Source organism: Candidatus Litorirhabdus singularis, assembly GCF_026262625.1.
Lineage (GTDB): Bacteria > Pseudomonadota > Gammaproteobacteria > Pseudomonadales > Halieaceae > Litorirhabdus > Litorirhabdus singularis.
Map to the genome: position 1 here is coordinate 57,672 of NZ_SHNN01000001.1, position 57,671 is coordinate 115,342.

Sequence of the window (57,671 nt, forward strand, 5' to 3'; positions counted from 1 at the left end):
CGTGTTCAGCGCCGCAGGGCTGCAGGTAAAGACCTACCCCTACTATGATTATGAAAACAAGTGCCTCGATTTTACCGGCATGCTCACTGCGCTGAAGCAGGTACCGGCGGGCGATGCAGTGCTGCTGCATGCCTGCTGCCATAACCCCAGCGGCATGGATTTAGACCAGGAGCAGTGGCAGCAATTGGCAGAGCTGGCTCGGGATATCGGCTTTTTGCCCGTTATTGACATGGCCTACCAGGGCTTTGCCAGCGGCCTCGACGAGGATGCCTATGGCCTGAGATTAATGGCAGACACGGTAGAGGAGATGATCCTGTGTAGCTCCTGTTCAAAGAATTTTGGTCTATACCGCGAGCGCATCGGCGCCTGCTCAGTTATTGGAGCAAGTGCCGCGTCAGCCGATATTATTAGCTCGGCGCTATTACCAGTGGTGCGGGTCAATTATTCCATGCCACCGGCACACGGCGCGGCCATCGTGGAAACGATATTGAGTTCTGCAGAACTTACCAGCCAGTGGCATATAGAACTCAAGGAGATGCGCGACCGTATCGGAAGTATGCGTCAACTACTGGTGGATACACTGGTGGCTAATGGCGTAACCCGTGATTTCAGTTTCATCACGGCGCAACAAGGCATGTTTTCCTTCCTCGGTATAAGCAAAGAGCAGGTTCAGCGCCTACAGGATGAATTCGGTATCTATATGGTTAATTCAAGCCGTATCAGCCTGGCTGCCATTGCACCTGGTAATGTCGATTATCTGGCGCAGTCGATTGCCAAAGTGCTTTGATGGCCTAAAGTATTTTCGCGGCGCTGACGATGACCCCATCCGTGTCAGCATACAGGTAATCGCCGCCGCGAAAATCTACACCGCCAAAAGATAGCGGGATATTGAGTTCGCCGCTGGTAACCGGAATATATTTCCGCGGGCAGGTTCCCAGAGCGTACAACACCACCGGAATGTCCTTGATCTGGTAGGTGTCTCGTATGTAGCCGTTAACAATAATTCCCGCATAGTTGTTCCTATGCGCAAATTTCATCAGGTTCTCGCCGACAACCGCATAATAGGCTTCAGCCACGTCAACCACGACCACTTTGCCCTCGCCATCGACGTCTCTGAGTAATGCAACAAGATCGGCGTTGTTTCTGTCCAGTTTGATGGTGACGATTTCACCCTGGCATATGCCGGTACCGCCATAATGGCTAAAGCCCGGTCCCAGAACACTTACTCTGTCACTATACTCATCACAGAAATCCGCCGTAAAATTGGCCATGCTTTTCCCCCACCCATGAATATTTGCGCCGGAATTTTAGCACTGGGGCATCGTTTTTACATAAACTTTTGATATCATTGCATTTATCAGCACACCAGACAGCACCATCGTGATCAAATCCAGAAGATTCCGGCGCGACACCCGGAGCATCTCGACCTAAACTGCGATTGTTGCAGGCACATGAACAGGCCGGCCAAGAGACTTCTGCATAATTTGGCGCGGCACACACGCCCATGGAAGGCGTACACCATTTATCAGGCGCAATACATATGAAGGTAGTAACAGGCGTAGTGGGTAACGACATCCACGTGGTCGCCAATCGGCTCATCGATCTCTCGCTGCGGGCCAGAGGGTATGACGTGTTCAATCTGGGGGTAAACACGCACCTGGAGGAGTTTTTCGATGCAGTTGTAGAAACTGGCGCAGAGGTGCTGATGATTTCTTCCCTCAATGGTGAAGCCGAGGGCTGGGGTCGGGAGGTCAAGCTGCTGAAGGCGAGGTATAAGACCATTGATGACCTTATCATGATGATTGGCGGCAACCTTGTAGTGGGAAGCGGGAACTCCGAGGAAATCGTCGCCCGCTACGAAAACTATGGCTTTGATCTGGTGTGTCACCAGGTCGATCTGAATACCGGGCTTGATTTGCTGCAAGCACTATTGAAAGAGAGAAACATCACATGAGCTTGCTGCAGGAAGAACGGGAAATAATCCTTGGTAATGAGTATGTTGACACCTTTGATTTTGCAGAGGTAACAGAATTCGTCACCAATGCCAGCAAAGAGCTGTTTATTTCTCATCACTTCAAGAAAAAGGGCAAGATGCTGGTTCAGCCCAGAGGAGGCTTTCCCACATATAAACAGCAGTACGCACTGTACGAGTTTTTCGTGGATGCCAATGTCGACGTGCTGCCGCTTACGATTGATTCCAATACCCGGCTGAATGACTACGCAACAGCAAAAAAAATGCTTCGCCTGAGCGAAGAGAATGACATGGACATGCTCAACGGCTATCCCTTGATAAGCCATGGCTATCGAACAACCCGCGGCATGATCACCCATTTTAACAAGCCAGTAAGTTTACGGCACGGCACCCCCGACGCCCGATTGCTGATCGAGACGGCTATCGCCTCCGGCATCTTCGAAATAGAGGGCGGGCCTATTACCTACCTTTTACCCTATTCAAAGAACTTCCCACTGGACAAGGCCTTTCTGTACTGGAAATACGTTGAGCGGGTGTGCGCCAATTACTCCGAACTCAATGAACCGATAAACCGCGAATCCTTTGGCCCGCTGACGGCGACTCTGGTGCCACCGTCCATCACCATCGTCATCCAGCTATTGGAGATGCTTCTTTCGCTGGAGGAAGGGGTTAAATCGTTCTCTGTTTCTTTTTCACAACAGGGCTCAATGACCCAGGATATTGTCACCGGCACGGTCCTGAAAAAACTGGCCAAAGATTACGCTGCGCAAATTGACTGCGCCGATGCCAGCATCCACCTGGTTTATCACCAGTGGATGGGGGCTTTCCCCACCAACAAGGATTTTGCCGAACAACTGATCAACCTCTCTACCGTCATAGCATCGATGGTAGGCGCAGACAAAATTATCACCAAAACTCGGGAAGAGGCCACTGGCATCCCGACCAAAGAGGCCAATGCAAAAACGGTTGCCGATACCCAGTACTGCCTGAGAATTCTCAATGGGCTGCCAAACGTCGTTGACGAAGAAGAAGAAGAAATACTGACCCTGGAGGTTAACGCCATTATGGAGGCGGTCTTTAACGACCCGGCCGACACCCTGTGGCGCAAAGTCTTCAACTGCATAAAAAGTGGCATTATCGACGTACCGTTTTCGCCCCATATTATCAACCGCAATGAAATGATAACCATCAGGGATGACAGCAAAAACATCCGTATTATTGAAAGAGGGAACGTGCCAATTCCAGATCGGTGCTACGCCTATGAAAGAGCCCAATGTGACTTGAGCAAAGATACCACCGGTATCGTCAATGACATCATTCACGATATAGGGATTATGCAATGAGTCATACCGGTGACAAGCTGCTGATTGACGTCGGCAGCACCTATTTCAAAGTGTCTACACCCGACACCATCGAACAGTACTTCCGGGATTTCAGCAAGGACATACTGGACGATTTGATGGACCGCTGCGGCGATGTCATCAGTGTCTATGACAAGAGTGATGTGTATATTTGCTCCTCCGCCAATGGCGGTTTAAGCACCCTGATCATTGGTGTTACCAATTCTTTCTCGCTGAAGTATGCAACCAATATTGCCTTCAACTCCGGCATCAACATCATCGACACTATTCTGTATCAGGACATAGAAGAGCATTCACTGCCCAGCGATCTTATTGATGTGGTGATTATCGTTGGCGGCGTTGACACCCACGCCAACTTATTTGCCCAGCCCCTCTATCACTATCTGGGTCAGCTCAACTGCTCCAACATCGTTTTTGTCGGTAGTAGCCAGGATGCTCCGCAGATACGGGACAATATCGAAAATGTGGCCATACTGCCTACTATAGTCGACGAGAAGCTGCATATAGTGGAGGAACACCTCAAGGAATATCTAACCAATCTTTACCAGCAGGACATTGAGGGCAAGGAAGACATCAAGAATCTGTACGACATCACCAGCAATCAGATATTTGCAACACCCTATATCGTCAACCGGGCACTACCGCTGATCAATGCCCGCTATTCCGTCGCTGATCCCTTTATCCTTCTCGATATTGGTGGTGCCACGACCGATATTCACTATTCCAAAGACCTGGTTGATGACAACATGGTAACAGAGAATGAGTACGACAGGCTGGTCTTCAAGCGGCTGGGTGTCTACAAATCAAGGCAGTCGTTGATTCTTGCGGCGCAGAACAATGAATTTGTCTACGAACTGCTGATGCACTTGAAAGTCACCGAAAACATACTGGTTGAACAGAGTGAGAAGGCGACGAAGATATTGATGCAACTCGCCATATTCCTGGTGCTCTGCAAGATGTCGCACTACCAAAAAAGCTACATCAATCTCAAACTACTAGCGATCAACTCGATTATGTTAACCGGGGGTATTACCAAGGTGTTAACAATAGAAGAAATTGAAGTGATCATTGCGTTTTTCTACAAAAAAATTCTGACCTCAGATCACAATCCAGTAGCCATCCTGGATACTAACTATGATATCTGGACTCTGGGGGCAATGGGGGAATAGCCATGTCGATAAATTGTATACGGACTCTGCTGGAAGACGCCGAGAAAAGTCACCGTGATAAACCCGCCTTGATTTATAACGCACAAAGCCTGACTTATGCGCAGCTTTTTGAAAAAGTGAATCAGGTGGCCTTATACCTGACTGAACTGGGCCTGCCGAAAAACTCACGTATCGGAGTCTATTCCAACAAGAGTATCGAGCAGGTAGTCGCCCTGCTGGGAATTTTGTCTACAGACTATATCCTGGTGCCGCTGACCAGGCTGCTAAAACCCGAGCAAGTCGAATACATCATTAACGACTGTGACATCAAATGCATTATCACTGACAAGATCAAGCTTGAGAGCATCGAGGAAATTGATTTTGACGGCCACGTAATCTCATACGAAGCTGCCGGCAAAGGTGTGCCTTCCTTTGAAGAAATTTTCAAGTACTACAACAAACCCTATACCTGCGACATAAGCGGCCACAGTAATGCAGTAATCACCTACTCTTTCGGCCTGACCGGAACCCCCAAGGGCATTGTTATATCGCATCGAAACCTGATCGACTCTGCCCGGGTTGTGTCCCAGTACTTACAGCTTGAAGAAGACGACATTATTTCAGGTCTGCTTATTTTCAATCTGGATTATGGCCTCAACCAGATTTTTTGCACACTTTATAAAAGAGCCACCCTGGCTCTGCACAGACCTATTCTTCCCGAGGATTTCTTCAATCACGTTATCAACGACAAGGTCACGGTAATACCACTGATGCCGATAAATTTGTCGCAAATATTCGATGATGACGCCAAGAGAAGGCCCAGCGCAGAACTGTTTGATAACGTTAAAACCATTACCTCATCCGGCGGCAACGTAACCGCGAAGATGATCAAGGACTGCAAAGAGACTTTTCAAAAAGCCCAGTTCTACTCAATGCATGGGCTCACAGAGGCCTTCCGCTCTACCTACCTCGATCCATCACAGGTACAAATCCGACCGGACTCAATCGGCAAGGCAATACCTGATGTTGAGCTATATGTTATCAATGAGGACGGCGACGAGTGTGCCGTACGTGAAGTCGGCGAACTGATTCATCGCGGCGGCTATATCTATCGCGGCTTCTGGAACGCACCGGAACAAAACAAACTGCGCTTCAAGTCTGTAGACATTCTTAAGAACATCGTCAACCTGGAGGGGCAGTTGACTGATGAAATCGTTGTCGCCTCAGGTGATTATGTCTACAAGGATGAAGAGGGTTATTTCTACTTCGTATCCCGACACGATGACATGATTAAAACCAGGGGCTTCAGGGTCTCCCCCTACGAAATAGAATCCGTGGTCCGCAAGAACATTCCGCAGATCGACCAGTGTGCGGTTTTTTCTATCGATAATGAACTCATAGAAGAAGAGATAGTATTGGTTTACTCAGCCAGCCACAAAATAACTGAACAGGAAATTCTGTTTGAGCTTAAAAAGCATCTGGCCTCTTATATGATTCCCAGCAAGGTGGTCTACAAGAAGTCTCTGCCGCTGGTGCAAAGCGACAAGAACCAGGTCAACAAGGACGAACTGAAACGTGAACTGACCGACTAGCGCGGGTGTTCTATAAAAGGATCACCACGTTGAACATCACCAATCACCATACATAACCGTTCTTCCGAAAATGTGGTTTATTTTCCTTATCATCACTAATATCTGGATACGGATAAATACAGACAGCAGTTCGAGGAAATATCCAGTGACTCTCCCACCCGTTAGACGAGTGACGAGATTTACTCCGGCACTTTCCTCCGACCACATAATTTACGACCCCATAATTTATTTCTGTAAGTTCGCGTTGCCTCAGTAGGCCGAAGGTTCAAGCCCTTCTGGGCCCACCAAATTTTATTATAAATCATAGAGTTATAACTGCTTAGAGCATCCGACTATGGGTATGGACTCATAGACATAAAGTCGGTGGGTGTATGACCGTAGGCTCAGTGGTTGGTTCTTCATCTATACTGTTTAGACAGCCCGGACAGCGCAAGGAGGCGCGATCGGTATGCTGTCGGATGGCAAGGATGCCGTTGGTGACGCCAACTATGAGCGACACCGACCCGAGCAGACACTGCTCTACCAGCTCGTTGAAGCACACAACCCGACCCTAATCGAGCAGTTGGGGCAGCAAGGCAAGTGTTTGCCTGAACATGTCCGCCGGGAATTCGAAGACTACCTCAAGTGCGGCCGCCTGGAACATGGATTCCTTCGGGTGCGCTGTGACAAGTGCCATTTCGAGCGGCTCGTGGCATTTTCCTGTAAAAGGCGTGGATTCTGTCCCAGCTGTGGAGCCCGCCGCATGGCCGAGACAGCGACCCTTCTCTCTGATGAAGTTTTTCCCGATGTACCGCTTCGTCAGTGGGTCATAAGTTTTCCCTTTCCGTTAAGGTATCTATTCGCCGCTCATCACCAGGCAATGGGTAAAGTCCTAGGAATCGTTTATCGGGCGATTTCGACCCACCTGGTACACAAGGCTGGGTATCAACTCAAAGATGGCGCCACCGGTGCGGTCACGCTGATCCAGCGTTTTGGCAGCGCCTTGAACCTGAATATTCACTTTCACGTCCTGTTCCTTTGGGAAGGATTCCAGGTCAACAGCATTCAATCAGCAGGGACGCCACTGAGGAATTCGTTGGTATAGCGTCCGGAGCGCCCTACCGGTTCGTGCCAGGTTTCTAAGATGAGCGAAAAAGATTTACAAGACCAACTAAGCGAGTACTCACCGCAGGCACTGCGCGAGTCTGCTAACGCGCGTCGTCTTCCACCATTTCAGGATCCGAGACTATTTTCTGGACGACCAGTTACTTTCGACACCCCATTAATACTTCTTATACTCCTGACCCCTGTTTGCGTAGCGCCAGCCAATGACTTCACGTTAACTTGTCAGTACCCCAGCGGGGGGCGCGCGCAGGCCTTGTAGTATGGCGATGGGTACCACGACGGCAGACAGGGCAGCTGCCCAGATACCCTTGATAGTGGCGTAGGCAACAGGAGACAAAGCTTCTACGCCGAGCAGCGCCAGTAGTCCCAGCAGCAGGGGTGCGGCGAGTGCTGCACCCAACACTCCCATCCACGGGGCAGCCAGCCAGGGGTTATAGGGTAGCAGCCAGGCCAGAGCCAGGCCCTCGGTGCCTGTGGGTATGATCTCTTCTTTGTTTCGTTTGCGCCTAAATAACCCGATAAATATGGCGCCCAGGATCGCGGAAAGGATAAAGCCCGTGATTATCAGGTCCTTGCCATAACCATGCTCACCCCAGGTGCTGATCTCGGTCAGGCTGTGCAGGGTGCCATAGGCTATGGCGGCATTGAGTACCAAATTGATCACGATGTTCTTTTTGGTTTCGCTGCGAATGTGATCTTGTACGGATAGCAGCGAGCTATTTTCATTCATGTCTTTCACCACAACTATTCAGGACCCGATGATAGTAGAGTGCGAGCCACGGGTGAACCAGATAGATTCGCGCATAACACTTATTAACCAAACCCTGCCTGCCGTAGAAAATGAGCAATCTCCTCCGGGTCATCATCCAGATTGAAGCTGCGTCCCAGGTCAAGGTCACTGCCATTGCGGTCGGTGATAGCAATGGCACCCGCTTCATGTACCGGACGGCCATCGAACAGAGCGCGAAATACCGGCTCCCAGCCTATCCAGTCCTCGAATTTGCCGCGGCATATCTTTGCCCGGGAGTTCATCACCAACCCCATGGTGCTGGTCCAGTCCTGAACCAGATCCGACAACGCCTCGCTCCCCAGTTTCACCGTAGCGGCGTCAGCGGCCTGCCCCCTCGACAATGCGCAGGGCGCCACCTTGCTCAACCAGGGTGATACTGCGGCCGTCCACGTCGAAGCTGAGAGATGGCAGGTTCTTGTAGTCCAGACCCCTGGCGGCGAGTTCAGCATTGCGCGGCAGGGCCGCCGGGATCAATGCATCAAAGATGTCATCCCGGTTAAGGTCCTTGCGCTCACAGTGACGTCTGGTACGACAATCGATAGACATAGGTTAACTGGCCTCAGGAGTATGAAAAAGCATAGCATCGGCGCTTTCTATCGACTTAATACCCAACGTCGGGGACAAAAAGGCTGTGGCACACTAACATGGCAGAAATCGCGAATGAGCCATAACCAACCATGTCACCAGTTTTCCGCATCACCACCCATCTGTTGCTTGTTGCCACGCTGCTCGCCTGCGACAGCAAACCCGAGACTGCCCCGGCCACGGAGCCGCTCGAAATTATTGCCAGAACCCCGGCATTCGCAGGCGATGACCAGCGCCAGCCCTGTCGCGATTCACACCCGGACAAGCGGGCTTTCTTTGGCGCACTGCATATCCATACCAGCTTATCTTTCGACGCCTGGGTTTTTGACAACGACAATGGACCCGAGTCGGCCTATGCCTTTGCCCGTGGAGAACCCATATTCAGTGGTCCGGAACAGGTACGCCTGCAGATCGACCGGCCCCTGGATTTCGCCGCGGTAACCGATCACGCGGAACAGTTCGGACAGATCGGCATCTGCACTGACCCGGCACAGGAAGACTACAACCACCAGGTATGCCACACCATCAGGGGCGAAGTATGGTGGGCTGCACTGTTGCCCGACAACCTGTCGCGCCTGGGCCGCATATTTTCCAGCGGGGGTGTCGGCCCCACGGCGGTGTCTGTGGAAGAAATCTGTCCCGGGGATCCAACCTGTACAGTTCAGGGCGGACCTGTCTGGGAGCGTATCCAACGTGCCGCGGAACAGTCTTACGACCGCAGCGCCGACTGCGAATTCACTTCCTTCGTGGGTTATGAATATTCCCTGACCACTCCTGATGGGGGGAACAACATGCACCGCAACGTGCTGTTTCGCTCTGCAGAAGTACTGAATCTTCCGGTAAGCGCCCGCCTGGCGAAGCGACCCCTGGAGCTATGGCGACATCTCGAGGCAGCCTGTAACGGCGCCGACAATGGCTGTCAGGCACTGGCTATTCCCCACAACAGCAATGTCTCATCGGGAGAGATGTTTGCACCGCAGTATGCGGATGTCGAGTCTATTGAGCAACAGACTGAAATCGCCAGTTTGCGCCGTCGAACCGAGCCCCTGGTTGAAATCTACCAGAGCAAGGGGGATTCGGAATGCCGCAATGGCCTGTACCGAGTCGGCGGTGCCCCCGACGAGTTCTGCGACTTTGAAAAACTCCGTCATGAGTCTGAGGGCCTGGAAGATTGTGGTGATGCGATTGGTGACAAAGGGTTTGCAATGACTGGCTGCGTCTCGCGCCGCAACTTTATCCGCTACGTTCTGACGGAAGGTCTTGAGCAGCGTGCGCGCCTGGGAGTCAATCCCTTCGAGCTGGGGATCATAGCCGCTAGCGATACCCATGACTCCAACGGCGGTGACGTGGACGAGTATGACAACCGCTCTGGCCTGGTGCTCACCGATACGCCCGAGGAACGCCTGCAACCGGAGACCGTCCTGCCTGGTGGCGTTGCCTCGGTACGCCAGGCGCGATTCAGCCCCGGCGGTCTGGCGGGTGTATTTGCCGAGCAGAACACCCGGGAAGACTTATTCGATGCCATGCAACGCCGGGAAGCCTTTGGCACCTCCGGCCCTCGCATCGTGCCGCGATTCTTCGCCGCTAACGCCTTGCCAGATTCGCTCTGCGACTCTACCGATATGATTGCCAGGGCTTACGCAGCCGGTGTTCCCATGGGCAGCACGCTGACCTCATCAGCGAACTCCGTATCTCCTGATTTTCTGGTAGCGGCCACTGCTGACAACGGCACCACAGAACATCCCGGCGGATTGTTGCAAAGGCTGCAGGTTATCAAGGGCTGGGTGGATGAAAACGGCATAATGCAGCAGAAGGTCTTCGACGTGGCCGGTACGCCGGACAATGGTGCTACGGTGGATGTCGGCAGCTGTCAGCCACGTGGTGAGGGCTTTAGAAGTTTATGCACTGTGTGGCAGGACCCGGGTTTTTCCGACAGCCAGCACGCCGTCTATTACGCCCGTGTGCTGGAGAATCCCAGTTGTCGCTGGAACACCTATCAATGCAACGCGTTCCCCGCTGACGAGCGCCCGCCGACCTGCGATGACCCTGCCTACCCGAAAACTATCCAGGAGCGCGCCTGGACCTCGCCCATCTGGTATGCCCGCCAATAGCTTGGTTATACAGGGCATAAGTGCTGGCGTGTTTATTCTATTAATCAACACCCCATCGTGGGTTAACCTGTCTTCATCACATAGCTCGGTTGGAGTTTGATGGAAAGTATCGAAATCAGCCCTATAGCCGCCTACGCACTCCTGGCCATGATGCTCTATGGTATTGGAGAAATGCTGTGGCTAACACTGATAAGCCGCCAGGTCAGCTTCCGTCATGATTTCTGGCAGCCACTCAGGAACGCGATAGCCGTCACCCCGCTCAGCTCATTGATCCCGCTGTTTGGAACCGGTTTCATGGCATTGGCTGGCCACTCGCTCGCCCCGATATCCCTGGAGCACAGCTGGTACATGTGGATTATTGGCCTGCTGATCTATGAATTCTGGTATTGGGTGCAGCATTTTCTGGCCCACAAAGTACGCCTGCTGTGGTGTTTGCATTCACCCCACCACGCCCCCGACAACATCAGCATGGTGGTGGGATACAACCATCACCTGCTGGAAGTACCCTACATGGCGTTCTTCCTCGGCTTCATGCCGGCGGTATGCGGAGTCCCCGTTGAAATTATCATTGCTATCAATGTGATCGACGCATTCTGGGGCAGTCTGTTGCATATAAGCCCGCGGGTGGTAAGCAAACGCTACGGTCCGCTTGAACACTTCCTGCAAACCCCCTCCTACCACCGGGTACACCACGCAAAGAACCCCATGTATATGGACACCAACTACAACTCAATGACCCTGTTCTGGGACTGGGCCATGGGCACGCTACAGCCACTGCGTGACGAGGAACCAGTACAGTACGGAATTACCCGTGACGTAGATGTAGAGAGCTGGCGCGACGTACAGTTGGGCGAAATGGCCCTGTTGTGGCGCGACATCCAACAGGCACCGGGGTTAGGAAACAAGCTCAGATATATGCTGATGCCACCGGGTTGGTCACACACGGGCAACCACAATATGGCCAGCACCCAGAAGCAGGCTTTAACTGCCCAGTAGTTACTTGGAGCTTTCCGCGCTGGCAGGGTCCGCGCCCACCGCTGTTAGTTGCGCCTTTGATCCAGTCAGCATCTGCCACCAGGCTTTCAAGGGCCCTACCTGGGCTTCCCAAACGGTATCAATTTTCTCTCCGGAAGAAAGACCCGTGGGCGGGTACTCATCTACCGCCGGATGGTAGTAGCTGCCAAACACTTTATCGAACAAAGGCAGCCATATGGCGAAGTTGGTATCCTGGTGTTGTGGCAGCCTGGAATGATGAATCCAGTGGTACTGCGGAGTCGAAAAATAGGGCAGCAATCTGTGCAGCCAATCGTAGCGAACGTTGGCGTGAATGAAAAAGTCCCAGACCGGTGGCAGCAGGCCGGCGACCAGAATTGCCAGCATAGTTTGTGGCGGCGAAGACAGATCGAAGATCAGCCCCACGCTCAGGCCGCGGATGAGTGCCTGGCCCGCCAGCTCCAGGAAATGTGACCGGTAGATAGACGTGGTGTTCAGAGTTTCGTCACTGTGATGGAGCTTATGCAGTTCCCACAGAAATGGCAGCTTATGTTGCAGCCGATGCCACCAGTAGTACCAGAAGTCTGCAAGAAAGCACGAAACAAACAGCAGAACCAGGGCATTCAACGCCAGGTCGATGGCCGGCACACCCAGTCCAATGTCGATAGCCGGATAAGCGAACACAGGCGCACCGATACTCTGCGCCACAAACAAGCTGAACGCGACAACCAGGGCCGAAAATGCCGGTGTGATCAACCAGTTAGAAAAGGTGATCTTCCAGTTAAACCAGAAATGTGAGCCACGAATATCGCTATTCACTGGAGACAGTTTCTCCAGCAAAAGAAACACCGGCCATGTCACCAGCAACAAACCGTAGGCATAACACAACATAATGAACGCGGGAAGAAGCTGATCGAGATACGCAGAAACCATCTGCACTAACCTCCAACGGGGATATTTCAAAGGCGCAGTTAATATAAGCGATTACTAACTTGATCAATTAGCCGAATTTGGTATGGCTACTATGCTTTACAGACCTGCCACCTTAACGATGCCAATGCGCTGGAAGGTCCATCGGTAACGAGTGCTGCGACTATGAAAACTCAGGCATAGCTGTAAGTTCAGACTGCGCTAATTACCAAGGCGCCAACTGGTTTAGCATAGAGTCTGAACCAATACGAGGACGTCCACAAGTGATTACAGAAGACGCAGTCATCTCCGACGAGGTAACCATCAACGCACCGGTGGAGCTGGTCTGGGATATCCTCCTGGACTTCGACGCCTACGGGGAGTGGAACAGTTTCTGTCCCACAGCGCTCAATACGTCGCTGGAACTGGGTGCCGCAGTAGACATGATGGTGAACCTCGGCGACTCACTGTCCAACCAGGTGGAGTACATCTCCCGGGTGGAGCCTCTCAAGTGCATCGCCTGGGCCATGGCCAACAAACCAGAAGACCCGGTACATGCCCAGCGCAGCCAGAATCTCAAATCACTGGACGCTAAAAGTTGCACCTACCAGACCATCGATGAATTCAGCGGTCCGGGAAAAACCGAGATGATGACCCACTTCGCTCCGATGGTGGAGGCTGGCTTCAACCGCTGTGCCTACGACCTGAAGGCGCGCGCCGAACAACTGTACTCCAGCACTGATTAGCGAACTGCGGTATCTCTGGGGGTGTACCAGACAGGCGAGGTGTAGGCTCGCTCCTGCACAAATTTGGGTGCGCCAGCCGGTACCGGTTCATCAAATCTCACCGCGTCGTAGTTTGTCCAACGCGGTGTTGGAATCTCCAGCACTCGCGCGTAGTAAGCGGCGTGCTGGCCGGGGTCAAAGTCCGGATCCTGCCACACGGTGGCCAACTCCACAGCGCCAATGTTGTTGCGATATTCCGCCTTGCGCTCATCAATTGTTGTTCCAACCGACGCCAGGCGATTGTCCCGGATAGTGCGCCCGGCTGAGGCCGCCACATTGTATATTCGCTCGTGCGTTACGCCTTCAGGGTCGACCCAGGCCTTGATTATCTGCACCCGGTCAAGGTTGGCGCCCTGCGGGTCCTTCATGGCGGAGACCATGAATCGCGGGGCATCGACCTCTGGTCTGAAGACCAGTTCCCCTCCCATGGGAACACCGTGTTGATAGCCGAACTCGACAAAAGCAGCGCGCTGCTCATCGCCAGGCTCAAACTCCCAACCGGCAAACAGACGAACTGCGATTCGGGGACCGGTGGTTGCATAGGTTTCGCGTCGACGGATCGCATCGAACAAGGCGTCGCGCGTATTTTCGCGCGCCCAGACCGCGGCGTAGCCGGAACTACTGAGCATCCAGTTGAATACCGGCGATTCAAGCTCGCCGGTTGTAAAGGGTCTGGCCATCCGGCCACGCTCAGGTTCATTGCCTGACTGCTTGCCGAAGAAATTGTCCTCCGCTGCGGTGGCCAGCGAGGTATGTGAGTCAGTGCTGCCAATCATGCCAAACTTGAATGGATTTGCGCCGAGACTCTGCTGCAGTGCCAGCCCATTGCGCAGCGCCTGCCGCGCATATTCATGCTTGAGCATCTCCGATGTCTTCGCAGCACTGGCAAACAGGTTGAACTGGTCCCAGTTCTCGAAGTCGGCAAATTCATCATCCGGCGAGAGGTAGGGGTGCGTCTCACCATCACCCTTGATCTGCGTGACCTCGATAATCGGCTCCCAACGTGCACGTCGCCGCGCATAGTCGCGATCGATGGGCTCACCGGCCAGCGTCTCCTCAGCGAACATCAGTCCATTGCTCAAATTGCCATTGTGAGGTATAGCCAGAACCGCACCACCGGTTGTTGCTTCATACTCAGCCATGTATTGCCATAGGGCTTCGGGATCACCACTGTCCATCGAGGTAAACGGCAACACGCTGGAGGTCCGATCTGAACCGTCACGGAACATGACATTGCGGTGCAGGTTGTTGCCATCCGGTGTGGAGGTCCATTCATAACCGATAAAGGCGGTGAACAAACCGGGTTCGTTGAACGCGTCAGCAACAGCACCTACTTCTTTCCACAACGCCCGCTGCACCGGAGCCTCCAACTCCAGACCCCGTAAAGAGTGCAGATAATCCAGGGTAACGCCGTGGGCCTCATCGACGTAGTCTTCGGGATTTTGCACCTGGCCAAGGCCCATGGCGAGGATCGCAAAGTCCTTTAGGACGAGAAAGTCTTCTCCACTGTCTATGTACCTGATCATGTGCTGGCCGAAGCGTGTGTTCAATAACACTGGCGAGCGCTGGTAGAGCTTGGGCATAACACCGAGAAATGCGCCGTGGTCGGCCACCATCAGGAAGTCCAGGGGCTGCGCCAGTCGCGCCCTTACCCCAGTCTGGCTGGTCAGGGTCTCGCCGCGGGCAAATCGGTAGGCCTGCTCAGGCCCCAACGTTCGGTTTCCCATACTGAACGCATCGGTGGAGAGATTGGTATGTACATGGGTGTCACCCCAGAACACTCTACGCGGAATGTCCTGATGTACCGCCGGGGAATATTCGGCGGCTTGGGCAAGGGAGCACAAGGCGAGCGCCAGCGCCAGACAGGTAGTGCCAGGCCATCTGCCAGCACCCATCACTGACTGGTTGCAATCAAGTCTGCGGGTTTCTCGATACCCAGGCGGTGGTAGTACTTCTCGGGAATGTTTGCAGGGTCTTTGTAGATATAAACCTTGCACGGAGAAATGCCCACGTCCTCCGGCGGATCAACAATAAACAGCGGCACACCGGTACGCAGTGCCGTGGTCAATTCCATGGAGGGTTCATGACAGCAGTAGATAGGGAACTCCCGCCGGCCATAGGTCAGCGCACTCTGGTCTGTGACAATGGCATTGTCACGTGGCTTGTCGTAATGGCCCTCGCGAATCAGCCGCGCGCCGCTGGGGCAGGGGTCTGGCATGAAAGTGACCTTGTGGTCGTCTTCGGTGACCGTAAAGGGCAGCATATGGCAGCGGGTAAACTGCATGATATTTTCAACTTTCTCGCGGAAAGACAGGTTGCCGTCGCCATCCATGCCTTCCGTGCGCATAACCTGGGAGAACACCCAGTTCAGCTCCGCTTCTCCGAACTGCCGGTAGGCAATACTGAGCAGGGCCACCACCCTGGACATCATACTGTCGTGCAGTGCCAGGGCATCGACCCGGAGCGCTTGAGCATCAGCCACCAGCTGCACGCCTTTACCTTGTTCATTCAGCGCTAGCAGTGCATCGACGCGCGTATTCCAATCAGCGGCCACACCCTCGGTAGCACAGCGTCTCTCAGGGGCGATTTCGTAATCTTCTACGGATTGCAACGCCTGCTCCGCGATCTCCGCGCTGCCCAGCTTCTCAATGCAGCCCAGGATATTGCGCTCCCAACCGCTGTAGCTGAAAAACATGGTCATCAGTTCGACCCTGAACCGTTCCACCAGCCACGTAATTTCTGTTGTGTCGGCGTTGTCACAGGCCTCCCCGATGAGATCGACAGTCAGACGACCAGCATTGGCCAGCTCCTGCTCACTAAATTCGCGGTTTGAAACAGTCATCAGAACACCCGGTAGCGACGCTGCACATGCGCCTGTCGCACCGCGATCTCATCACGCCGCTGCTGCGGCGTCAGGCGCGGCATGTCCGCCGGGATATAGTCCTCCACCTGATCGAGCCGAATCTTCTCTGCCCGGATCGTTGGGAAATCCTCCTCAGCGGGCATCTCGGCATAGGCCCAGCGGTGCGAGAGAAAGCCCTTGGGCAGCCCGGTGGTGTCCAGCCAGTTCTGTACACCGGGGTCCTTGTGGGCAATGATCCAGCGTTGTACACCATCCTCACCCATGAACATCTGGTGCAGGTTGAGGCTGCTCTGGTGATTGGCATAGTCCGGCGATTCACCCCACAGGTTGCCCAGGTGCACACTGACGTACAGCGGGTCGCCAGTGTAGGTAGCTTCAACGTAAAGCGCTTCATAATCCTGCAAGTGATACATACCACCGGCATAGACGTTGGTGCTCATTCCACCACCGGTATCACTGGAGGCAGCATTTGGCTTGTTGTACCCATTCTCCTGGTAAAAGTACCGGCCATCCTCCGGGCCACCGTGGCTGCCGAAAACGTTGAGCACCTTGTCATAAAAATCCAGCCAGAACGCCATCTGCCCGTTGAGTATCGAACCCATCTCGCGCAACTCTGAGGCGGCCCGCTCCGGGGTCAATGGCTCCGGGTGCCCGCCCTCGCGATCGAGGTTGGTAATGCTGAGATGTATAGCTTCCTCGTTCTCCCAGTCATAAAACAACTGGCGACCGCTGATAAACGTAGCGTAGCGGTCCGCGCCCTCCGGGTCCCTTTTGTTGGGGCCTTTCACCGTGCAGAGAAAGTTGCCCGTATAGCCTTCAGGTTTCTCAGGGCCGAGTAACAGTTCAAACTCACCGTTATCATCGATGACCAAACTGGAGGTATCCAGGGTGCCAAAACCTGTCCGAAAGCCCGGCACCAATTCGCGCAGGTCACCGGTGTCCCCGGACATAGGTCCATTGGCAGTTTCAAAGATGAAGTACTGGGGCGCATAAGGCCCCTGTGCCGGTCGTGGCAACCCCTTCCAGTGACTGAAATCCGCCGCCTTGCCCTTGATCAGGTAGCGATTACGACCATCAATCGGTGCGTAAAAGTAAATCGCGTCGGCATTCTCAATGGTCGACTTGTTAAAAATCGACAGGGCGTTGCGAAAGGCAGGGAACTCCGGGTCAGCATGAAACGTGCGCTCTATGGCGTGGTGCACAAACCCCATCAGATAGCGGTAGCCCTCCGCCAGGATCCGTGGAGATGGCTCCGGTGCAAAGCGATCGGGGCTTTCTATAATGTCCCGCGCATCCTGCAACTTGTCGATCAGATCGTCCCAGGCTTCCCGCAACTGGGCACTGTCCCTGCTTAAATCACCGCTATCACTCATGTTCTTACACCCTCTGGTTTGTCTTTCTAACCGGCAACGGAGCCGCCGTCCACGGACAGGATTGCACCATTGGCAAACCTGGCCTCTGCCGATGCCAGGAAGCAAATGCTGGCCGCCATATCTTCCGGTTCTGCCATTTCGTCGAGCAGGCTGGTCCGCGCAATCAATCCCATGTCGATATTGTCATCGAGCTGAAATCCCTGTAGAAAAGCCGTCTTGGTCCCACCTGGGCAAACCGCATTAACGCGCACCCCCTGCCTTCCAAATTCCAGCGCCAGTGTGCGGGTCAGCCCCAGCAGCGCATGCTTGGAGGCGACGTAACTGCTCATATACGCCTGCCCCTGCAAACCCGCAGTGGATATCACGTTAATGATCACGCCGCGACTTTCCACCAGGTGAGGCATTGCCGCCTGGCTGAGATAAAAGGGTCCGTTGGCATTCACTGCCATGGCCAACGCCCAACCTTCATCGGTCTCCTCTCCCAGGGCTCGTATACCGCCAACCCCGGCGACGTTGCACAGCACATCAATGCCTCCCCAGCGCGCAGAAACATCCGCAATAGCGCTGCGACAGGCATCGCCGCTGGTCACGTCCAGGCGGGCGGCGACGGCCTCATCACTGCCTCGTTCCATTTTTCTGACGGTCGCTTCCACCCCGTCCTGGTCGAGATCTACACAGTAGACCCTGGCGCCCTCGGCGGCGAAGCGCAGCGCTGTCGCCCGCCCCATACCAGAGGCAGCGCCGCTGACAAAGACGCGCTTGTTTTCAAACCTGTTGTTCATGTATTACTCCGGAAAATTGCAGGGGACTACAGTGTGTGCGGATTCACCATGACACCACCATCCACGTTCAGTGAATGCCCGGTGACAAAAGATGACCGTTCAGAACAGAGGTAAACCACCGCATCGGCTATTTCTTCCGGCTGGCCAAACCGGCGCATGGCATGAGTACCTACGGTGTGTTCCCTGGCCCCCGGCACGGTATCAATATAGTTGGCCAGCGCCCGGGTCAGTATGGCACCCGGATTAATCGCATTGACACGAATGCCCTGCTGCGCATATTCCGCCGCCGCGGTGCGCGTCAGCGCAATAACACCACCTTTGGCTGCACTATAGGGAGATTGCAGCGCCTCACCGCGCACCCCGGACAAGGAAGCGATATTCACAATCGCCCCGCCACCCGAAGACAACATCGCTGGTATCTCGTATTTCATGCTCAACCAGACACCCTTCAAGGTAATACTCTGGCAGCGGTCCCAGCTTTCTTCAGTGACATCCGGGACCCGGTTGAAACCGCCGCCACCCGCTGCATTATTACAGGCACAGTCCAGACGGCCGTAGTGCGAAATCACCGCGTCCACCATCTGCGCAACGGCGGACTCACTGGAGACATCGGTCTCCAGTGCCAAGGCGTCACCGCCTTCTGCACGAATCAGTTCAACGGTTTCCTCAGCAGCACCCAGGCGGATATCCGCCACGGCTACCCGGGCACCATCGCGCGCGAACATCTGGGCCGTGGCGCGGCCAATACCGTCACCGCCACCCGTCACCAGACCAACCTTATCTTTGAGCAGCATAACTGACCCTTCTATCCCTGTTGTTCCCAGTAAACAATGGGTGGTTCACCGGGGCGATTCTGACGCGCTGAGCGTCGCTCACGTTCAGCGTCATCAAACATGCTCTTGAATACCAACTCGCGCTCGCCTAGAGTTTCACTGTACTCCCAGACCCGCTCATAGCCGATATGCTGGTAGCGCCATTGGCCATCGATCTTGATGTATTCATCCCAATAGATGCCATTGCCGCGAACTTTCATATTGTGATCGAGAATATGCACCGTATCGTCCATGTACCACACACCTGTCGCAGTGGTCTCACTGGTAATCTCTATCTCGGGGTGATGACCATGGTGTTGGTGCAGTATCCGCGGGTTGGAGAGACTATCGGTTAGAAACCCGAGAATCGCGGCGCGCCCCTGGTAGGTGTGCCGTCCACTATCGTAAGAAGAGGTCGCATCCTCGGCGAAACACGCCTCCATCGCCTGGAACTGCTTGCAGTCCAGGTAACGAAAATAGCGGTATTTGAGTTTCTTTATCTCTTCTGCTTCTTCCAGTCGATTCATCGCTCGGGTCTCCGGTGTGTTGTCAGGTTAGAATTCATCAGACTGCGAGATCATAGCTGGCGAGGTAGCGCGCAAAACGGTCCTGCACCTGGTTCTCTGTAAGCCCAAAATCGGCCAACTGATAATCGTGGCTGCCGTGCTTGCCCCGGGGATGATCGACAACATACTGACTGATGCTGTCCCGTGTCTCCGCCGGACATCGGATCGCTAAAGATTCATAGATATCTTCCACAACCGCCACACTGTCTTCGATGAAATCGTTGTAGTTCACATCAACGATTCTCGAACTGTCCAGCCGCGCACGCGAGTCCATACTCTGGTCCATCTGCATAGCCAGGTGCTCCAGCACCCGCCGCCCCATATCATGCGGGTCTGTCCGGGATTGTTCCGGTACAACCGTCATCATCATGCTGCAGTAGGACCCCACGACCTCCAGCGGGTTGCGGTGGGTTATCACGATTCCCGCGTCGGGGTGCTCAGACAGAATTATATCAAGGTGGCAAACATGGGAGGGGGTCTTCAGCAACCAGCTCTCTCCCGGTCGCTGCCACTGCAGCAGTCTCAGCAGATTGGCGTGATAGGCATACTGGTAGCCGCGTTCCACCCCCCGGTAGAATTCAGCATAGGGTTCCAGGAAGATTTCAAAACCGTAGGCCGCATCCTCAAAGGTGTGATTGGTCAGGAATATACATTCCTCCGCCGAATCGGCACCCATAAAATGGATTTTCTTGAAGTCCGATGATTCATTCATCGCGTCGTAGTATTTTTTTACCCGCAGGTAGCGCGGGTCCTCTTGTCCCGGCGCCAAACCTTCGAGAGGTGACGGATTATGGGCCTCCCAGAGTTTCAACGATCGCCAGGCGGGGTCAACAGAAAGGACATTGAGCAGCGCCGAGGTTCCGGTCCGGGGCAGGCCTGTCAGAAAAAGCGGCTGTGAAATGGTCTGTTCCAGTGCCTCCGGGTGGCGCTTGAAGGCATCTTCTATTTGCAAACGACTGACCAGCAGTTCCAACATCCGGCGTCGCAGTTTGCCTTGCGCCTCGGTGGTGAAGTTGTTGCTCGAATAGGTATCCAGCAACGCGGCCAGCCCCAGCTTGAAGCGTTCATCGCCAAAGTCCGTCAGCCCGGCGATCTGCATCGCTTCTTCAAGTAACTGCTTCACTTGGATGAGTCCTCCTGCTGCCCCTGGCCACTGTGGATCACTGCGATTTCACGTATCAAAGGGTGATCATCTTACACAGCCCAATCGCCCAAACTAGGCGATAAACGCTATAGCACCTATGAATTCGCCACTGCCCGGCAGCGCCTGGACCATTCTTGCAGTCTATAGCTGCTAAACGTCAATACAGCTTCCGATTCATAGCCGCGTTGGCGACAATGGTGACCATAAATCGATCCAGCTTGAGTACACGACAGGGGAATCACGTGGATGAGCAAAAACGCACGGTTCTGATCACCGGCGCCGGCCAGGGAATGGGGCTGGTGGTGGCCCAGCGGATGGCTGAGCTGGGCCACAAGGTGTTGATCAATGACATCGACCCAGCCAGGGCCACGGCGGCTGCAGAGCAAATCACGAAGGCAGGAGGTGACTCATGTCCCCTGGCCTTCGATATCACCAAAACGGAGGTTGTGCAGGACCAGGTTGGCAGCTACGAGGCGGCCAACGACCCGATCGATATATTGATCAATAACGCAGGAAATGCCGGCACCCAGGACACCCACCAGATCGCCTTCAAGGACATGCCCCCGGAGGAGTGGGATATATACCTCAAGGTCAACCTGTACGGCGTGCTCAACTGCACCCACGCGGTGCTGAACGGGATGTGCGAACGCGGCTGGGGCAGAATCATTACCATTTCCTCGGAAGCAGGGCGCGCCGGACTGGACATCAATGTTTCTGTGTACGGCGCCGCCAAGGCAGGTGCCGCACACCTGATGCGCCACATTGCCCGCGAAGTGGGGCCCAGCGGCGTTACCGCAAATGTGCTCTCCCTCGGCTTGATGGACAACGTGCCCGAGGAATTCGCTGGCCCCATCATCAAAACCATACCCATGCGTCGCCTCGGCAGTGGCCACGATGTCGCTTCAGCAGTGGAATACCTGGTCTCGGAGCAAGCTTCGTGGGTGACCGGCCAAACCCTGCCTATCAATGGCGGCTCTTATGCCATCTGAGGCCGTATCTGAGGCCGTCCGGCTGTTTCCGCAACAGGTGTGTTTCGTGGTCGCCGACGTAGCTGCGGCGGTGGCATATGCAGAGTCCCTGTTGGGCTGGGGACCCTTTCACACCTTCCAGGCTGATGTCGCCGAAGCCAGCTACCGCGAGTGGCGCGGGCGCAAGGTGACCGATGTCGCACTGGGCATGGCTGGTAGCGTACAGGTCGAGTTTCTCCATGTGCACCAGGGGCATGACACCACCGCCGACTATCAGGCGCAATACGGCAGCGGCTTCCAGCACATAGGCACCTATTGCGAGGACCTCGCAGGCGCCACCGCCCGGATGAATAACCTGGGCGCCTCCATAAACGAGGAAAACGAGTATCCCGGCATCAAGTTCGCCTTCGTCAATGCGCCCACCGGGCCGGGCATGTTCGAACTGCTGCAACCGACACAGGCACTACAGGAAAACAAGGGCATTAGCGACAGCGCACAGGCAGTTGCCGCCCAAGAGCCAAAGCCGGCCATAGATCGCGCCACCATTGTCACCGCTGACATGGACACTGCACTTGCCTTCTACACTGCGGCATTCCGCTGGACGGAAACGGAGGCTCAGGAGGACACCCTGCTGTGGGGAGACAAGCGCCATCCGGTCCTCAGGCATATCGCCCGTGCCGGTAAGCTGGAACTCGAGTTGATACAACCACTCTCGGACAGCGCCAACCCCTACACTGAACACCTAGTACGCGGCGATCATGGACTGGTCCATGCCGGCGGCCCAGCTGATTTTTCGCCACCCGGTGAGCCAGCCGGGGAGGGCTCTTGGGAAAAGAATGACGAGCACTTTGCGTTCCATGACTGGCCCGGCGGGCCTCGCTCGCTGCAAATTCGCCAGTCCCCGTAATCAAACCTGCGGAGAGAACATGTTTCTCTATTTCGACCTCAGCTATTACTTCAACATGCTGCGCCGCATCTGGCACAAAAAACACTGGCCGGGTCGCAACGCCTTGTTACTGAGACTGATTCTGGTAGTACCCCTGCTCTACCTGGTTCACTCGGTGTTCTTCTTCCTCGACAAAATCCTCTTCCCAGGGCTGTGGTTCCAGAAAATTGAGAAGCCCATTTTTATCGTCGGCCACGCGCGCAGTGGCACCACGCTTCTCTCACGACTGCTCGCCTACGATGCCGATCGCTTCAGTTTCTTCCTGTACTGGGAGATGTTCTTTCCCTCGCTGCTGGAGAAGAAAATTATTCGCGGTCTTGGCGTCATCGACCGGGCTCTGCTGAACAGCTTTTTCTTCAAGCGCATCCAGGCCTGGGATGACAAGACCTTTGGGCCCTACCGCCATATCCACAACATGGGTCTGTGGGTTCCCGAGGAAGATGACTTCGTTATGAATGTCACTTTCTTTGCAGCGTACTGGCAACTCGCCGCCCCGGTTATGGACATCAATGACATGTTCTACCTGGACCGAAAACCGGAGAAACTGCGCCGGCGGGTTATGGGCACCTTCAAGGAGTGCGTACGCCGGCAACTGTATCTCTGCGGTGGCGACAAGATACACCTCTCCAAGAACCCGGTGTATTCAGGCCGGGTGGCCAGCATTATCGAGGCATTTCCCGACGCGCGAATTCTGATCAACATTCGCGATCCCCTGGAATGCGTACCCAGTAACATGAAACTGATGGAGGGCAATTACCTCGGCAAGGGCTGGCAGTCGGAGGACTACGCCGAGTCCCTGCGCATACTTGAGACCATGTCTTACGACTGCTATCGCATGCCCCGGGAAGTACTCTCCAGAAAAACCCGGACACCACACATGGTTGTGGACTACAGGGACCTGGTCGCGGAACCTTTGAACACGATCGAGTCGATCTACAACAAGCTGGAATTACCTCTCTGCGAAGCCTACCGCGAGCAGCTGCAGGAACGGGACAGCAAGGCGCGCGAGCACAAAACAACGCACAGCTACAGCGCCGAGGAATACGGCATCGATACCCAGCGAATGCTGGCAGAGCTGGAGGATTTCTACCAAGAATTTCAGTGGCCGCGTCCCGACCAGAGTTCAGCGGCTTAAGGAGAAGACATGTCAACGCCCGGTAGACCCCTGCGGGGGATAAAAGTTGTCGACCTGACATCCGTGATCTCAGGGCCCTACTGCACCATGCTGATGGGTGATCAGGGTGCAGAAGTGATCAAGGTCGAGCGTCCCGGTGTCGGTGATTTTTCGCGTCACCTGTTAACCTCCAGGAACGGCCTGAGTGCCCTGTTCGCCAACCTAAATCGCAACAAGAAGTCGGTCGCATTAAACCTCGATATCGAGGCAGGCAAGCAGGCTTTGATACGGCTGGCGGCGGAGGCTGACGTGCTGGTAGAAAACTTCAGACCCGGGGTTATGCAAAAGCTCGGGCTGGATTACCCACGCATCAAGACGATCAACCCACAACTGATCTACGTCTCGATCAACGGTTTCGGCAGCAATGGGCCGCGGGCCAGCGAGCCCGCCTACGATACCATTCTGCAGGCAATGATAGGAATGATCGAGCAGCAGCGGGCGCCCGATACGGGTGAGGTCGACCTGATCAGGACAGCCCTGTGCGACAAGGTCACCGGCATCACCGCGACCCAGTCGATCTGTGCGGCCCTGTACGAGCGGGAAAAGTGGAACAGCGGTGGTTGTCGCATGGAACTGGCCATGCTCGATGCCTGCCTGTCATTCTTCTGGCCAGACGGCATGACCAACCAGACCTTTATCGGCGAGGGGGTCGATCTGCAGCGACGTCTTTCGGAGTCTTCCCGTCTGTTCCCTACCGCAGACGGCCACTTGGTCCTGAGCGCTGTACAGCCCAAGGAAATTGAAGGCCTGTGCCGCGCGCTGAATGCGTCGAGCCTGCTGAGTGAGCCAAGGTTTGCCACAACAGAGCTACGGGTTAAGAACTTTCCCGACTGGGAACAGTGTATTCTCGAGCATGTTCGGCAATTTACCAGCAATGAACTGGTACCCCGGCTTAAATCCGAAGGTGTACCTCACGCCCGGGTCCAGGAGAGTCACGCCGTTCCCCAGGATTCACAGGTACTGGCGAGGGAGTTGATCAGCGAGCAAGAGCACCCCCGCTCCGGCCTCTATCGCAGCGTGCGTCACCCGGCTGTGGTCAACGGCAACCTGGGTGGCCATAAGCCTACAGCCCCCCCTGCGCTGGGCGAGCATACCCGTGAAGTCTTCGCTGCATTGGGCTACCAACAAGAACATATTGACGCTCTAATCGCGGGCTAGGTTCGACCACAGGTTTGCACGCAATTAGCTGATGGCGGCCTCTATCTTCACGTGACCAAAAAAAAGGGCCCGCTCGGCGGGCCCTTTTGCTAATTACTCTGATCGACTAGAAGTCGAAGCGCACATCCACACCGTAGCGGCGCGGCGGTGCCATCCCCTTCACAACATGGCCCAGGTTAGCGGTCTCACCAACACCACCATCGGTGTACTCCTCGTCCGCCAGGTTTTTACCCCAGGCGGCAATAGAAAAACTGTCATTGACCTGCCAGTTCACCCGCGCGTTAAACACGGTAAAGCTGTCGGTGGTTGAGGCCTCCCGCGCCAGTGGGTTATCCCAGGTGGCTGCGTCAAATCCCCAGTAGATCTCGTCGCGATAAAAGGCATCCGCGCGCACCGACCAATCGCCCATTCCCGTCTGCCAGTCGTACTGAATACCCAGGCTGAAAGAGGTTTCCGGCAGCGAGGGCAATGCCTCATCAGAGCGATCCAGAATAACTGGCTCACCGGTTTCAGGATCAATGACGAAATCGTCAAATTCATCAAATTTGCCATCGGCATAGCTACCGGTGATATTGATCAACCAGCCATCGGCGGGAATAATCGCCAGCTCCAATTCCGCGCCCTTGATCTTGGAAGCGCCCGCGTTGGTGACACCTTGCAAGGTGCCGATAGAGTTTGGATCGGGATCCGGGCGCGCCACAAACAGCTGCATTTCATCGTATTCCATGGAAAAGAATGCGGCGTTGAGACGCAGGCGATTATCGAAGGCATCCAGTTTGAAACCGATCTCGATACTGTCGATCTCCTCCTCTTCGAAGGGAACCAACTCGCCGACATTAAAGTCAGAGAAGCCGCCTGCCTTGTAGCCGACCGTATAGCTGGCGTACATCATCAGGCCGTTGAGGCTATCCGACAGCGCCTCCTGGGGAATCGAGTACGCGGCACTGACCATCGGCGTGGTACTGTCAAAGGTCTTGTCAGTCTCTAGCCTGGTGGTATCCCCCAGCGCAAGCGGCAATGCAGACTCGGCCTCATTAAAAAACGTATCGTAGGTCATCAGCACGACTGATCCGGGGATAATAATGGCGCCTGGTACATCGGCATAGGCATCCCAGGGGAGCGCCGCATCGGTGCGCTGGGTTTCCAGCTCGCGCTCTTCGCTGCCGTAGCGAACGCCCGCAGTCAGTTCAAAGTTGTCGGTAATATCCCAGCTCCACTGGGTGAAGACCGCCAGGGTACTATTCTTGGCATCCTGGCCCTGTTCGTTGTAATTGGTCAGCGCTGCGACCAGCCCTGGCGGCAGGCCATCAGCGATGCTGGACGCCCAGATACCATCCACCCCATTCCAGGTGGATGACAGCCCGGTATCCGACTCATCCTCCATGTAGTAAACGCCCAGAGTGTAGCGCAGGGAACCCTCTGCAAAGTCGCCGCTGAGCTGAAATTCCTGGCTCACCTGCGTGGACTCCCCATCCTCAAGCGAGCGCTGCCCTGAGGGAAAGCCGGCATAGGTATTGGTGTAGTTGATATTAGGGGTTTCCTGGGTCCGCCAGGCGGTAATACTCCTCAAGGTATGGTCGTCGTTGATATCCCAGGATAGGTTGACCGAGGCCATGTGCGCCTCCAGTTCAAACTTGCGATCGGGGTCATAGTAGGTGGCGATACCATCACTGGCACGCTCACAAAAATCAGGCATCAGGTCCAACCCGGTCGCTGGCGTAATCAGCCCGGCGCCGGGGATAGCTGCGTCGCGGTTGGTCACTACGCAGTCACCCATAGCCAGCAGGTTCTCATCAATCTTGTTATAAAAGTAACTGAAATCAGCGGTAAATCTGTCCGATGCCAACCAGCGTGCCTGCAGCAGGGCGCCCTGCCTGTTTTCATCGGAAAGCTCAGTCCCATGCACCGGGTCCTGTCCGTAGCCATCGGCCTCGACACTGGTGAGCGTAAGCTTGGTCAGGAAACTGTCACCCAGTGGCACATCAATGGAACCCTGCAAGTTGAGCCGGTTGTCATTGCCCACGGTGGCCTGGATATAGCCACCCAATTCTTCCTGTGGTTTGACCGTAGTGACGACCAGGGCACCGCCTGTCGTATTCTTGCCAAACAGCGTGCCCTGAGGACCGCGCAGCACCTGCACAGACTGGATCTCGGCAAGGTCCATCAGCTGACCATGGGGCTTGAGAATAAACACATCATCAATGTAAACGCCCACACTGAGCTCGGTCACGTTGGTTGCACCACGGGCGGGCCCTACCCCGCGAATATAGATATTGGCATCTCTGGAGGGGCGCGAAATCTGCAGATTCGGCACCATCTCGGTGATATCAGCGAGGTTGGTCACACCGGCGTCCATCAGGTCGTCGCCACTGAAGGCCGAGACCGCCAGGGGCGCGTCCTGCAGGGATTCCGTGCGTCGCCGCGCGGTAACCATCACTTCCTCCAACACCAGGCTACTCTCGGCATACACCGCCGGAATGGCTGGCGGGAGACAGCTTGCCGCCATAAGAAAGGTTGATGCAGCTTCTCTTTTATTTAACTTAATCATCAGCTTACCTCGTTATTCTGATTTATATTATCAGGCGGCTTTGAGTTTCAATTTACGCGGTATCACCCGTCACACTATAAGCGTCCATTACCCAGACGCGTTAGCGCATTCACCTTGAAGTGCTATAGAACCAGCGAATAGTTTCGCGACTGATTCACCCTGCCTTGAGTTCGGGCATCAAATCCGCCAGTGCGGCAATGGTTGTATCGATGTCTTCATCGCTGTGTGCGGTGGAGACAAAAAACTTTTCCTGACCTTTCAGTATTCCCCGATCCAACAGCAGATCCTGTAGCTTGAACTGGCGCTTCCAGTCATAGCCCAGGGAACTGCGGTGATCGATCACATCCTGGTCGATAAACCAGGGTTGAAAGGCCGTTGCCTCACCCAGCACACGGGCGGGAATATCTGCCGCCAGCAATAATTCCTGTAGCGCTTTACGAAGTCGCTCGCCTTTGGCATTAACCGCCTCGTAGACTCCGGGCTGGCGCAATTCGCCAATCAGTGCACTCGCCACCGCGCAACTCATCACATTGCCACTGTAGGTGCCGGTCAGGCGAACATGCCGGCCCGATTCAACGCCGGCACGCCCCGCCAGGGCCATGATGTCTTCGCGGCCGCCGACGAACCCAAAGGGCAGCCCGCCAGAAATAGCCTTGGCGCCAGCACAGAGGTCCGGTACTACCCCGTAATACTCCTGGGCGCCCCCCAGGGCGAGACGAAAACCGGTAACAACCTCGTCAAACACCAGGGGAATATCCAGTTCATGGGTAAGCTCACGCAGCCCCTCGAGGAAACCCGGTGCGGGGACAAACGTGCGGCACAGGGGCTCCACCATCACGCAACCCAGCTCGTCTGCATGGCGGCGAATAATCTCTTCCGTAGTCTGCAGGTCGTTGAAGGGCGCGATAAGCACATCCTCAGCGGTGTTGGCGGTGATACCGGAAGAGTTGCTGACGGCCTGGGGAAAATCCGCGACCTTCGTGGTCCACTGGGCACTCATCAAGGCGTGGTCGTGCATGCCGTGGTAGGCCCCTTCGAATTTCAATAACTTGTCTCTGCCGCGATAAGCACGCGCCAGGCGCAGGGCATATAAGGTTGCCTCCGAACCGGAATTGTGAAAACTGACTTTCTCCGCACAAGGCACCACCTCCGCAATCAGGGCCGCCAGCTCGATCGCAGCATCATTGGTCAACAGGAAGGAGTTGCCAGCGGCCAGCCGCGATTGCACGGCTTCCACCATAGCCGGATGAGAATGGCCGAGGAACATGGGGCCCGAACCCAGCAGGTAGTCAATATAGTGGTTGCCGCTGACGTCCCAGACCCGGGAGCCCCGACCACCGGCTATCACCATGCTGTATTCGGGGTTGATCGATGCCGAACGGATACCACAGGCGAGGTGCTGGTCTGACTGTGCCAGCAGCTGTTTTTCCTGTGCAGTAGACGGTTTACGGGTATAGGAAGCTGTCATGACCCCTCCTGATCCAGGCGCACATCAATGGCCTTCAGGTAAGTTGAAAATCGCTCGTGAACCTGCGCCGGCGAAGTTTTATAGCCGGACACTCCGCTGTGGCGGTGTTTGCCATGCTTGTGCCGCGGGTGATCAAGGTGCCAGCTGGTCATACCCTGCTCGGCGGCCTCGGTCCACTCGATGCCCAGATGGGTGTAGGCTTTCTTCATCTGCTGTACCGGTTCAGCAACAAACTCGTCAAAATGCACATCAACAAACTGCGCGTCGGGGTACTGCTTGCGCACCTCTACCGCACGGGCCGTAGCATCGGCCCAGACCTCCATTTGCTCATGAAACAGGTCTTCCCGGTCCAGGGTCTCCGGACGCACTGACATGGCGCGATTAGTGGCATTCATATTGGTATAGGAAGATAACACCGACGCCGGGTCCCGGTGGGTCCAGATAATACGGGCATCGGGATACACCTTGAGGAACGACTTAAGGTGTTTCAGATGTACCGGGTACTTGATGGTCCAGGGTTTTTCAGGTTCATTGCAGGCAATCAACTGCAGCAGTTTGCGGTGCTGTTTATAGGTCGGCACCATATCGCAATGCTCATACCATTCGTTGTAGAGCGGTACCCGGGAACAGATTTGCCAGTATTCGTCAGTGAAAGTCTGCGCCATGAGGTGTGCACACTCATCGGGAATATCAGCGGCGTTAAAATGCATCGCCTTGGTTTCCGGCACCCTGGAATAAAGGTGATCGAGACGCGCCTGGCAGGCGACAAAGTCCGGATGCTCCGCCCAGGCTTCACGTGGCGGACGCGGCTGCGGGTATTCGCTCATCCAGTATTGCAAATGCTGCCGGTTCGGGTCTCCACCGGCGAGATGCTGCATCGCCGTACTGCCGGTACGCACCATACCCGTGATGACCAGGGGTTTTTCAATATTGATATCCAGTACCCCTGGATTGTGTTTAAAACGCTGCTCCGCTTTCAGGCGCTGTTCCAGCACGAACAGCAACTTCAAGGCGTAGCCGACAGGCACCTGCAGATCAGATTCCTCATCTTGCTGCTCAAGTAACTTATTGAGCCCAATCAGGTAGGATTGATCTTCACCGAAATCCGTCAGCCCGGTATTTTCAATCGCCGTCTCATGCAGCGGCTCGATCCAATCAATGAACTTTGCGCAGGGTTTAAGCCGCGCCATTAAATTCTGCATACGATAAGGTCCCGATCAAATCTCTCAGGCGACCTATGTTCACATAGGCGCCGCCGACCCCGGAATGTCGCCCAAGGAAGTACTGCTATAAAAAAATTGGCGTATTCGACAAGCGGGTACCGCTGTCCAAGGGAACGCCCTAGCATCCCGCAGCCGCCGCGCCAGCTTTGCGCCCAAAATAGGTCGCATCCCCGATGGACATGCCCGAGGCATAGCCCGCCCCCCAGCGTGGTAAACCACAGGTCGTGCGCCCCGCCGCAAACAGTCCAGCAATGGCCTCACCCTCCGCGTTAAGCACTTCACCATCCAGGCTTGTGTCCAGTCCACCAAAGGTGAAGGCTGGGAACCAGGCACCGCCGCCCATGGAGAAATCAAAGGCCGCATAGGGTGGCTGATCCAGTGGCTTGAGGTACGGAGGACGTTTGTGAAACAGCGGGTCTTGGCCCGCCGCTGCATGCTCGTTGAAGAAAGCCAGGGTGTGAGCCAGCATTCCCGGCGGCAATGCCAGCTCGGCTTCCAACTCCTCAATGGTTTCACCCACGGCTGCAACGCTGTAACCGCCAAGGGGCGGCTTCTCCATGGCCTCGAAATTGCGACTATCAATGACCATGTAGAACTTTTCGTCCGGAGCCGCAAACATCTCCTCGCCCAAACGCCCATGATAGACATCCTCGGCCACCACCCGCTGCCCCTTGCCGTTGACCAGGATCCCTTCAACCATACAGGAGGGCGGGTAGAAGGGCAGTGACACAAAACCTTCGTGCATATTGATCGCGCAGCCACCTGCGCCCTGGCCAATGCGAATACCCATCCCGGTATCATTGGGGTTACCCAGCGGAAAGTTACTGAGCAACAGTCGCGGGGCGTGCTGCGCCAACATCTCGCGATTCATGATGAAGCCACCGGCGCACAGCACGACGCCGCCACGCGCATGAATACAGCGTTCCTCCCCGTCGATGCGGACAACAAGCCCAACTACACGACCCTGCTCATCGACAATAGAGGTCAGTGCACGGGCTTCATACAGGACCCATGCACCCTTTCGCTCCGCCGAGGCAATCAGTGTATCCATCAACAGGGCGCCACCGCCCTCTCCCTTCGCCTTGCCCTTGTGACCGCGGGGTGCCGGCCGGGCCTGTTCATCGTAGGGGTAGCAGGTTTCATTGCCGGAATAGATCAGCCCCTCGTCGCCATGGGTGTTATTGAGCTTGGCCTTGACGTACTCGGGCTTGAATTCCAGACCCTGTTCCACCAGCCAATCGAAATGCGCCAGGTTGTTGTCCACGTATTCCCGGACTCGCGCCTCATCGGCACTGGGACCGCTGGCCAGCATCAGGTACTGGAACATGTCCTCCAGCCTATCTTCGATACCGCAGGCCTTCTGGGTCGGCGTACCACCACCGAAATAGATCTGACCACCGGCCAGCGCTGTGGTGCCGCCGCCGGCGCTGGCCGCTTCGACCACCACCACCTCGGCGCCGGCGTCTCTGGCAGTAATCGCTGCGCTGGCGCCGGCAGCACCGAGACCGACAATAAGCACGTCGGTTTCCAGGTGCCAGGATTCGACCGACTCGCGTCGCAGCGGCCGACTCGGAGAGACTTTACTGCTCACAGCTTCTGCTCAGGCCGCACGGTCATCGTGCGCACCTTCCTCGACCAGGCGACGCATACCCTCGCGCCAGTCAATGCGGGTTTCACCAACCAGTTCATGCATAAAAGTGGTGTCGCAGGGCGAGCCAGGGATCATCTGATCGGAGTAAACGAACTTGGGTTCTACACCCAGCAGGCCACTCATGTACTCGCACCATTCTTCAGCGGATACCGTCTGGCTGCCGCACCAGTTCACCACCGGGGGGGGCGACGCAGCGTGATCAAGCAACTCCAGCATCTTGCTGAAGTAATCTTCTTCGTGGATCGGGTTGTAAAAGTTCGGTTTGTCCGGGTACAGGTAAATAGGCTCCCCTTTGCGCATGGCGTCCAGGTGCAAAACAGGCAATCCGCCGTTCTGACCATAGGATACGTTCATTCGCGCTATCACCGCAGGAATGCCAAACTGCTCTGAGGTAAATTTCACCACAGCCTCGGCAGCCACCTTGGAGAAGGCATAGGTAGGACAGAACCCACGCATACTGTCTCCCAATGGATCGGTCTCCTTCAACGGGTGCGCGCCCTGAGGTTGGTACACGGAGCAGGTGGAGCTGAAGAAAAACGCTTTGACCCGTGCAAAGCGATGCATCAGCTTTCCGGTACCCACCGCGTTGACCCGGATCGCCTCCTCGAAGTCCTCGCTACCCGGCACCTGGTAGGTCGCAAAGTGCAGTACGTAATCGTAATCATCATCCAGGTGGCTGAGATCGTCGCTGGCGTAATCCGCCTTGATGCAGGTAGCACCAATAGCTTCCAGCTTATCCATACTGCCCGGCGAACCAAAACGCGCCATCGTGTGCACAGTATTGTCGGGAGCCAGGCGGCTGACAATAAAATGGGCGAGTTGGCCGGTTGCCCCGGTCACCAGAATTTTGCTGTTGTGTAACTGCATGAGACTCTCTTGCGCAGAAAAAGCCCCAGTATAGGCCGGCCAGTTACAAACAATTAGCCGGTGGCGCATATAGCAGCCATTGCGATATCACCCAAATAGCACAGGGTCTCTACCTATAGGTGCTATAAATCGCGCGGCCTGTACAGCGAGCGCGCGCTCTCCTAGCATGGTCGCTGTTCATACAGGACGCATCCACCTATATTGCGAGACAACGACAACACCATGATCAGAAACCTGATATTGGCAATAACAACCGCGTTGCTACTTGTGCTGGCCGCCGCCTGGCTGGTGGGCTCTGCCGCATTCTTCGATGAGCAACCAGCAGCCGAACCCGTCGCCAGCATCAAATCACCAAACCGGAGCCCTCAGGTGCAAGCCCCCTCTCGCGGCAATGCAGAAAGGACCCTGCTGTTCGGCGACCTGCATGTTCACACCAGCTATTCGATCGACGCTGCGCTAACCGACACTCCAGCCTCCAAGGCTACACCCTATACAACTCCCGCCGACGCCTGCGACTTTGCGCGCTACTGTGCGGCACTGGACTTCTGGAGCATCAACGACCATGCAGAGGGCCTGACACCCTGGCAATGGCAGGCCACGGGGCAGGCGTTGAGAAACTGCCAGGCCGCCACGGATGCGCACAACCCGGACATGGTCTCATTCCTCGGTTGGGAATGGACGCAAGGGAGCCCGGAGGGGCAACCAGGCAATCACTATGGCCACAAGAATGTGATATTTCGCGAACTGACAACCGAGCGCACACCGAGTCGCCCTATTGCCTCCGGGGAGAGCAACACCTTCAGACAGTTGGCTCTGCAGCCCGTCTTGCTCCGTGGCTTGGCGTGGATGGCCATGAGCGGATTGCAGTTGGAGGAGTATCAGTCTCTCGCCAGCCACGTACAAACACTGGCAGAGATGGCCCCCTGCCCCGCCGGCGATGTGAGGGAGCTACCTGGCGGCTGCTACGAATCTGCGGAGACACCCGCACAGCTGTTCGCCAAGCTCGACCAGTGGGGCTTCGACGCACTGGTGATCCCTCATGGCATGGCCTGGGGAAATACCAATCCACCCGGCGCGGATTTCGCCGTGCAAATTGAACAGCACAACACCAAGTATCAGCGGCTGCTGGAGGTCTACTCTGGCCACGGCAACTCCGAAGTCTTCCGCGACATTGCCCAGCCCCTGCGCAATGCCGACATCTGCCCGGCACCAGCGAACGGTTATGTCCCCTGTTGCTGGCGTGCCGGAGAAATCATCAGCGAACGCTGTCTGGCCACAGGCAGCAATTCAACTGACTGTGAACAACGAGCGGCAACTACGCGACAAATGTACCTGGATAACATGGGGGTACACAGTCAGTTCAGTCGCGCCAGGGATGTTGTCACCGACACCCACCCCAATGACTGGGGCAGCTGTGACCAGCTTGTGGGCGAATTTCAACCGTCGTACTACTACCAGCCGCTGCAGTCCGCACAGTATTCATTGACCCTGGGCGGCACGGGGAAGCGCTTTCGTCCTGGCTTTATCGCCTCCACGGATATCCATAGCGCACGGGCGGGGGCTACCTATAAAGAACAGCAGCGCATCTATTTTACTGATGTGAAAGAGAAAGCCTCTGCCCCCACCATTCCGGATCCGGCCAGGCCAGGCATGGCGCAGCCAGTGCCCCCCAGCCCCTGGTCCCCGTTTCCGGATTCAGAGGACCTTTCTAACGCTTTCTATTACTCCGGTGGTCTGGTTGCCCTGTACAGCGAGGGTCGCAGCAGGGATGCTATCTGGGATGCTCTCTATCGGCGCGAAGTATACGGCACCTCTGGGCCGCGGATTGGCCTGATGTTCGAGATGATGGCCACCGATGGCAACTGGTATCCCATGGGTACTGAACACCAGACAATCGCGAACCCGCGCTTTCGGGTGCGCGGAACGGGCAGCCTGAAGCAACGCCCGGGCTGTCCGGAATCGGTCTCCCTGGCGCTGGGTGCAGACCGTATGCAGACATTATGTCGCGGCGAGTGCTTTTACCCGGACGACGATGCCTGGTCGGTTACACGCCTGGAACTGGTGCGAATACTGCCACAGCAGCAGGGTGATACCAGCACCGCTGCGCTGATCGAAGACCCCTGGATGACCTATGAGTGTCCACCAGAGAGTCGCACCTGTGAAGCAGAGTTCGTCGATAACTCGTTTTCCGAACTCCAACGGGAGGCGCTGTACTACGCGCGAGTCATCCAGGAAGCCACCCCCGCGATACAAGGTGATCCTTTGCGTTGTGAATTTGATGAGGCCGGTAACTGCGAGGCTGCGAGACTGTGCATGGGTGGGGGGAGCAAAGAAGATTGTCTGGAAATGACCGAACAGCGCGCCTGGTCATCCCCCATTTACATCGATTACGGTGGACTGGAAAAGTCGCTCAGCCCGCACCTAACTGCTCAGTGAACACGCTCAACATGCCTTCACCATTGCGAGTGATAGCCTCCTCCAAGGGCATCGCCCGCAGTTCGGCAACATCGTCCCGGCTCTTGGGCCAGGTCAGCCAACCGGCATAGGTGCCCAGTGCCGAGATGGATTCCTCGATACACTCCTCGACGGTTTGTATGCCAGCATCACCCCAGATCGTGGGATTCTTCGCCAGATAACCCTCGGTGGCAGTCTGGTCGGGCTTGACCACCAGTACATCAACCTGGGTGTTCTTCAATTCAAACCACAGCGACTCGGTCAGAATACTGATGAATGACTTTGTGGCACAGTACATGGCGAAGTAAGGCATGGCAATCTCCCCGGTACGGGAGGACACATTGATGATGGCGCCACGATCGCGCTCGCGCATCTGCCGGCCAAAATGACTGCTCAGCTGGGCTACGATCTCCACGTTCACATAGACCTGCTTACTGATATTGCCCGAGCTCAGGTCCAGGAAGGGCGCCGGTTTACTGAAGGCAACATTATTAACCAGGAAGCCGATTTCCAGATCTTTAACTGCCTCAAAAATTTGTTCTATCGCGCCACCCTGGGTCATATCCAGTGCCAGCGTTCTGGTTTGAACGCCGAACTCCTCCCTCAATTCCAGGGCGGTGGCGTCGAGGATTTCCTGTCGGCGAGCGGTGAGTACGACATCGAAGCCCTCCGCGGCAAGACGCCGCGCAAATCCCTTGCCGATACCTTGTGAGCCACCGGTAACCAGCGCCCAGCCGCCGTATTTTTCGCAAAGTGTTCCCATAGCTGATACTCCACTGGCATCTGCGAAAGCCAATTCGGGGTGAATAAACGTGAAGCACTATGCTATGCAGTGCTGGCTCCACTGCCTATGCCGCCTGACGCATAACACCCATAGCTTTTTTTCTGAATTCAATGGGCATCACTGCTATTCCCCGAATGATGTTCCAGCCCGGAGGGGAGACACCTACCATGCCTACAATCACCACAACACAGGGGAAGGCAGATGACATACCGGGTAATCCAATGGGCCACCGGAGGCGTTGGCAAAGCGGCCATCGAAGCGGTTCTCGATCATCCACAGCTGGAACTGGTCGGCTGCTGGGTTCACAGTGAGGCCAAACACGGCATGGATGTCGGCGAAATTATTGGCACCGGACCAATGGGCGTTGTCGCAACTTCCAACAAGGCCGATATTCTCGCACTTGATGCCGACTGCGTGGTTTACACACCCCTGTTCCCCAACGAACAGGAAGTGATCGACCTACTCAGTTCGGGAAAATCAGTAGTGACCTCTGTCGGCTGGGTCTATCCCTTCGACGCCCTCGATACTCAGCCACTGGATGCAGCGTGTAAAACGGGTAACTCGGCCCTGCACGGCACCGGGATACACCCAGGGGGGATGACCGAACGATTTCCCCTGACCCTGTCGGCGCTGACCCGCGGCATCACCCACGTGCGCATCGATGAGTATTCCGATATCAGGACCTACGGCGCGCCGGACGTGGTGCGCGACATGATGCTGTTCGGTCACACGCCTGAAGCCGCCCGTCAGAGTCCGATGGTCAAGTTCATGGGTACCGGGTTTATGCAGTCTATCGACATGGTGGCCCACGAACTTGGATTCAAACTGGACGCTGACAAGCGCACCATCCACGACATCTCAGTGGCCACCGCTGCTATTGATTCACCCATCGGCATCATCGAGCCTGGTCAAGTTGCCGGGCAGAAATTCACTTGGGAAGGACTGGTCAACGGAGAAGCTGTGATATCCGCATCTGTGTGCTGGTTAATGGGCGAGGAACACCTGGAGGAAGGCTGGGGTTTTGGCCCCGAAGGTCCGCGCTACGAGATTGCCATCCAGGGAGACCCGGACATGAGCATGACCGTTCACGGCTGCCATCCGGCCAGCGTCGAAGCCGGCCTGCTGCGTAACGAGGGGGTTGTAGTAACTGCCTTGCACTGTGTCAGCGCTATCCCCTATGTCTGCGCCGCCGGCCCGGGCATCAAGTCATATCTCGACCTGCCACTCATCAGCGGTCGCGCCGCGCCGCACTTTCAGGAGTAATCAGCATGATACTGGATCGTTTCAAACTCACAGACAAAGTTGCCATTGTAACCGGCGCCGGCAAGGGCATTGGACGCGGTACCGCGATAGCCTTCGCCGAGGCGGGCGCCCATGTTGTGTGTGCCGCACGCACCCTGGCAGACATTGAATCAACCGTTGCGGAAATCGAGAAACTCGGTCGCCGTGCACTGGCGGTGCAATGCGATGTGATGCAGACCGAGAACCTTGATCGCCTGGTGGAGTCGGCCATGGAAACCTTCGGGCGCATCGACATCCTGGTCAACAATACCGGGGGTACCATGCCTTGCCCCGCTATGGATACAACAGAAGAGTTTTTCGAGGAAGCCCTGCGTTTCAATGTCACTACGGCCTTCCTGCTCAGTCAGAAGGTCGCCCGCAAGATGGTGGAGAACGATAACACCGGTGCCATTGTCAATATTTCCTCACGCTCCGCCGACATGGTGCAAACTTCCTTCGTCGCCTACGGTGCTGCCAAGGCTGCGATGAACATGATGACCCGCAATATGGCTCCGGAATTCGCACCCCGGATACGCGTCAACGCAATCAGTGTGGGGGGCGTGGCGACCGATTCCCTCAAGGTCGTACTGCAAAACGAAGCCGCGGAGAAACAGTTCAATGACGGAGTCCCTATGAATCGCCCCGGGGACGTTGAAGATATCGCCGCTGCAGCGTTGTTTCTCGCATCACCGGCAGCGGCATGGGTTACCGGGAAGGTATTCCAGGTGGACGGCGGGGTCACAGCGCCGGCAATCTGGGTACCAACGCCACCGGTCTAGGCCGGGAACCACGGCCGTACAATTATCGCTGCAGAGCCAGCCGGGGATACGTGGCGTCCATGTGTTCTATGAGCAGATCCAGGCACTCCCGTGCCAGGCTGGTCAAATAAGCCCGCCGGTACAGGGCAGTTACCGGGACACTGTGAAGCTCGTCCTCGATGACAATTTTCTGCAGGGTTCCCCGCTTCACGCTGGCCTGGGTCAGATGGTCCGAGAGGAACAGTACGCCCATCCCGGCCTCGGCGAAGGCGATAAGGCTGGAGCCATCATTGCTGGTCAGCTCCCAGCTCCAGGTCTGGTAGGGTACGTCGGCCACAGTTTTTTCCAGCCAGGGGTTGGACAGGTCGAGTCGGGTGCCGATACACCGGTGATTCTCACCGATTTCAGCGATCGATTTCGGTGTACCGTGTTGGGCCAGATACTCCGGGGAAGCATAGAACCCAAGGGGGATATCACCCAGCGGACGCGCGGACATATTACTCTCAGCGCCTTCTCCCTCGCGGATAAACAGGTCATATTCCAACTCAAAACTACGCTGGTAGTACCCCGAGGGAGTGGTGTCTTCTATCTGAAGATAAAATCGTGCATCCGGATGGGAAACCAGCAGCTTGTCCAGAACCGGCGGCAGAATACTGGTTGCCAGCGCCGGTGAGGTAGCGATGCGCAAGCGAGATTCATCAGTGCTGGAGATATGCCGGATCTCGTGCTCGGTAGCCTGTACCAGAGCATCGATCTCCTTAGCCCGCTCGTAGTAGCGCTCACCCGCTGAGGTCAACACCAGCTTTCTGGTACTGCGCTTGAACAGCTTACTACCCAGCCTCTCTTCCAGGCGATCAACCTGTTTGCTGACCGTGGGTTGAGTGATCCCCAGCTTTTCAGCCGCCTTGCTGAAACTGCCTTGCTCAACAATGGTGATATAGAGTTTGTAATTGTCCACAGGACGCTCCGTGAGCACACTCGGGGATGAAGCTGCATTATAGCGAAAAACAATCGCAGCTGGTGAAAGTAAATAAAGTAAAGGCAACACCGGGCTGGTTGAGTTCTATAGCACCTATGCCGCGTTTGCACTAGGCAAGCGAGCCCAACGATCTATGCTAGGAAACATGCATCTGTCCATCTAGAACCCAGCCTGAGGCTCAGCTCCATGCGCACATCCGTCCTGATCTTCTCCGCCCCCCTGCTAATGGCACTACTCTGCAGCACCAATGCCAATGCAGAAGCGCGCCTGACCGTGCACACCGACCAAACAGGCCCGGTCATTGAAAGAAACGTCTACGGCCACTTTATCGAACATCTGGGCCGGGCCATCTATGACGGCATCTGGGTCGGGGAGGAGTCAGATATTCCCAACACACGGGGTTGGCGCAATGATGTGGTCGAGGCGCTTAAGGCAATCCGGGTGCCGGTTCTGCGCTGGCCTGGCGGCTGTTTCGCTGACACCTATCACTGGCGCGACGGCATCGGCCCGAGGGATCAACGACCATCGCGGGTGAATATCCTGTGGGGAGAAATACAGGAGTCCAATGCGGTCGGCACCCACGAGTACTTTGACCTGGTCGAACAACTGGGCGCTGAGGCCTACGTTAACGGCAACCTGGGTACCGGCACCCCCCGCGAGATGGCCGATTGGGTGGAGTACATGACCAGCAGCAGCCCCTATGGGCTGGCTAGCGAGCGCATCGCCAACGGCCGGGAGAAGCCGTTCAAGCTGCACCATTTCGGCATCGGCAACGAGTCCTGGGGCTGCGGCGGCGGCATGTCACCGGAGTATTATACCTCTCTCTACAAGCACTACAGCACATTTCTGCGCACTCCCTGGACCTATCCCATCCAGACTCAATGGATAGCCAGCGGCGGGCACGGCTATGGTGACGACGTCAACGCGGGCGGCATGACCGAATGGACCGACTACCTGACCGAGAATATCGAGCCCGACTTCCTGCTGGGTTTCAATGCGGTGAGCTTTCACTACTACACACACCCACAGGGTACAGCCCTATCAGAAAAAAAAGGGCCCGCCTCGGGTTTTCCCGAGACACAGTGGATCTCCACGCTGGCGCGAACCCTGTTGATGGATGGCTATCTGGAGGCCAATCGTAAAGTGCTGGATCGCAACGACCCGGACAACAGTGTCGCCTTCTACGTCGATGAATGGGGTAGCTGGTATGACCCCACTCCAGATACCAACCCAGCCTTCCTGGAACAGGCGACCACCCTGCGCGATGCGCTGGTAACAGGCCTCAACTTCCACATCTTTCATCGCCATGCGGACAGGGTAACAATGACCAGCCCTGCCCAGATGGTGAACGTGCTGCAAGCCCCGGTGATCACCCGCGGCAATGACATGGTACTGACGCCAACTTACTACGCCTACAAAATGCATGTGCCGTTTCAGGGAGCCACACGCCTGGATATGCAACTGAAAAAAGTTCCAAAGTATTCTCACGCCGGGCAAAGTATACCCGCGCTGAGCGCCACCGCCGCGGTCAGCGAAGACCACGGCGTAGTTATCGGTTTGATCAACACCGATCCTCACCAAAGCCACACCCTGAGACTGAACCTCACCGGCTCAAAAAGTGAAAGTGAATGGCTGGGAGAAGTGTTAACGGCAAAAACTATGGATGCTTACAACACGTTCTCTGAACCCCAGGTAATCACACCGCGAACCGTCGACATCGACCTGCAAGCAACAAATTCAGTGATCACTGTCCCTGCAAAATCGATGATGGTGATCCGGCAGAAATAAGGTGCTAAAAGGGGTATCGACGGTTTTGACAAGTTAACTTTTTGAGATCACAGGAATCTATCCTCAGATCTCAAACTACCGCCCTACTCCAATCAGCGAGCGCACCCATCCTGAGATCACGATAATGCTGAGCACCGACCTTGTGCCGGCCGAAATTGAAGAGATTGGAGACCGCAGCATGCGCACCCAGAAATCTCTGAGCCTGCCTAACTGTGGAGCCCACCGCATGGCCGAGACAGCGACCCTTCTCTCTGATGAAGTTTTTCCCGATGTACCGCTTCGTCAGTGGGTCATAAGTTTTCCCTTTCCGTTAAGGTATCTATTCGCCGCTCATCACCAGGCAATGGGTAAAGTCCTAGGAATCGTTTATCGGGCGATTTCGACCCACCTGGTACACAAGGCTGGGTATCAACTCAAAGATGGCGCCACCGGTGCGGTCACGCTGATCCAGCGTTTTGGCAGCGCCTTGAACCTGAATATTCACTTTCACGTCCTGTTCCTTTGGGAAGGATTCCAGGTCAACAGCATTCAATCAGCAGGGACGCCACTGAGGAATTCGTTGGTATAGCGTCCGGAGCGCCGTACCGGTTCGTGCCAGGTTTCTAAGATGAGCGAAAAAGATTTACAAGACCAACTAAGCGAGTACTCACCGCAGGCACTGCGCGAGTCTGCTAACGCGCGTCGTCTTCCACCATTTCAGGATCCGAGACTATTTGCTGGACGACCAGTTACTTTCGACACCCCATTAATACTTCTTATACTCGGATCTGATGTCTTTATTTACTATACCTTTCTTCATCTGGGCCTCAGTGTATCGCTAGGTCTAGCGACTGGTCTTTTTTTTTGTGCCCGCCAATCGCACTCCCGGCCCTGCAGCACAGCTGCACGGCCCTCTTATATGATTCCCAGCAAGGTGGTCTACAAGAAGTCTCTGCCGCTGGTGCAAAGCGACAAGAACCAGGTCAACAAGGACGAACTGAAACGTGAACTGACCGACTAGCGCGGGTGTTCTATAAATCGTGCACGGTCAATTGACGATCCGGGGTACTGGCAACTTAACGGGGCTATTCAAAAGGATCAAAGCATCCGACTCACCTGGTCACATTTTGTCGAACGGTGCGGCCGGCGCTCCGGGTCCGCTTCAGACGACCCAACCATATAAACAAAAAAGGCCGCCCTGAAGCGAGGGGGTGCGTACCTCTGTGCTGGATTGATGATTGCGGCCTAGGGGCCGCGATCACCCTACGGGCGTCCTCGCGCTGTGCGCTGCGGGCGTCCAAACTCGCCTGCGAGGCGAGTTTGTCGAAGGTCTGGTTCTTTCCGCAACAACCCGCTATATAAACAATAAAGGCCGCCCTGGAGGGCAGCCTTTATTGTTTATATGGTGGGCCGTGCTGGATTGATGATTGCGGCCTAGGGGCCGCGATCACCCTACGGGCGTCCTCGCGCTGTGCGCTGCGGGCGTCCAAACTCGCCTGCGAGGCGAGTTTGTCGAAGGTCTGGTTCTTTCCGCAACAACCCGCTATATAAACAATAAAGGCCGCCCTGGAGGGCAGCCTTTATTGTTTATATGGTGGGCCGTGCTGGATTGATGATTGCGGCCTAGGGGCCGCGATCACCCTACGGGCGTCCTCGCGCTGTGCGCTGCGGGCGTCCAAACTCGCCTGCGAGGCGAGTTTGTCGAAGGTCTGGTTCTTTCCGCAACAACCCGCTATATAAACAATAAAGGCCGCCCTGAAGGGCAGCCTTTATTGTTTATATGGTGGGCCGTGCTGGATTCGAACCAGCGACCAATTGGTTAAAAGCCAACTGCTCTACCAACTGAGCTAACGGCCCCAGAAGGAGGTGCGTATAGTACGGATTTGCGGGGAAAACTCAAGGGTTTGGCTGGGGTTTTTTATAGCGTATCGCGTACTAAATCAGCGACTTAGGGGTTTGGGCATGCACTTAATTGGCAATATAACGGGTCGGGTCTGCCACGCCGGCATCAATAAAGCCCTGCCGCCGCAATCGGCAGCTGTCGCAGACACCGCAGGCCAGCCCTTCTGAAGTAGCCTGGTAGCAGGACACGGTGAGGCTATAATCCACCCCCAGTCCAATGCCAACCTCTATGATTTCACCTTTACCCATGCGCATCAGCGGGGTCTCCACGCGCAGCGGCTGACCCTCTACGCCGGCTTTGGTGGCCAGATTTGCCAGCGTTTCGAAGGCGCTGATAAATTCGGGACGGCAATCGGGATATCCGGAGTAATCGACGGCATTGACGCCAATATGGATACTCTGGGCACCCAATACTTCCGCCCAACCCAAGGCGATAGATAGAAATACGGTATTGCGGGCTGGCACATAGGTTATCGGTATACCCTCAGTGGCCTGCTCGGGGACAGCGATTGCCTCATCGGTGAGAGCTGAACCGCCAATGCTATCCAGATTGAGGTGCACCACCTTGTGCTCCCGCACCCCCATGGCTCGTGACACGTGCTCAGCAGCCACCAGCTCCGAACGATGGCGCTGGCCGTAATCAAATGACAGGGTGTAGCAGTCGTAGCCAGCGGCTTGCGCCATGGCTACCACGGTAGTTGAGTCGAGCCCACCGGATACCAGTATCACGGCTTTGTTTTCAGTGGCCACCATCAGCGCCCGGGCTCGTCGGACCAAAGTAGTTTGTGTAACTGCAGCTGAAAGCGTACCGGCAAATTATCGGCCACAATCCAGTCCGCCAGCGCGGTGTGATCTATCTGGCCAAAGCTGGGTGATATCAGCACATCGCCGGCCCGCTCAGTCAGGTTGTACTCATCAATCTTGAAGCGTGCCCACTCGTAGTCAGCCCGATCACAGATAACAAACTTGACCTGATCGTTCCCATCCAGCAGCGGCATATTGGCATAGTCATTGCGCCCGGCCTCCCCCGAACCCGGTGTTTTCAGGTCCAAGACCTTGACTACTCTGGGGTCAACAGCAGCCACTGGCATAGCGCCGCTGGTTTCCAAGGACACCTCATAGCCCTCATCACACAGGGCTGTCAGCAACGACAGGCAATTGGGCTGGGCCAGCGGTTCGCCACCGGTCACGCAGACATAGCGCGGCTTGTATTCAGCCACCTGCTCTACAATAGCCGCCAGTGTGCGCAACTCGCCGCCGTAAAAGGCATATTCGGTATCGCAGTAATGGCAGCGTAAAGGGCAGCCCGTCAGGCGCACGAATACGGTGGGCAGGCCCGCGCTGCGGGTTTCACCCTGCAGGGAATAAAAGATTTCGGTAATTCGCAGCGTGTCATCACGCCGCTGACTTGTAGCAGGCACTCGGAGTACCTCAGAAATTTTCGGCGAGGAAATCCTTCGCCAGTTTTACGGCCGAGCTATCGCTATCGCCGAACTCAGCGATCACCCGCTCCAGATACTCACGCGACTTGGCGGAGTTACCCTTAAGAAAGTAAACCTTACCCAGCTTATACAGTGCGTCGGGTACCTTGCTGTTATCGGGGTATTCACGCAGCAGCAGTGTAAACGCCTGACGCGACGCTTCCAGATCCTGCGGTGTTATGACCAAATACAACTCACCCAGCCAATAGTGCGCGTTCGCCGCATAACGACCGTCGGGGTAGCTCTGCAAAAAAGTGTCAAAGGCGGCTATAGCATCATCAAAGCGCTGACTGCGCACCAGCCCGTAGGCAGCTTTGTAGGCTTCGGTTTCGCCAGGTATCTCGGTAACCGAGGGCTTGGCGGCAACCGCAGTAGCAGCCACCACTTTGCTCGCATCAGGACTGGTTGCTACCGCCCCTGCGCCCAGGCGCTTATCGAGGTCAAGGTAGCGCTCCAAGCTCTGCTGCTTGAGTTGCCGTAACTGATGCCCCTGCTCTTCAACCTGACCGCGTAAGTTCATGACTTCCTGCTGCAAAAGCTGCAGCTGATACATCAACTCACCCAGGTTTTGACCGCTTTGCTGCTCTGCTGGAGAGGCCGAGACAGGAGCCGCTGCAACCGGCGCAGCGGGTTCGGACGGTGTTACCGGTGCCGGTTGGCTAACCTCAGCGCTGGCCGCAGCCTTGCGCTCAGCTTCCAGGTCAATATAGTCCTGAGACAGCACCGGACTGGCAGCAAGCGCCAGCCCGACCAACAGGGTCAGGCGCGGTAACATCGTTTACTTACTTGATTTCGACGCGGCGATTCTGCGACCAGGAACCTTCACTGCTACCGCTGGAAGCTGGACGTTCTTCGCCATAGCTTACCGACTCAATACGGTAGCCGGCAACGCCACTGGCAGCCATATAGCTGGCTACGGCCTTGGCGCGACGCTCACCCAGAGCCATGTTGTACTCGCGGGTACCACGCTCATCGGTGTGTCCTTCCAGACGAATAGAGTCACCGTTGGTCTTGGCCAGAGCGATATGGGCGTCCAGAATGTCTTGAGCTGCAGGACGCAGGGTAGCGCTGTCAAACTCAAAGTAGAGTACGTTGCCCGCTGCAGAGGCGGCGTCTTCTATTGCTTGCTGCATCATGCTCGCCTTATTGGCAGCTTCAGCTTCAGCTTGCTCTGCCGCGGCTTCAGCGGCAGCTTGTTCAGCAGCGGCTGCAGCAGCAGCGTCCGCCTCACTAGTGTCTGTACTGGCACAACCTACCATCCAGACCAGTGCGAAAATGATTGAGAGTGCCTTACTGGCGACAGGTAACTGCTTCATAGCTTGCCATTCCTATTCAATGATAAAAATTGCTCTGGTACCCCGAGCAAGGGTTAGTCCAAATACGGTGACCATGCGGGCTCCCGCACGTCTCCCTCACGGGAAGGCAGCCTGAATCGCACACCACCGTCAACCGACACCGCAGCCAGTATACCCCGACCGTTGCGCTTAGTGGCGTACAATACCATAGAGCCATTGGGCGCGACACTGGGAGATTCATCTAATGCGGTCGAGGTCAGTATACTCAATTGGTCTCGTTCGAGGTCCTGTACTGCAATATGAAAGTTGCCATCCGCCCGGTGCACCATAACCATGGTACGGCCGTCGGCGGCAATCGAGGCACGTGCATTCCAGGAGCCTTCATAGGTCATGCGTTCGGTATCCCCAGTGGCGATATCAAGCCGGTAGATCTGCGGCTTGCCACCGCGGTCCGAGGTAAACACCAGCGAGAGTCCGTCTGGCATCCAGGACGGCTCGGTTTCAATGGCAAAATGACGGGTTAGTCGCCTGAACTGGCGGCTGGCCAGGTCCAACAGGTACAAATCCGGACTGCCGTCCTTGGATAACACCATTGCCATCGAGTTGCCATCCGGCGACCAGGCCGGAGCACCGTTCAGGCCTTTGAAATTGGTTAACTGCTGCTTTTCGCCGGTAACCAGGTTGTGCATATAGATAGCCGGACGCGTGGTTTCAAAGGAAACGTAGGCTATACGCTTGCCGTCTGGCGCCCAGCTGGGGCTCAGAATGGGTTGCGTGGATCGCGTGACCTCTTTGTCACGCACACCATCGGCATCAGCCACCATCAGCCGATAAACATCTTCGCCACCCTCGCGATTAACTGCCACATACAGAATACGGGTCGCGAAGGCGCCGCGAATTCCGGTCAGCTGCTGATAGACTTTGTCGCTGACCCGGTGGGCCAACATTCTCAGTTCAGCTACCGGGCCGGATTCGCTGGCGGCTATAATGCGCGTTTGTCGAAATACGTCAAATAACTCGTACTCGACCGTCACAGTTGCTTCGCCGCTGACTCGCCCAATCAACAGGTATTCTGTATTAGTAGTCCGCCAATCGCGATAAAACACCTCGTCTTCACGGGTCGGCAGGTTCAGCATGTCGTTGTTGGATACGGGCGCAAACTGACCGCTGCGCATCAAGTCACCCTGAATAACATCCGCTACGTCTTCGGGTGCTGCGCCAAAACCGCTCCAGGCGAAAGGCACTACCGCTATGGCAGTTGGATTATCCCGTCCTGAGGTAATCTCTATCACCAGCTCTGCACGGGCCTGGGCGACCAGCAATAAAAAGGCCAGCATGGTAAACAGCAGTTGTTTCATCAGTAACGTAAATCCTCAGGTTTAAATAGCAGTCTAAACTGGCGAAAGCTGCGTTCAAAAATACGGGGCGGCATCTGCTGCAGCTCCTCAAAACGACCTGCCTTTTGCACCGCATTGACGGCTGAGCGGTCAAATGCCATGTGGCCACTGCTGCGCGCTATGGTCACGCTCACCACTTCTCCGGTCGGTACCAGCTGAATAATCAACTCCGCCTCCATTCCGTTGCGGGCACTGGGTGGGCGGCTCCAATTATTTTGCACAGTCTGGCTGATAAGGCTCACGTAGCTGGACGCTATATCTCGGTCACTGGCCTCTTCCAACAGCACATCCTCTGCCGCCAGAGCTTGACTCAGCTCATCACGAGCAGCGGCCCTGCGCTCTTCCGCGCTGGGCTGAGCAGGTTGGGGCACCACCACAGGCTCAGGTTTGGGAGCGACCTTGGGCACAGGCTTGGGCTTCGACTTAACTGTTGCGGCTTTGGGCTTGGCCACCGGCTTACTGGCGACTACCCGCTTGGCGGGTGGTGCAGCGGCCTTTTTAACTTTTTTCGGCTTCAGCATTTCCGCATCAATCAAGCGAGCCTGAATATGTTTGGGAACCAACACCGTTGGCTCGGTAACTTGACTGCGACTACTCCAGTTCATCGTCATCACTACGATAAGCAGAGCATGCAACACCAGCGTGGCCACTAGTGGGCGCCAGACAATCACCGAGCGTGGGATCAACGTCGACACAAGGCCCTTCCTGCAGGCAGAGTACTCACGGCGAGTCCGTCACCAAGCCAACACTGGGTGCGCCAGCCTCCTGCAGTGCCGACATCAGCAGCACCACTTCACCATAGGGAACAGCGCGATCGCCCCATACCATGACAGGCTTGGTTGGATTGCGGCGCATAACCACACCCACCCGCTGTTTGACCGTGGCCAGACTCAAAGTCTGCTCCGGCTCTCCGCCTACATTGAGAAACAGCTCTCCGGCAGCATTAATTGACACAATGAGGGGCTCCGGATCCTGATTTTCCACCGGGTCGCTGGCCGCCTCGGGAAGATCTACTTTAACGCCCTGCATCAATAACGGCGCTGTCACCATAAAAATGATCAACAACACCAACATCACATCAATGTAGGGCACCACATTAATCTCGGCGATCGGGCGGTGCTTGTTACGTGGGCGTGACACTGATCAGGCCTGCTTGGCCTTGGCAGACTCGCGAGCCGCCAGCGCGTATGTCTGACGTACCAGAATACTGGAGAACTCGTCGGCAAAAACGTCATAACGCCCAACTGTCACATCCACCTTGGCGGCAAACCGGTTATACGCGATTACCGCAGGTATCGCCGCAAACAGTCCCATGGCAGTAGCTATCAGCGCCTCTGAAATGCCGGGCGCAACAGTCGCCAAAGTGGCCTGCGTAGAATTGGCCAGCCCGCGGAATGAATGCATAATGCCCCAGACAGTACCAAACAGACCGATATAAGGGCTGGTAGACCCTACCGTTGCCAGAAATGGCAGGTGCTGTTCCAGTTTTTCCTCTTCCCGCGACTGGGCAATACGCATCGCCCGCCGCGCGCCGTCCATCACCGTATCGGTATCCACACCGCCCTGCTTGATCAAGCGCGAAAATTCCTTGAAGCCGGCCCGAAATATATTCTCCATGCCCAGGGTTTCACCCGCCGCTGCACGCTCATTGCCCTCGTTGTAGATGGCCGCCAGGTCGGTGCCCGACCAAAACAGCTCTTCAAACTCCAGCATCTCGGCACGCACATGGCGAAAATAAATAATGCGCTGAATAATCATAAACCAGGACGCTACTGAGGCTGCCAGCAACAGAGCCATAACCGCCTGCACGGTGATGCTGGCGTTCAGCACCAGGTCAATCAGGCTTAATTGTTCTTCCAAGCTATTACTCCCTGTTTTTCAAGCAGTGCTCAAGGCGCTGCGTATTGCCGCCGGCACTCGGGTCGGACGGGTATTATCACGACGCACACTGACAATATTCACCTGCGCCTGCGCCAGCGACTCAGCGCCGCGCAATACCGCCTGCTCAAACACGATATTGGCGGCACCCACTTCAATAACTCGTGCTGTCGCCTGCAGTTCATCGTCCAGACGCGCTGGCAACTGGTAGTTTATCTGCACATCGCGCACCACAAACATCAGATTCAGATTAAACACGTAATCTTTGCCAAAACCCTGTTCACGCATAAACTCAGTTCGGGCGCGCTCCATGTATTTGAGATAATTGACGTAGTAAACGATTCCACCGGCATCTGTGTCTTCAATGTAGACCCGCAATGGCCAGGAAAATTCCGCCTCAGTCATTCTCATCGCCACCCAGATTCAAATCCAGGTTGGCGGGCTCATCGCCGCGCTGCCAAGGCAGTCCGAAGTGCAGATAGGCCGTGCGAGTAGCCATACGGCCACGTGGCGTGCGCATCATATAGCCCTGTTGAATCAAAAACGGCTCCAGCACATCTTCAATAGTACCGCGCTCTTCTGAAATTGCGGCTGCCAGGCTATCTACGCCTACCGGTCCACCGTCAAACTTCTCTATCAGCGCCAAAAGCAAACGCCGGTCCAGGTGATCAAAACCCAATTGATCGACGCTCAGCATATCCAGCGCGCGCTCAGCAATGACGCCGCTAATAGTCCCGTCGCCTTTTACCTCGGCATAATCGCGCACTCGCCGCAGCAGGCGGTTGGCAATACGCGGGGTTCCACGCGCCCGCTGCGCTATCTCTACTGCGCCCTCCAACTCAACGGCGATCCCTAGAATACTGCCAGCCCGAGTGACAATATCGGTCAGCTCGGCAACGCTGTAGAACTCCAGTCGCTGCACAATACCAAAACGGTCGCGCAGCGGTGACGTCAACAGACCGGCACGAGTGGTTGCCCCCACCAGCGTAAACGGCGGTAAATCCAGCTTGATGCTGCGCGCTGCCGGGCCTTCACCAATCATGATATCCAGCTGATAGTCTTCCATGGCCGGATACAGTATTTCTTCGACAAACGGGCTCAGGCGGTGAATTTCGTCGATAAACAGAATATCGCCCGCTTCCAGGTTGGTCATCAACGCCGCAATATCGCCGGCTTTTTCCAATACCGGGCCCGACGTGCTTTTCAGGTCGCCGCCCATTTCGTGGGCGATAATATGCGCCAGCGTGGTCTTGCCGAGTCCAGGGGGGCCGAAAATAAGAGTATGATCCAGCGGCTCACCGCGGCCACGTGCGGCCTCAACAAAAATGGACATTTGCTCACGCACTACGGGCTGGCCCACGTATTCACTGAGCGCTCGAGGACGCAAGGCGCGATCGACAACCTCTTCCTTGTTGCCCGTTTCCTCGGCGGCCACCAGACGGTCGGTTTCTATCATTTGCCACGCACCATCGATTGCAAAGCCCTGCGAATCAACTCTTCACTGCGCTCAATGCTGTCGTCGTTGGCAGCGGCAACGGCGCGACTGGCCTCCGCCGGTTTGTAACCCAGCGCCACCAGGGCACTTTCAGCCTCGGCCAGCATATCGCGATCGCTGGCAGCCGCTGTGGTCGCAGCGGTAGGCTCTGCCAACTCCAGCATCCAGTCCTTGAGTCGATCGCGCATTTCGATCAGTAAGCGCTCGGCCGTCTTTTTGCCCACTCCGGGCAATTTCACCAGAGTAGAAATATCGTCTCGCTGCACAGTGCGCACAAAAGAGTCGGCATCCATGCCAGATAGAATGCCCAGCGCCAACTTTGGTCCAACACCTGATACTTTGATCAAGCTGCGGAACAGATGCCGGTCACGTTCGCTGCTGAAGCCATACAGCAGCTGCGCATCCTCGCGCACCACAAAATGGGTGAACAGTGTCAGCGCGGTACCGGTGACTGGCAACTCGTACAGCGTCGTCATTGGCACCTGAATTTCATAGCCAACCCCGCCGACATCCAGCAATATTTCGGGGGGTTGCTTCTCCAGCAATGTACCGCTGATTCTTCCTATCATATGTGCTTCCAGTGGGTGCTGCTTATCTGGCCCGGCCACGACGACTAGTGCGGGCACCTGCCAACTTAATCATACTCTGATGTGTGTGGGCATGACACAAAGCCACGGCCAATGCATCGGCGGCATCTTCCGGTGGCACCGTGGGCAATTTCAGTAGCGACTTAACCATATGTTGCACCTGAGCTTTGTCCGCCGCTCCGGTACCCACTACAGCCTGTTTGATCGACTTGGCAGCGTACTCAAATACCGGCAGATCAGCATTAACCGCTGCAACAATAGCGGCACCTCGGGCCTGCCCCAGTTTGATGGCCGCTTTGGGGTCGCGCGCCATAAACACTTCTTCTATCGCAAATTCCTGCGGCGCATATTCAGCGATGATTTCGCTGACATTATCAAAAATGATCTTTAGCCGCGCCGGTAGCGACTCGCGGGGCAAACGGATGATACCGCTGGTTACGTACTCGGCGCGGCTGCCCTGCTGGTTGATAATACCGAAGCCAGTTTTCTGTGAGCCGGGATCAATGCCCAGAATAAGTGTCATGCGGTGTCCACCAGCGCCTGCCGTGGTCACATTATGACCCAGGCGGCAGGGTTCAGCCCAGCGCTTCCAGCACCTCGTCGGGTATTTCGACGTTGGTGTACACGTTTTGCACGTCGTCCAGGTCTTCCAGCGCGTCAATCAGGCCGAGAATTTTCTCGGCACCGCCGACATCGACCGGCACTGTAGTGCTGGCAATCATGGTCACTTCACTTTCTTCGCATTCCAGCCCAGCCTCATCCAGTGAGGACTTGACCGCTGCCAGATCCTCCCACGGAGTCAGCACTTCCAGCGAGCCGTCGTCATGGCTCTCGACATCCTCGGCGCCGGCTTCCAGTGCCGCTTCCATAATCTGCTCTTCATCGACACCCGGAGCAAAGCTGATCTGGCCACGACGCTCAAACAGGTAGGCAACAGAACCATCGGTACCCAGATTGCCGCCACGTTTACTAAAGGCGTGCCGCACTTCGGCCACGGTGCGATTGCGATTGTCGGTCATCACCTCGATCAGAACCGCAATACCGCCGGGGGCATAACCCTCATAGGTCAGCTCCTCCATGTCGTCCGCTTCATTGGTACCAGCGCCACGGGCAATCGCCCGCTCAACGGTATCGCGGGTCATATTCGCGCCCAGTGCTTTATCTACCGCAGCGCGCAGGCGCGGATTATCTTCCGGCAGCGGACCGCCCTGCTTGGCTGCCACCACCAGTTCGCGAATCAGTTTGGTGAACATTTTGCCGCGCTTGGCGTCCTGAGCCGCCTTGCGGTGCTTGATATTGGCCCATTTACTGTGTCCTGCCATTACCTTACCCCTCTTCAGCCTTATCGGCGGCTGCCGGTGCTTCGCGCAAACGGATATTCAGTTCACGCAGCTGCGCCGAGTCAACCACGCCAGGTGCCTCAGTCATCACGCAGGCGGCACTCTGGGTTTTGGGAAACGCTATCACGTCCCTAATTGAAGCCGAGCCTGTCATCAGCATGACCAGACGGTCGAGCCCAAAAGCCAGTCCACCGTGCGGCGGCGCTCCGTACTTCAGTGCATCCAGCAAGAAGCCAAACTTTTCCTGCGCCTCTGCCGGTGCGATAGCCAAAATATCAAACACCGCCTCCTGCATACTACGCTGATGAATACGGATTGAACCGCCACCAAGCTCAGTACCGTTGAGTACCATGTCGTAGGCCCTGGACAAAGCCGTGGCCGGGTTAGCTTTGAGCTCTTCCACGCTGCACGAGGGAGCCGTAAACGGATGATGCAATGGTGTCAGGTTGCCCTGCGAATCAGGTTCAAACATGGGGAAGTCCACCACCCACAGAGGCGCCCAGCCGTCAGCGATAAGTCCTTGGTCTTCACCCAGCTTGACACGCAGCGCGCCTAGCGACTCGTTAACAATGGCAGTTTTGTCGGCGCCAAAGAAAATGATATCACCATCGGCGGCTTCCAGACGCTGCATCAACTGGGTGACAATCTCCTCAGGCATGAATTTGAGAATGGGCGATTGCAGCCCCTCAACACCAGCGGCAATGTCATTGACCTTGATCCAGGCCAGGCCACGCGCGCCGTACACCGAAACAAACTTGGTATAAGCGTCAATTTCCTTGCGACTGATACCGCTGCCACCTGTTACTTTCAGAGCGGCAACGCGCCCATCAGGGTCAGTAGCGGGGCCATGAAACACCTTAAATTCTACCTGCGCCATCAGATCGTCGACGCTTACCAACTCCAGGGGAATGCGCAGATCAGGCTTATCGGAGCCAAATCGCTCCATCGCTTCGGCGTAGGTCATGTGCGGAAAGGCGGGCAGCTGGACATCCAGCACCTGATCAAACAAACCCACTATCATGCGCTCGGTAATCTCCATAATCGCGGCTTCATCCAGAAATGCCGTTTCAATGTCGATTTGGGTGAACTCCGGCTGACGGTCGGCACGCAGGTCTTCGTCGCGAAAACACTTGGCAATCTGATAGTAGCGATCAAAGCCCGACACCATGAGTAGCTGCTTGAACAGCTGCGGCGACTGCGGCAACGCAAAGAATTGTCCGGGGTGGGTGCGGCTGGGAACCAGGTAATCGCGCGCGCCCTCAGGCGTGGCGCGGGTCAGAATAGGCGTCTCAATGTCCAGAAAGCCTTCCGCGTCGAGAAAGTTGCGTACCGCAGTGGTGATTTTTGAGCGCTGAATAAAGCGCTGCTGCATCTCATTCCGACGCAGATCCATGTACCGGTAACGCAGACGCACGTCCTCGCCTACCGAGGTATGCTCGTCAAGCTGGAATGGCGGTGTTTCGGCGGCGTTGAGTATTTCCAACTCCTTACCCAGTACTTCGATCTGGCCAGTAGCCATAGTCGGGTTTACCGTTCCCTCGCCGCGCGCACGAACGCGTCCGGTCACCCGCAGCACATATTCGCTACGCACCCGATCGGCGGCCTCAAAATGCTCTTCGGTATCGGGATCAAACACCACCTGAACAATGCCCTGGCGGTCCCGCATATCAAGGAAAATAACCCCGCCATGGTCGCGACGCCGGTCTACCCACCCGCAAAGCGTAACGGTTTCATCAATCTGGTCGGTAGTCAGAGCGCCACAATAATGACTGCGCATAATAAAAAGCCTTTGGTTGCTAATGGTGCGGAGGAGTCAGCCCGCCGCTTTTGAATCACCCGACTTGCCACCGGATGAGGAGCCAGAGTCGGCCTTCTTACCGGCCGCAGGCGCACTGCCGCCCGCAGAATCGCCGCCAGAGTCACCAGCAAGGTTCTTTTTGTTGCCGGTTTTAAAATCGGTCTCGTACCAGCCGCCGCCTTTGAGGCGAAACGCCGCCGCTGACACTTTTTTGTTAAGCGCCGCGGCGCCACAGGCAGGGCACTCCAGCAAAGGATCATCACTGATCTTCTGCAGAGCCTCCAGCGAGTGCTGGCAGGACTGGCACTGATATTCATATATCGGCATGTTCACCCGCTCCTATTTTGGACCATTAGCACGAACGCAAGGCCCAAGGATTTCGAAAGGCGCGAATTTTAGCGCAAAATGTCAGGCGCAGGTAGCCTTAAAAAGACACAGGCTCAGTAGCCTGACGATAGAGGTAGGGGTGACATGACCAGACTCACTGGCCGAAAGGGGGAAAGCATGCACACCGCCTCTTCCCAGAGGCAGTGTGATTCTAAGCCTTTAAGAGCTGGCGAACTCTTTCATTTTCTTCAGAGGACGAACCTTTACAGCGATGCTGGCAGGCTTGGCCTTAAAGACAGTGGCTTCACCCGTGAAAGGGTTGATGCCCTTACGCGCTTTCTTCGCAGGCTTCTTCACTGTGGTGATTTTCATCATTCCAGGAATGGTGAACTCGCCAATGCCACGCTTTTTGATGCTGCGCTCGATCAGGGTGTCCATTTCATCCATCACCGAGGCGACCTGCTTTTTGGTCAGTCCAGTGTTGTCAGAAATAGATGCCACGATCTGGCTTTTGGTCATTTTGGTGCTGATAGCCGGAGCCTTCTTCACCGGGGCTGCCTTTTTTGCTACTGCCTTCTTCTTGGCTGGAGCTGCCTTTTTCTTGGCTGGAGCTGCCTTCTTCTTAGTTGCTGCTTTTTTTGTGGCCATGTAAGTGTGCCCTTCCTTTCTAGTCTGAAAAACGTCACCACGCGCCCGCCAACCAGTTTCGGTTGACGTACAAGACTCGTAGCACCCGGCCACAAGGTATAATCCATGAAACGCTGCAATACAAGTGATTTACGGCGAATTGGCAAAAATAGTGCCAATAAACCACTAGAAACATAGTGCCAGCGGCGTAGGCGCTGAATTATTACCCTTAAAATATAGACTCACCTGTACCCACAACGACAAAAAAACGTAGAATGGCGGGCTATCTGATACAACGGAATACAACATGCGCGCCAGTAAATTTTTAATTGCTACGGTGAAGGAAACACCTTCCGACGCCGAGGTTATCAGCCATCAACTCATGCTGCGCGCTGGGCTGATTCGAAAACTGGCGGCAGGACTCTACACCTGGCTGCCCATGGGCCTGCGCGTGTTGCGTAAAGTCGAGGCGGTGGTCCGCGAGGAAATGAACAACGCGGGAAGCCAGGAGGTCTCAATGCCTGTAGTGCAGCCGGCTGAACTGTGGCAAGAATCAGGCCGCTGGCATGAGTACGGCGCAGAATTGCTGCGCATCCGTGATCGCCACCAACGCGACTTCTGCCTGGGACCTACCCACGAAGAAGTTATCACCGACCTGGTACGCAACGAAATCAAAAGTTATAAGCAGCTGCCCTGCAGCTTCTACCAGATACAGACCAAGTTCCGCGATGAAATCAGACCGCGCTTTGGGATTATGCGAGCCCGCGAGTTTCTGATGAAAGATGCCTACTCTTTTCACTTGAACCAGGAGTCTCTGCAGCAAACCTACGAAGAAATGCACGCTGCCTACACTCAAATCTTTACCCGCCTGGGCTTGGATTTCAGGCCTGTAATAGCTGACTCCGGCAGCATAGGCGGCAACGCTTCACAGGAATTCCATGTGCTGGCCGACTCAGGAGAGGATGCTATCGCCTTCAGCGATAGCAGCGACTACGCCGCCAATATCGAAATGGCAGAAGCACTAGCACCTGCGTCCGAAGCACCTGCAGCGGCTGAGGCCATGACGGAAGTGGCCACACCTAATGCCCACACCATCGAAGAAGTGTGTGCTCAGCTACAGCTGGCCGCCGAGCAGACGCTGAAAACGCTGATTGTCAAAGGCGACTCGGAGGAGCAGCCACTAATAGCGCTGACCGTCCGCGGCGATCACCAGTTGAACGAACTCAAAGCTGAAAAACTGGACGGCGTGGCAGCACCACTGGAGTTTGCCGAAGAGGCGGCCATTGTTGCCGCAACCGCCTGTGGCACCGGCTCGCTGGGCCCGGTCAACCTAAACCTGCCCTGTTACACGGACCGCAGTGCTGCCTGCCTGTCTGACTTTACCTGTGGCGCCAACCGCGACGGGTTTCACCTGCGTGGAGTTAACTGGAGTCGCGATGCTAGCGTCGGCAAAGTCGCCGATATCCGTAACGTTGAGGCTGGCGATCCCAGCCCCGATGGTAACGGCACACTGGTCATTAAACGCGGTATAGAAGTCGGCCATATATTTCAGCTGGGCAAAAAATACAGCCAGGCCCTCAACGCCCAGGTACTCAATGAACAGGGCAAAACCGAGACGGTCAGCATGGGCTGTTACGGTATTGGCGTCAGCCGAGTGGTGGCCGCCGCCATCGAGCAGAACCACGATGACAATGGCATTATCTGGCCAGCGGGAATTGCCCCATTCCAGATCGCTATCGTGCCCCTGAACATGCATAAGTCAGAGGCCGTCGCGAGCTGCGCCGAAAAACTCTACGCAGAGCTGAGCGCCGCGGGCATCGAGGTGTTGCTGGACGACCGTAATGAGCGCCCGGGGGTAAAATTTGCCGATATGGAGCTCATCGGGATACCTCATCGAGTGGTGATTGGCGACCGCGCCCTTGCCGAACAAAAAATTGAGTACAAAGGGCGCCGCGATAGCGAGCCAACGTTGGTTGACCAAACCGCGATACTCAGTTTCCTGACCGAGAGATTAAACGCCTAGGTATGCGTGCTAGCAACCTAGGTTTCATCTGCGGCCTGCTACTGTGTGTCGGCAGTGTCCAGAGCGTGGCACAACCCCATGACACTCAGGAATACGAACAACTGCGGCAATTCCTGCAGCAGAGTATCGCCGACTCGGAAAGCTTTGAAGACCGCTTCGACGCCGAGGTTTGGCTACTCGACATGTCCAACCGGTTGCAGCAGTACGTCAAAGACCCCGAGCAACGCCTGCAACTGTTGCAGGAGGTCCATCGCTACGCCAGCCAGAGCCAGCTACCGCCAGAATTGGTACTTGCCGTGATTGAAGTGGAGAGCCATTTCGACCGCTTTGCCGTATCGCGTGTGGGCGCCCAGGGCATGATGCAGGTGATGCCATTCTGGAAAGACGAAATTGGCCGTCCGGAGGACAACCTGACCCTTACCAGCACCAATCTCTCCTACGGCTGTCGCATCCTGCAGTTTTATATCAAACGCGAGAAAGGCAACTTAACGCGTGCACTGGCGGCTTATAATGGAAGCCTCGGCAGCACCCGTTACAGTGACAAAGTCGAAGCGGCCTGGCGCCGCAACTGGCGCGGCCCAAACCTCGACTGGGAGTAGCTGTAA

The 57,671-nt window shown here is 55.8% G+C and carries 55 protein-coding genes, 1 tRNA gene and 3 pseudogenes (1 of these 59 only partly in view); 21 read left to right on the plus strand and 38 right to left on the minus strand.

All coding sequences use genetic code 11. The annotated features are described in order from the left end of the window. On the plus strand, positions 1-787 hold the 3' portion of the coding sequence (locus EYC98_RS00210; RefSeq protein ID WP_279243285.1) for an amino acid aminotransferase. The gene continues 401 nt to the left of window position 1, outside the view; the window shows 787 of its 1,188 coding nt (coding positions 402-1,188); its start codon lies beyond the left edge, outside the window; it ends in the stop codon at positions 785-787. 4 nt (positions 788-791) lie between these two features. Here EYC98_RS00210 and rraA read toward each other — a convergent pair whose 3' ends face one another. Next, positions 792-1,271, minus strand: a complete 480-nt coding sequence (rraA, locus tag EYC98_RS00215; protein WP_279243286.1) for a ribonuclease E activity regulator RraA — start codon at positions 1,269-1,271, stop codon at positions 792-794. Between the two features lie 269 nt (positions 1,272-1,540). Here rraA and glmS point away from each other — a divergent pair, with 269 nt between their 5' ends. The 5 genes and pseudogenes from glmS to EYC98_RS00240 all read left to right on the plus strand — a co-directional run. Next, entirely contained in the window at positions 1,541-1,954 is a 414-nt protein-coding gene (glmS, locus tag EYC98_RS00220; RefSeq protein ID WP_279243287.1) for a methylaspartate mutase subunit S, read from the plus strand. Next, positions 1,951-3,315: a methylaspartate mutase gene (locus EYC98_RS00225; RefSeq protein ID WP_279243288.1), complete on the plus strand. Its 1,365-nt coding sequence runs from the start codon at positions 1,951-1,953 to the stop codon at positions 3,313-3,315. The genes glmS and EYC98_RS00225 overlap by 4 nt, the downstream gene beginning before the upstream one ends. Then, complete coding sequence (locus EYC98_RS00230) at positions 3,312-4,502, plus strand: glutamate mutase L (RefSeq protein WP_279243289.1); 1,191 nt, start codon at positions 3,312-3,314, stop codon at positions 4,500-4,502. Before EYC98_RS00225 ends, EYC98_RS00230 begins: the two co-directional genes overlap by 4 nt. A 2-nt stretch (positions 4,503-4,504) precedes the next feature. Further along, a complete protein-coding gene (locus EYC98_RS00235; RefSeq protein WP_279243290.1) occupies positions 4,505-6,073 on the plus strand; it encodes an AMP-binding protein in 1,569 nt (522 codons plus the stop codon). 448 nt (positions 6,074-6,521) lie between these two features. Beyond that, positions 6,522-7,091 (plus strand): annotated as a pseudogene (locus tag EYC98_RS00240) (transposase zinc-binding domain-containing protein); the annotation flags it as partial. A gap of 300 nt (positions 7,092-7,391) precedes the next feature. Here the strand turns inward: EYC98_RS00240 and EYC98_RS00245 are convergent. The 3 genes from EYC98_RS00245 to EYC98_RS00255 form a co-directional block, all read right to left on the minus strand. Beyond that, positions 7,392-7,907 carry a hypothetical protein gene (locus tag EYC98_RS00245; protein WP_279243292.1) on the minus strand — a complete coding sequence of 172 codons (516 nt, stop codon included), beginning with the start codon at positions 7,905-7,907 and terminating at the stop codon, positions 7,392-7,394. Positions 7,908-7,990: 83 nt separating this feature from the next. After that, on the minus strand, positions 7,991-8,254 hold the full coding sequence (locus EYC98_RS00250) for a hypothetical protein (RefSeq protein WP_279243293.1): 264 nt from the start codon (positions 8,252-8,254) through the stop codon (positions 7,991-7,993). A gap of 31 nt (positions 8,255-8,285) precedes the next feature. Further along, a complete protein-coding gene (locus EYC98_RS00255; protein WP_279243294.1) occupies positions 8,286-8,513 on the minus strand; it encodes a hypothetical protein in 228 nt (75 codons plus the stop codon). Positions 8,514-8,644: 131 nt separating this feature from the next. On the opposite strand from EYC98_RS00255, the gene EYC98_RS00260 reads away from it, so the two are divergent. Both EYC98_RS00260 and EYC98_RS00265 read left to right on the plus strand, forming a co-directional pair. Continuing rightward, positions 8,645-10,663: a DUF3604 domain-containing protein gene (locus EYC98_RS00260; protein ID WP_279243295.1), complete on the plus strand. Its 2,019-nt coding sequence runs from the start codon at positions 8,645-8,647 to the stop codon at positions 10,661-10,663. 99 nt (positions 10,664-10,762) lie between these two features. Next, positions 10,763-11,659, plus strand: coding sequence for a sterol desaturase family protein (locus tag EYC98_RS00265; protein WP_279243296.1), 897 nt, complete (start codon positions 10,763-10,765; stop codon positions 11,657-11,659). On the opposite strand, the gene EYC98_RS00270 is transcribed toward EYC98_RS00265, so the two are convergent. Continuing rightward, positions 11,660-12,589, minus strand: coding sequence for a sterol desaturase family protein (locus tag EYC98_RS00270; protein WP_279243297.1), 930 nt, complete (start codon positions 12,587-12,589; stop codon positions 11,660-11,662). It lies immediately after the preceding gene. A 260-nt stretch (positions 12,590-12,849) separates the two neighbouring features. Here EYC98_RS00270 and EYC98_RS00275 point away from each other — a divergent pair, with 260 nt between their 5' ends. Next, positions 12,850-13,311, plus strand: coding sequence for an SRPBCC domain-containing protein (locus EYC98_RS00275; RefSeq protein WP_279243298.1), 462 nt, complete (start codon positions 12,850-12,852; stop codon positions 13,309-13,311). Here the strand turns inward: EYC98_RS00275 and EYC98_RS00280 are convergent. From EYC98_RS00280 to EYC98_RS00310, 7 genes are read right to left on the minus strand one after another with little or no spacing between them, the layout of a single operon-like run. Next, the gene (locus EYC98_RS00280; protein ID WP_279243299.1) at positions 13,308-15,245 is read right to left on the minus strand and encodes a DUF3604 domain-containing protein; all 1,938 of its coding nucleotides are present in this window, start codon (positions 15,243-15,245) and stop codon (positions 13,308-13,310) included. The genes EYC98_RS00275 and EYC98_RS00280 overlap by 4 nt on opposite strands. Further along, entirely contained in the window at positions 15,245-16,192 is a 948-nt protein-coding gene (locus tag EYC98_RS00285; protein ID WP_279243300.1) for a hypothetical protein, read from the minus strand. Before EYC98_RS00285 ends, EYC98_RS00280 begins: the two co-directional genes overlap by 1 nt. Then, positions 16,192-17,586 carry a hypothetical protein gene (locus tag EYC98_RS00290; RefSeq protein ID WP_279243301.1) on the minus strand — a complete coding sequence of 465 codons (1,395 nt, stop codon included), beginning with the start codon at positions 17,584-17,586 and terminating at the stop codon, positions 16,192-16,194. The genes EYC98_RS00285 and EYC98_RS00290 overlap by 1 nt, the downstream gene beginning before the upstream one ends. A gap of 26 nt (positions 17,587-17,612) precedes the next feature. Next, positions 17,613-18,368 carry an SDR family NAD(P)-dependent oxidoreductase gene (locus EYC98_RS00295; protein ID WP_279243302.1) on the minus strand — a complete coding sequence of 252 codons (756 nt, stop codon included), beginning with the start codon at positions 18,366-18,368 and terminating at the stop codon, positions 17,613-17,615. A 26-nt stretch (positions 18,369-18,394) separates the two neighbouring features. Next, positions 18,395-19,162, minus strand: a complete 768-nt coding sequence (locus EYC98_RS00300; protein ID WP_279243303.1) for a glucose 1-dehydrogenase — start codon at positions 19,160-19,162, stop codon at positions 18,395-18,397. Positions 19,163-19,173: 11 nt separating this feature from the next. Then, positions 19,174-19,707, minus strand: a complete 534-nt coding sequence (locus EYC98_RS00305; RefSeq protein WP_279243304.1) for a nuclear transport factor 2 family protein — start codon at positions 19,705-19,707, stop codon at positions 19,174-19,176. 37 nt (positions 19,708-19,744) lie between these two features. After that, the gene (locus EYC98_RS00310; protein WP_279243305.1) at positions 19,745-20,869 is read right to left on the minus strand and encodes a sulfotransferase family protein; all 1,125 of its coding nucleotides are present in this window, start codon (positions 20,867-20,869) and stop codon (positions 19,745-19,747) included. Between the two features lie 263 nt (positions 20,870-21,132). Between EYC98_RS00310 and EYC98_RS00315 the strand changes: the two genes are divergently transcribed. Genes EYC98_RS00315 through EYC98_RS00330 form a run of 4 tightly spaced genes read left to right on the plus strand, consistent with a single transcriptional unit; the run spans position 21,133 to position 25,136 of the window. Next, positions 21,133-21,879, plus strand: coding sequence for an SDR family NAD(P)-dependent oxidoreductase (locus tag EYC98_RS00315; protein ID WP_279243306.1), 747 nt, complete (start codon positions 21,133-21,135; stop codon positions 21,877-21,879). Next, on the plus strand, positions 21,869-22,765 hold the full coding sequence (locus EYC98_RS00320) for a VOC family protein (protein ID WP_279243307.1): 897 nt from the start codon (positions 21,869-21,871) through the stop codon (positions 22,763-22,765). The genes EYC98_RS00315 and EYC98_RS00320 overlap by 11 nt, the downstream gene beginning before the upstream one ends. Before the next feature lie 19 nt (positions 22,766-22,784). Continuing rightward, positions 22,785-23,939: a sulfotransferase family protein gene (locus tag EYC98_RS00325; RefSeq protein WP_279243308.1), complete on the plus strand. Its 1,155-nt coding sequence runs from the start codon at positions 22,785-22,787 to the stop codon at positions 23,937-23,939. Positions 23,940-23,948: 9 nt separating this feature from the next. Further along, complete coding sequence (locus EYC98_RS00330) at positions 23,949-25,136, plus strand: CaiB/BaiF CoA transferase family protein (protein ID WP_279243309.1); 1,188 nt, start codon at positions 23,949-23,951, stop codon at positions 25,134-25,136. Between the two features lie 106 nt (positions 25,137-25,242). On the opposite strand, the gene EYC98_RS00335 is transcribed toward EYC98_RS00330, so the two are convergent. The 5 genes from EYC98_RS00335 to EYC98_RS00355 form a co-directional block, all read right to left on the minus strand. Beyond that, on the minus strand, positions 25,243-27,684 hold the full coding sequence (locus EYC98_RS00335; RefSeq protein ID WP_279243310.1) for a TonB-dependent receptor: 2,442 nt from the start codon (positions 27,682-27,684) through the stop codon (positions 25,243-25,245). Positions 27,685-27,838: 154 nt separating this feature from the next. Next, positions 27,839-29,152, minus strand: a complete 1,314-nt coding sequence (locus EYC98_RS00340; RefSeq protein ID WP_279243311.1) for an aspartate aminotransferase family protein — start codon at positions 29,150-29,152, stop codon at positions 27,839-27,841. Next, the gene (locus tag EYC98_RS00345; RefSeq protein ID WP_279243312.1) at positions 29,149-30,354 is read right to left on the minus strand and encodes a sulfotransferase family protein; all 1,206 of its coding nucleotides are present in this window, start codon (positions 30,352-30,354) and stop codon (positions 29,149-29,151) included. Before EYC98_RS00345 ends, EYC98_RS00340 begins: the two co-directional genes overlap by 4 nt. Before the next feature lie 139 nt (positions 30,355-30,493). After that, positions 30,494-31,966, minus strand: coding sequence for an FAD-dependent oxidoreductase (locus EYC98_RS00350; protein WP_279243313.1), 1,473 nt, complete (start codon positions 31,964-31,966; stop codon positions 30,494-30,496). Between the two features lie 9 nt (positions 31,967-31,975). Then, positions 31,976-32,893, minus strand: coding sequence for an NAD-dependent epimerase/dehydratase family protein (locus EYC98_RS00355; RefSeq protein WP_279243314.1), 918 nt, complete (start codon positions 32,891-32,893; stop codon positions 31,976-31,978). 222 nt (positions 32,894-33,115) lie between these two features. Between EYC98_RS00355 and EYC98_RS00360 the strand changes: the two genes are divergently transcribed. Then, the gene (locus EYC98_RS00360; RefSeq protein WP_279243315.1) at positions 33,116-35,329 is read left to right on the plus strand and encodes a DUF3604 domain-containing protein; all 2,214 of its coding nucleotides are present in this window, start codon (positions 33,116-33,118) and stop codon (positions 35,327-35,329) included. Here the strand turns inward: EYC98_RS00360 and EYC98_RS00365 are convergent. Together EYC98_RS00365 and EYC98_RS00370 are read right to left on the minus strand one after the other, a co-directional pair. Further along, positions 35,304-36,110: an SDR family NAD(P)-dependent oxidoreductase gene (locus EYC98_RS00365; protein WP_279243316.1), complete on the minus strand. Its 807-nt coding sequence runs from the start codon at positions 36,108-36,110 to the stop codon at positions 35,304-35,306. The two genes, EYC98_RS00360 and EYC98_RS00365, sit on opposite strands and share 26 nt — an antisense overlap. Before the next feature lie 85 nt (positions 36,111-36,195). Then, complete coding sequence (locus EYC98_RS00370; protein ID WP_279243317.1) at positions 36,196-36,339, minus strand: hypothetical protein; 144 nt, start codon at positions 36,337-36,339, stop codon at positions 36,196-36,198. Between EYC98_RS00370 and EYC98_RS00375 the strand changes: the two genes are divergently transcribed. Together EYC98_RS00375 and EYC98_RS00380 are read left to right on the plus strand one after the other, a co-directional pair. Next, positions 36,333-37,394, plus strand: a complete 1,062-nt coding sequence (locus EYC98_RS00375) for an NAD(P)H-dependent amine dehydrogenase family protein (RefSeq protein WP_279243318.1) — start codon at positions 36,333-36,335, stop codon at positions 37,392-37,394. The two genes, EYC98_RS00370 and EYC98_RS00375, sit on opposite strands and share 7 nt — an antisense overlap. Before the next feature lie 5 nt (positions 37,395-37,399). Further along, a complete protein-coding gene (locus tag EYC98_RS00380; RefSeq protein ID WP_279243319.1) occupies positions 37,400-38,191 on the plus strand; it encodes a glucose 1-dehydrogenase in 792 nt (263 codons plus the stop codon). Between the two features lie 22 nt (positions 38,192-38,213). Here the strand turns inward: EYC98_RS00380 and EYC98_RS00385 are convergent, their stop codons facing one another. After that, positions 38,214-39,128: a LysR family transcriptional regulator gene (locus tag EYC98_RS00385; protein WP_279243320.1), complete on the minus strand. Its 915-nt coding sequence runs from the start codon at positions 39,126-39,128 to the stop codon at positions 38,214-38,216. A 207-nt stretch (positions 39,129-39,335) separates the two neighbouring features. Here EYC98_RS00385 and EYC98_RS00390 point away from each other — a divergent pair, with 207 nt between their 5' ends. After that, the gene (locus tag EYC98_RS00390) at positions 39,336-40,937 is read left to right on the plus strand and encodes an alpha-N-arabinofuranosidase (protein ID WP_279243321.1); all 1,602 of its coding nucleotides are present in this window, start codon (positions 39,336-39,338) and stop codon (positions 40,935-40,937) included. A gap of 70 nt (positions 40,938-41,007) precedes the next feature. Here the strand turns inward: EYC98_RS00390 and EYC98_RS21685 are convergent. After that, positions 41,008-41,151 (minus strand): annotated as a pseudogene (locus tag EYC98_RS21685) (IS6 family transposase); the annotation flags it as partial. On the opposite strand from EYC98_RS21685, the pseudogene EYC98_RS00395 reads away from it, so the two are divergent. Together EYC98_RS00395 and EYC98_RS00400 are read left to right on the plus strand one after the other, a co-directional pair. Continuing rightward, positions 41,143-41,439, plus strand: a pseudogene (locus EYC98_RS00395) (IS91 family transposase); the annotation flags it as partial. The pseudogenes EYC98_RS21685 and EYC98_RS00395 sit on opposite strands and share 9 nt — an antisense overlap. A gap of 105 nt (positions 41,440-41,544) precedes the next feature. Next, entirely contained in the window at positions 41,545-41,937 is a 393-nt protein-coding gene (locus EYC98_RS00400) for a hypothetical protein (RefSeq protein WP_279243322.1), read from the plus strand. A 760-nt stretch (positions 41,938-42,697) separates the two neighbouring features. On the opposite strand, the gene EYC98_RS00405 is transcribed toward EYC98_RS00400, so the two are convergent. The 17 genes from EYC98_RS00405 to EYC98_RS00485 all read right to left on the minus strand — a co-directional run bounded on the left by EYC98_RS00405 (position 42,698) and on the right by EYC98_RS00485 (position 55,064). After that, positions 42,698-42,773 (minus strand) — tRNA-Lys (locus tag EYC98_RS00405). A gap of 111 nt (positions 42,774-42,884) precedes the next feature. Continuing rightward, entirely contained in the window at positions 42,885-43,571 is a 687-nt protein-coding gene (gene queC, locus EYC98_RS00410; RefSeq protein WP_279243323.1) for a 7-cyano-7-deazaguanine synthase QueC, read from the minus strand. Then, positions 43,571-44,239 (minus strand): 7-carboxy-7-deazaguanine synthase QueE, encoded by a 669-nt coding sequence (gene queE / locus EYC98_RS00415; protein ID WP_279243324.1) that lies wholly within the window; start codon positions 44,237-44,239, stop codon positions 43,571-43,573. The genes queC and queE overlap by 1 nt, the downstream gene beginning before the upstream one ends. A gap of 10 nt (positions 44,240-44,249) precedes the next feature. Then, positions 44,250-45,074 (minus strand): tol-pal system protein YbgF, encoded by an 825-nt coding sequence (gene ybgF, locus EYC98_RS00420; RefSeq protein ID WP_279243325.1) that lies wholly within the window; start codon positions 45,072-45,074, stop codon positions 44,250-44,252. A 7-nt stretch (positions 45,075-45,081) separates the two neighbouring features. Then, positions 45,082-45,615 carry a peptidoglycan-associated lipoprotein Pal gene (gene pal, locus EYC98_RS00425; RefSeq protein ID WP_279243326.1) on the minus strand — a complete coding sequence of 178 codons (534 nt, stop codon included), beginning with the start codon at positions 45,613-45,615 and terminating at the stop codon, positions 45,082-45,084. Between the two features lie 53 nt (positions 45,616-45,668). Beyond that, entirely contained in the window at positions 45,669-46,952 is a 1,284-nt protein-coding gene (gene tolB, locus EYC98_RS00430; RefSeq protein ID WP_279243327.1) for a Tol-Pal system beta propeller repeat protein TolB, read from the minus strand. Beyond that, positions 46,952-47,686, minus strand: a complete 735-nt coding sequence (gene tolA, locus EYC98_RS00435; RefSeq protein ID WP_279243328.1) for a cell envelope integrity protein TolA — start codon at positions 47,684-47,686, stop codon at positions 46,952-46,954. Before tolA ends, tolB begins: the two co-directional genes overlap by 1 nt. A 25-nt stretch (positions 47,687-47,711) precedes the next feature. Then, positions 47,712-48,131: a protein TolR gene (gene tolR, locus EYC98_RS00440; protein ID WP_279243329.1), complete on the minus strand. Its 420-nt coding sequence runs from the start codon at positions 48,129-48,131 to the stop codon at positions 47,712-47,714. A 3-nt stretch (positions 48,132-48,134) separates the two neighbouring features. Continuing rightward, positions 48,135-48,851 (minus strand): protein TolQ, encoded by a 717-nt coding sequence (tolQ, locus tag EYC98_RS00445; protein ID WP_279243330.1) that lies wholly within the window; start codon positions 48,849-48,851, stop codon positions 48,135-48,137. An 18-nt stretch (positions 48,852-48,869) separates the two neighbouring features. Next, positions 48,870-49,274, minus strand: coding sequence for a tol-pal system-associated acyl-CoA thioesterase (ybgC, locus tag EYC98_RS00450; protein ID WP_279243331.1), 405 nt, complete (start codon positions 49,272-49,274; stop codon positions 48,870-48,872). Further along, entirely contained in the window at positions 49,267-50,325 is a 1,059-nt protein-coding gene (gene ruvB, locus EYC98_RS00455; protein WP_279243332.1) for a Holliday junction branch migration DNA helicase RuvB, read from the minus strand. Before ruvB ends, ybgC begins: the two co-directional genes overlap by 8 nt. Then, positions 50,322-50,933: a Holliday junction branch migration protein RuvA gene (gene ruvA, locus EYC98_RS00460; RefSeq protein ID WP_279243333.1), complete on the minus strand. Its 612-nt coding sequence runs from the start codon at positions 50,931-50,933 to the stop codon at positions 50,322-50,324. The genes ruvB and ruvA overlap by 4 nt, the downstream gene beginning before the upstream one ends. A 22-nt stretch (positions 50,934-50,955) precedes the next feature. Further along, complete coding sequence (gene ruvC, locus EYC98_RS00465; RefSeq protein WP_279243334.1) at positions 50,956-51,474, minus strand: crossover junction endodeoxyribonuclease RuvC; 519 nt, start codon at positions 51,472-51,474, stop codon at positions 50,956-50,958. 52 nt (positions 51,475-51,526) lie between these two features. Continuing rightward, a complete protein-coding gene (locus tag EYC98_RS00470) occupies positions 51,527-52,273 on the minus strand; it encodes a YebC/PmpR family DNA-binding transcriptional regulator (protein WP_279243335.1) in 747 nt (248 codons plus the stop codon). Between the two features lie 4 nt (positions 52,274-52,277). Continuing rightward, on the minus strand, positions 52,278-54,068 hold the full coding sequence (gene aspS, locus EYC98_RS00475; RefSeq protein ID WP_279243336.1) for an aspartate--tRNA ligase: 1,791 nt from the start codon (positions 54,066-54,068) through the stop codon (positions 52,278-52,280). A gap of 36 nt (positions 54,069-54,104) precedes the next feature. Continuing rightward, entirely contained in the window at positions 54,105-54,416 is a 312-nt protein-coding gene (locus EYC98_RS00480) for an FmdB family zinc ribbon protein (protein ID WP_279243337.1), read from the minus strand. Positions 54,417-54,635: 219 nt separating this feature from the next. Next, positions 54,636-55,064, minus strand: coding sequence for an HU family DNA-binding protein (locus tag EYC98_RS00485; RefSeq protein WP_279243338.1), 429 nt, complete (start codon positions 55,062-55,064; stop codon positions 54,636-54,638). Positions 55,065-55,350: 286 nt separating this feature from the next. Here EYC98_RS00485 and EYC98_RS00490 point away from each other — a divergent pair, with 286 nt between their 5' ends. Both EYC98_RS00490 and EYC98_RS00495 read left to right on the plus strand, forming a co-directional pair. Further along, a complete protein-coding gene (locus EYC98_RS00490; protein ID WP_279243339.1) occupies positions 55,351-57,066 on the plus strand; it encodes a proline--tRNA ligase in 1,716 nt (571 codons plus the stop codon). Between the two features lie 2 nt (positions 57,067-57,068). Continuing rightward, a complete protein-coding gene (locus EYC98_RS00495) occupies positions 57,069-57,665 on the plus strand; it encodes a transglycosylase SLT domain-containing protein (protein WP_279243340.1) in 597 nt (198 codons plus the stop codon). The last annotated feature ends 6 nt before the right edge of the window (positions 57,666-57,671 follow it).

Excerpts from the sequence above, each read along its gene's own strand:
- rraA (WP_279243286.1), bottom strand. The coding sequence starts at position 1,271 with ATGGCCAATTTTACGGCGGATTTCTGTGATGAGTATAGTGACAGAGTA.
- glmS (WP_279243287.1), top strand. The coding sequence starts at position 1,541 with ATGAAGGTAGTAACAGGCGTAGTGGGTAACGACATCCACGTGGTCGCC.
- EYC98_RS00225 (WP_279243288.1), top strand. The coding sequence starts at position 1,951 with ATGAGCTTGCTGCAGGAAGAACGGGAAATAATCCTTGGTAATGAGTAT.
- EYC98_RS00230 (WP_279243289.1), top strand. The coding sequence starts at position 3,312 with ATGAGTCATACCGGTGACAAGCTGCTGATTGACGTCGGCAGCACCTAT.
- EYC98_RS00235 (WP_279243290.1), top strand. The coding sequence starts at position 4,505 with ATGTCGATAAATTGTATACGGACTCTGCTGGAAGACGCCGAGAAAAGT.
- EYC98_RS00245 (WP_279243292.1), bottom strand. The coding sequence starts at position 7,907 with ATGAATGAAAATAGCTCGCTGCTATCCGTACAAGATCACATTCGCAGC.
- EYC98_RS00255 (WP_279243294.1), bottom strand. The coding sequence starts at position 8,513 with ATGTCTATCGATTGTCGTACCAGACGTCACTGTGAGCGCAAGGACCTT.
- EYC98_RS00260 (WP_279243295.1), top strand. The coding sequence starts at position 8,645 with ATGTCACCAGTTTTCCGCATCACCACCCATCTGTTGCTTGTTGCCACG.
- EYC98_RS00265 (WP_279243296.1), top strand. The coding sequence starts at position 10,763 with ATGGAAAGTATCGAAATCAGCCCTATAGCCGCCTACGCACTCCTGGCC.
- EYC98_RS00270 (WP_279243297.1), bottom strand. The coding sequence starts at position 12,589 with ATGGTTTCTGCGTATCTCGATCAGCTTCTTCCCGCGTTCATTATGTTG.
- EYC98_RS00280 (WP_279243299.1), bottom strand. The coding sequence starts at position 15,245 with ATGGGTGCTGGCAGATGGCCTGGCACTACCTGTCTGGCGCTGGCGCTC.
- EYC98_RS00285 (WP_279243300.1), bottom strand. The coding sequence starts at position 16,192 with ATGACTGTTTCAAACCGCGAATTTAGTGAGCAGGAGCTGGCCAATGCT.
- EYC98_RS00290 (WP_279243301.1), bottom strand. The coding sequence starts at position 17,586 with ATGAGTGATAGCGGTGATTTAAGCAGGGACAGTGCCCAGTTGCGGGAA.
- EYC98_RS00295 (WP_279243302.1), bottom strand. The coding sequence starts at position 18,368 with ATGAACAACAGGTTTGAAAACAAGCGCGTCTTTGTCAGCGGCGCTGCC.
- EYC98_RS00300 (WP_279243303.1), bottom strand. The coding sequence starts at position 19,162 with ATGCTGCTCAAAGATAAGGTTGGTCTGGTGACGGGTGGCGGTGACGGT.
- EYC98_RS00305 (WP_279243304.1), bottom strand. The coding sequence starts at position 19,707 with ATGAATCGACTGGAAGAAGCAGAAGAGATAAAGAAACTCAAATACCGC.
- EYC98_RS00320 (WP_279243307.1), top strand. The coding sequence starts at position 21,869 with ATGCCATCTGAGGCCGTATCTGAGGCCGTCCGGCTGTTTCCGCAACAG.
- EYC98_RS00325 (WP_279243308.1), top strand. The coding sequence starts at position 22,785 with ATGTTTCTCTATTTCGACCTCAGCTATTACTTCAACATGCTGCGCCGC.
- EYC98_RS00330 (WP_279243309.1), top strand. The coding sequence starts at position 23,949 with ATGTCAACGCCCGGTAGACCCCTGCGGGGGATAAAAGTTGTCGACCTG.
- EYC98_RS00335 (WP_279243310.1), bottom strand. The coding sequence starts at position 27,684 with ATGATTAAGTTAAATAAAAGAGAAGCTGCATCAACCTTTCTTATGGCG.
- EYC98_RS00340 (WP_279243311.1), bottom strand. The coding sequence starts at position 29,152 with ATGACAGCTTCCTATACCCGTAAACCGTCTACTGCACAGGAAAAACAG.
- EYC98_RS00345 (WP_279243312.1), bottom strand. The coding sequence starts at position 30,354 with ATGCAGAATTTAATGGCGCGGCTTAAACCCTGCGCAAAGTTCATTGAT.
- EYC98_RS00355 (WP_279243314.1), bottom strand. The coding sequence starts at position 32,893 with ATGCAGTTACACAACAGCAAAATTCTGGTGACCGGGGCAACCGGCCAA.
- EYC98_RS00360 (WP_279243315.1), top strand. The coding sequence starts at position 33,116 with ATGATCAGAAACCTGATATTGGCAATAACAACCGCGTTGCTACTTGTG.
- EYC98_RS00365 (WP_279243316.1), bottom strand. The coding sequence starts at position 36,110 with ATGGGAACACTTTGCGAAAAATACGGCGGCTGGGCGCTGGTTACCGGT.
- EYC98_RS00375 (WP_279243318.1), top strand. The coding sequence starts at position 36,333 with ATGACATACCGGGTAATCCAATGGGCCACCGGAGGCGTTGGCAAAGCG.
- EYC98_RS00370 (WP_279243317.1), bottom strand. The coding sequence starts at position 36,339 with ATGTCATCTGCCTTCCCCTGTGTTGTGGTGATTGTAGGCATGGTAGGT.
- EYC98_RS00380 (WP_279243319.1), top strand. The coding sequence starts at position 37,400 with ATGATACTGGATCGTTTCAAACTCACAGACAAAGTTGCCATTGTAACC.
- EYC98_RS00390 (WP_279243321.1), top strand. The coding sequence starts at position 39,336 with ATGCGCACATCCGTCCTGATCTTCTCCGCCCCCCTGCTAATGGCACTA.
- EYC98_RS00400 (WP_279243322.1), top strand. The coding sequence starts at position 41,545 with ATGAGCGAAAAAGATTTACAAGACCAACTAAGCGAGTACTCACCGCAG.
- queC (WP_279243323.1), bottom strand. The coding sequence starts at position 43,571 with ATGGTGGCCACTGAAAACAAAGCCGTGATACTGGTATCCGGTGGGCTC.
- ybgF (WP_279243325.1), bottom strand. The coding sequence starts at position 45,074 with ATGTTACCGCGCCTGACCCTGTTGGTCGGGCTGGCGCTTGCTGCCAGT.
- pal (WP_279243326.1), bottom strand. The coding sequence starts at position 45,615 with ATGAAGCAGTTACCTGTCGCCAGTAAGGCACTCTCAATCATTTTCGCA.
- tolB (WP_279243327.1), bottom strand. The coding sequence starts at position 46,952 with ATGAAACAACTGCTGTTTACCATGCTGGCCTTTTTATTGCTGGTCGCC.
- ybgC (WP_279243331.1), bottom strand. The coding sequence starts at position 49,274 with ATGACTGAGGCGGAATTTTCCTGGCCATTGCGGGTCTACATTGAAGAC.
- ruvB (WP_279243332.1), bottom strand. The coding sequence starts at position 50,325 with ATGATAGAAACCGACCGTCTGGTGGCCGCCGAGGAAACGGGCAACAAG.
- ruvA (WP_279243333.1), bottom strand. The coding sequence starts at position 50,933 with ATGATAGGAAGAATCAGCGGTACATTGCTGGAGAAGCAACCCCCCGAA.
- ruvC (WP_279243334.1), bottom strand. The coding sequence starts at position 51,474 with ATGACACTTATTCTGGGCATTGATCCCGGCTCACAGAAAACTGGCTTC.
- EYC98_RS00470 (WP_279243335.1), bottom strand. The coding sequence starts at position 52,273 with ATGGCAGGACACAGTAAATGGGCCAATATCAAGCACCGCAAGGCGGCT.
- aspS (WP_279243336.1), bottom strand. The coding sequence starts at position 54,068 with ATGCGCAGTCATTATTGTGGCGCTCTGACTACCGACCAGATTGATGAA.
- EYC98_RS00480 (WP_279243337.1), bottom strand. The coding sequence starts at position 54,416 with ATGCCGATATATGAATATCAGTGCCAGTCCTGCCAGCACTCGCTGGAG.
- EYC98_RS00485 (WP_279243338.1), bottom strand. The coding sequence starts at position 55,064 with ATGGCCACAAAAAAAGCAGCAACTAAGAAGAAGGCAGCTCCAGCCAAG.
- EYC98_RS00490 (WP_279243339.1), top strand. The coding sequence starts at position 55,351 with ATGCGCGCCAGTAAATTTTTAATTGCTACGGTGAAGGAAACACCTTCC.
- EYC98_RS00495 (WP_279243340.1), top strand. The coding sequence starts at position 57,069 with ATGCGTGCTAGCAACCTAGGTTTCATCTGCGGCCTGCTACTGTGTGTC.